The organism is Streptomyces albus subsp. chlorinus, assembly GCF_013302895.1.
GTDB lineage: Bacteria > Actinomycetota > Actinomycetes > Streptomycetales > Streptomycetaceae > Streptomyces > Streptomyces chlorinus.
Genome location: NZ_VJOK01000001.1, coordinates 1655690 through 1712026, shown reverse-complemented (window position 1 = coordinate 1712026; position 56337 = coordinate 1655690). Strand labels below are relative to the sequence as shown.

Below are 56337 nucleotides of genomic sequence, written 5' to 3'. Positions count from 1 at the left end.
GCGGGTGGTGGCCGGGATGCGGGTGGTGGCGGGCGGGATGCGGGTGGCGGCGGGGGTGCGGCGCCCGGACGCGGGGGTGCCCCGTGAGCGGTGGCGGGCAGTCCGGGGCCGCGGCGGCCGTCGCGTCGGTGCTGGTGCCGTTGCCGGTGATCCTGCCGCTGTGCGCCGCTGGTCTGAAACTGGCGATCGGCGCGCGGCTCGAACACGTGCAGCGCTTCATCAGCGCCGCCGTGCTGGCGGCGGTGCTCGTCGTCTCGCTGCTGCTGCTCGTGGCCGCGGACCGGCACGGGCCGCAGGTGATGTTCGCGGGCGGCTGGGCGCCCCCGGTGGGGATCGTGCTGGTCGCCGACCGGCTGTCGGCGCTGATGCTGGTGATCGCCTCCTCGGTGACGCTGTGCGTGTTCGTCTACTCCGTCGGCCAGGGCATGGCCGACAGCGACGAGGCCACCCCGCTGTCCGTCTTCCACCCCTCCTACCTGGTGCTGGTCGCGGGCGTCTCGGACACCTTCCTGGCGGGCGACCTGTTCAACCTCTACGTCGGCTTCGAGCTGATGCTGACCGCCAGCTACGTGCTGATGACCATCGGCGGGACGCTGCCGCGCATCCGGGCGGGGGCCACGTACGCCATCGTCTCGCTGCTGTCCTCGATGCTGTTCCTGGCGGCCGTCGCCACGGTCTACGCCGCCGCCGGCACCGTCACCATGGCCCAGCTCCCGGCTCGGCTCGACGCGCTGCCCGACCGTGTGGCCCTGGTCATCCAGATCGCGCTGCTCGGCGTCTTCGCACTCAAGGCCGCCGTCTTCCCGCTGGCCGCCTGGCTGCCCGACTCCTATCCGACGGCACCCGCCCCCGTGACCGCCGTCTTCGCCGGACTGCTGACCAAAGTGGGCGTCTACGCGATGCTGCGGACCCAGACGCTGCTCTTCCCCGGGCACCGCGTCGGTACCGTACTGATGGTCCTCGCGCTGCTGTCCCTCCTGGTGGGCATCCTCGGCGCCGTCGCCCAGACCGACCTGAAGCGGCTGCTGTCCTTCACCCTGGTCAGCCACATGGGTTACATGGTCTTCGGTATCGCCCTGGCCACCCACCAAGGCATCTCCGGCGCGGTCTTCTACGTCGCGCACCACATCACCGTGCAGACCACCCTCTTCCTCGTCGCCGGCCTGGTCGAACGCCGCAGCGGGACGACCGATCTGCTCAGCCTCGGCGGTCTCGCCCGGCTCTCGCCGCTGCTGGCCGTGCTGTTCTTCGTCCCCGCGATGAACCTGGCCGGCATCCCCCCGCTCTCCGGCTTCCTCGGCAAGTTCGGGCTGCTGCGCGCGGGCGTGGCCGACGGGGGAGCCCTCGCCTATGTGCTGATCGGCGGCGGTACGGCGACCAGCCTGCTCACCCTGTACGCGCTCGCCAAGGCGTGGAACCTCGCCTTCTGGCGGGAGCCGGGCCCCGCGATGTGCGTGGCGGGCACGGTGCTGGAGGGCGCCGAGGAGGACGTCCCGGAGCAGGACGAACCGGAGCAGGACGAACCGGGGGAGGGCAGGCGGGAGGACCGGCGGCGGAAGCCGGAGCAGCCCGGAGCCCGCGAAGAGCCGGAGCAGCCCGGAGCGCGGGAAGAGCCGGGGAAGCCGGCGAGGCCCGGGGAGCCGGTGAGGCCCGGGAAAAGCGCGCGGGACAAGGGCGGGAACGGCCGCCGGCGTGCCCGCTCCCGCGGCTCCGGCCGGACCGTGTCGCCCGCGCGGCGGGGGACGGCGACCTTCGGCGGCCAGGAGATCACCACCAGCGCCTCGCTGCCCCTCAGCATGACCGCCGCGACCGGAGCCCTCGTACTGTTCGGACTCGCCTTCACCGTCCTGGCGGGCCCCCTCTTCTCCCTGACCGACCGCGCGGCGGACGAACTGATCGAGCGGACCCCCTACGTGGAGGCGGTGACCCACGGATGACCTCTCCCCAGCGCCTGCCGGAGGCCAGCAGGCTGCGCGCCACCCAATGGCCCATGGTGCTCGGACTGACCCTGCTGTGGATGCTGCTGTGGGGCACCCCGACCCCCGCCAACATCGTGACCGGGGTGCTCGTGGCCCTGTTCGTCGTCCTCGTCTTCCCACTGCCGCCCATCGAGAAGCAGGCCCGCGCCCACCCCCTCGGCATCCTGCGCTTCGCCACCCGCTTCGCGCTGGACCTGGTGGTCTCCAGCTGGCGGATCAACCGCTACATCCTCGCCCCCGGCCCTCCCCGCTGCGCCGTGCTCGGCGTCAGGATGCGCTGCCCCGGCGATCTGATGATGACGGCGACGGCCATCGCCGTCACCGCCGTACCCGGCAGCACGGTCCTGGAGGTGGACCGCAGATCAGGGACCCTCTACCTGCACGTCCTGGGCGGGGAGCGGGAGGAGGAGCGCGAGCGGGCCCGGCGGGACGCGCTGCGGCTGGAGACCCGGGTCGTCCTGGCCTTCGGCACACCCGCCGACATCGACGCGCTGCGCGCCTCCGAGAGCGCGGAGGAGGTGTTCGGCCGGTGGAGGTGACGGCCGTGCTGATCGCGGCCATCCTGCTGGCCGCCGGGCTGATGGTCACCCTGCGCCTGGTGCTGGGGCCCTCCACCCTGGACCGGGCCGTCGCGCTGGACGCCCTGGTCGCCGTCGTCATGGCCGGGATCGGCCTGCAGACGGCGGAACGGGGCAACGCCTTCTACCTTCCGGTGCTGCTGGTGCTCTCCTTCCTCGGCTTCACCGGTTCGGTCGGCGTCGCCCGCTTCATGGCGCTGCGGGACGAGGCGGGAACCGCCGATGCCGACGAGAGCCAGGAAACCGGCGAGGAGGCGCGATGAGCTGGATTCGGGTCGCCGATGTGGCCGGGGCCGGCTGCATGCTGGCGGGCGCCGTGCTGTGCCTGCTGGCCGGGATCGGGCTGCTGCGGCTCCCTGACGTCCTGACCCGGATGCACGCCGCGACCAAACCGCAGTCCTTCGGCCTGCTGCTCGTGCTGATCGGCTCGGGTCTGCGGCTGCGCAGCGCGGTCGACCTGGGCATCCTGCTGCTGGTCGGCCTCTTCCAACTGGTGACCTCGCCGGTGGCCGCGCACATGGTCGGCCGTGCCGCCTACCGGACGGGCCGCGTGGACCGGGATGACCTCGTGCTGGACGAGCTGGGGGAGGCGCTGCGGGGCAAGGACTCGGACAGCTCCCCGGGCGGCGGGGAAAACCGCAGGTCAGCGGGGTAAGTACGGCCTTCCTTGCTGGCAGCCGAGGGCGTCCGGGGCCTACGCTTCGACCATCGGCGCACCCCGGACAGGGTGTGCGCCGGCGCGTCCTCGACGGGCGCGCGCCGTCCCCAGCGAAGGAGCCGTACCGGCCATGTCCGAAGCCGGAGTCTCAGACCCGACCCACGTCGCCCACCGCGACAACCACACCCACCGCGACGTCAACGGCGGCTGGCTGCGGCCGGCCGTGTTCGGCGCGATGGACGGGCTGGTCTCCAACCTCGGTCTGATGACGGGTGTGGCGGGCAGTTCCGCGGCGCCGCAGACGATCGTCATCTCCGGTCTCGCCGGACTGGCGGCGGGTGCCTTCTCCATGGCCGCCGGGGAGTACACCTCCGTCGCCTCCCAGCGCGAACTGGTCCTGGCCGAACTGGAGGTCGAGCGCCGGGAGCTGCGCCGCAGCCCCCGGGAGGAGGTCAGGGAGCTGGCCGCGCTCTACGAGGCGCGCGGCGTGGACGCCCGGCTCGCGCTCCAGGTCGCCGAGCAGCTGCACCGGGACCCGGAACAGGCCCTGGAGATACACGCGCGGGAGGAGCTGGGCATCGACCCGTCCGACCTGCCCTCGCCGGCCGTCGCGGCCGTCTCCTCGTTCATCTCGTTCTCCGCCGGCGCGGTGCTGCCCGTCCTGCCGTACCTCTTCGGGACGACGGTGCTGTGGCCCGCCGTGGTGCTGGCACTGCTCGGACTCTTCCTCTGCGGGGCCGTCGTCGCCCGGGTCACCGCCCGGCCGTGGTGGTTCAGCGGGCTGCGGCAGCTGGGGCTGGGCGCCGCCGCGGCCGGCGTCACCTACGGGCTGGGCGCGCTGTTCGGGGTGGCGGTGGGGTAGCGGCGCGCCGCCGGGCGGTCCTCGCCGCACCGGCACGTGCGCGTCCCCTCGGCACGCGTCACCTCTGGTCACGCGTCACCGCTGGTAGCGGTTCAGGACCCGGTTTCCGTCGTCCACCAGTGTCTTTTGCAGGCCCTTCAGGTCCAGGTCGGCGCGGTAGTAGCGCTGGAAGGCGGGCGTGGCGATCTTGTCGGACCACTCCGTGTACCCCCGCACCCCCAGTGCCGGCGAGGGGCGCAGGGTGCGGGCCAGTGCGGTGCCCGTACGCCAGCCGTCCGCGCGCCGGTTGAGCGCCGGGTCCCGCAGCGCCGTCGTCGCGGTGGGCAGCAGCCAGTCGCCCTTGGCGAGGGCGGCCTGGTGCGCCGGGCTCGCCAGATACGCGACGAACGCGGCGGCGGCCCGCTTGTGCCGGCTCTCTTGCGCCACCGAGAGCGTCTGCGGCACGACGCCCTGGACATGGCCGCCGGGCCGCTCACCGCGCGGCAGCGGCAGCACGGTCCACGCGAAGCCGTCCGGTGCCTGTTGGCGCACCTGCTGCCGGAAGGAGAAGTTGAGCGGAACCATCGCGTAGCGGCCGGCGAAGAAGCCGGGCAGCGTGTCGGAGCCCGCCATTCCCAGACCGCTGCGCGGTGCGGTGCGGTCCTCGTCGATCTGCCGGCGGATGAGCGCGCTCACCGCAGCGTCGCGGTCCGCGAACCGGACGGCGTTCTCGACGCCGTCGCCGGTCCGCCGCGTGGTGAGGACGCGTCCGCCGGTGGACAGCGCCAGGTTGACGGACTGGTCGACCGGCTCCTTCATCGGCCAGACGGTGCCGTACCGTTCGGGCCTGCCGTCGCGGTCCCCATCCAGCGTCAGCCTCCGGGCGGCGTTCTCGAACTCGCGCCAGGTCCAGGGGGCGCGGGGCGTCGGAAGACGCACCCCGGAGCGCTCCAGCAGGCGCTTGTCGGCGAGGATGACCTTGGGCTCCTGGAGGAACGGCACCCCGTAGACGCGGCCGCCGTTCATGGTGACCGCGTCCCAGCTCTGCCGCGGGATGCCGGTACGCGTCCCGCGGGGCAGGTAGGGGCGCAGGTCGGCGAGGTAGCCGCCGTAGGCGAAATCGGTCAGGTCACCGGCGTCGTCGTGGAGGACGTCGGGGGCCTCGCCGCCTTCGAACGAGGTCAGCAGGTGGTCGTGGACGGTGTCCCAGCTGCCCTGCACGTAGCGGACCTTGACCCGCGAGTGGGTCCGGTTCCACCGGGCGACCAGCTTCCTGTTGGCGGCCACGGACTCCTTCTGCCAGGCCAGGCTGTAGTAGTCGAGGGTGACGGTGCCGTCCCCGTCGCCGTCGTCGCCGCTCCCGCAGGAGGGGAGCAGCGCGCAGACCAGCAGGGCGGCCAGGACACCACGCAGGGCTCCGCGCCCCGGGGAGAGGCGCGGCCCACCGCGCCCCGGGGAGAGGCGCGGTCCACCGCCTGCCGGAGCAGGGCGCGGCCCACCGCGTACGGTCCCGTGTGGCCAGGGGGTACGCCGCATCAGCCCTTCACCGCCCCCGCCGGCAGCCGGGTGGTCAGCCGCCGCTGGAGCAGGGTGAAGAAGAGCAGGCCGGGGACCGTCGCGAGCAGCGAGGCGGCGGCCAGCGGGCCGAGGTCGGCCACGCCCTCGGCGCCGAGGAAGCGGGTGAGGATCACGGACATCGTCTGGTTCCCGGGGGACTTGAGCAGGACGAGGGCGAAGAAGAACTCGTTCCAGGCGGTGACGAAGGAGAACATCAGCGTCGCCACCAGGCCCGGCGCCAGCAGCGGCAGGACGACACTGCGCAGGACCCGCACCCGGCCCGCCCCGTCCACCGCCGCCGCCTCCTCCAGCGAGACGGGCACCGCCTTCACATAGCCCTGGAGCATCCACAGCGAGAACGGCAGGTTCCACACGACGTACACCAGGGCCAGTCCGCCCAAGGAGTCGATCAGGTGCAGGTTCTTCAGCACCAGGAACAGCGGGATGATCACCAGGACGAACGGGAACATCTGGCTGACCAGGACCCAGGCGTTGGCCGCGCGGCCGATCCGGGAGCGGTGCCGGGCCAGGACGTAGGCGGCGGGCAGCGCCAGCGCGACGGAGACGAGCGTCGCCCCGCCCGCGACGACCAGGCTGTTGAGCGCCGAGCGGGCCAGCGGCTGCGCCTCGAACGCGGCACGGAAGTTCTCCAGCGTGGGCCGGCGCGGGAGCCAGGCCGGGGCGGCCTCTCCCAGCTCCTGCGGTGACTTGAGCGAGGTGGAGACCAGCCACGCCAGGGGGAAGGCGAGGAAGACGAGGTAGCACAGCAGCCCCGCGTACTGTCCGGCGCGTCCCGCCCGCCGCCACCCCCGCGCACGCGTGCCGGCCGCGCCGTTCGGACCGGTCGGACCACTCGGGCCGGTCGGACCACTCCGGCCGGGGGGACCGCTCGGGCCGGAGGGACCGCTCGGGCCGGTCGCCGGGCTCATGGCGCTCGTCTCATTCATGGCGCGGTCTCCCTCAGGCTCTTGCGCAGGAACACCGTGAGGCACACGGCGACGACGGCGGTCAGCACCACGCCCATCGCGGCGGCGTAACCGAACTGGCCGTATGTGAATGCTTCTTCGTAGACGAAGAGCGACGGCAGCCGGGTCTTTCCGCCGGGACCGCCCTGGGTGAGCACGTAGACCAGGCCGAAGGAGTTGAGGTTCCAGATGAGGTTGAGGGCGGTGATGGACAGGGCCACCGGCCGCAGCGCGGGCCAGGTCACCGAGGCGAACCGCCGCCAGACCCCCGCTCCGTCCAGGTGCGCGGCCTCGGCCAGTTCGCGGGGGACGTTCTGCAGCCCGGCCAGCAGGACGACGGTCGTCAGCGGCATGCCCGCCCAGACGCCGACGAGGACGACGGCGGGCAGCGCCAGCGACAGGTCCGTCAGCCAGTCGATGTTCCCCGAGTCCGGGCCGAGCACCCCCAGCCGGCGCAGCGTCTCGTTGAGGATCCCGGCGTCCTGGTGGTAGACGAGCCGCCACATGAGGCCGACGACGACCTCCGGCATCGCCCAGGGCACCAGCGCCAGGGTGCGGGCCAGCCAGCCGAAGCGGAGGTTCTGGTCGAGCAGCAGGGCCAGGCCCAGGCCCAGCAGCAGTTGCAGCGCGGTGACGCTCAGGGACCAGACGAGGCCGAGGCGGAACGACTCCCAGAAGAGCGGGTCCAGCCGCAGGTCGGCGAAGTTGGCGGCGCCGGTGAAGTCCGTCTCGACCGTGCGTCCGAACCGGGCGTCGGTGAAGGAGAGGGCGACGGCGTACAGCAGCGGCCCCACGCTCAGCACCAGGATCGGCAGCAGCGCGGGGACCAGCAGGAACCAGGCGCCGCGGTCGAGCCCGAGCGCCCGCCTGCGCGCCGCCGGGGTGCGGGGCGGCGGGGTGCCGCGAGGTCCGCCGTCGGACATGCTGCTCCCTGGTCCGGGACGGCTGCGGGGGTGACAGCCGCGACGGGTGTTACCGGATGGTCGGTTCGGCGTACCGCCCTGTCAAGAGGTGCGCGGGACGGGCGGACGCGGACCCGCGGTGGAGAAGTCCGCTCGGGGAGGAGGAGGGGAAGGACGCCACGCGGGGGAGGGGGCCTGTGGCGCGGCGGACAGGCGGACGAGGTCCGGGTGGCCCTGCTCACCCACCCGGAGCACCGCGGCTCATCCTTGCGGGTGAGGCCGGCGGAGGCCCGGCCATCGAGGGATCATGGAGAGATCGTCGAGAGGTCCTCGAGAGAGCGTCGAGGAGGCGCCGCGGTGGGAGCCGCCCCCGCCGCGGTCGGCGTGGTGCGGGTCACAGCGCCGGGGCGGCCTCCCGGTGCATGATCCGCGTGTTACCCGGCGGTTTCATCCGGCGCCGGGCTGGGCAGAAGTCTGTAACGCCGCTGGCAATGAAGCCCGCGCCATCCACCTCACGCAAAGCCGCGTGGGTGCGGCCTCCCCCGGCTGACGGCGGGAGGCGTCCCCCATGGTTCGGGGTCCACCCGGCCCCACCTCCCGTGCAGGTCCCACAAGGACCGACCACCCGGCATGGCCGCGCCCACAGCGCTCCATGTCCGCATCGCGAGATGCCTCTTCCACTTTCCGGGAAGTCGGTCACCCTGTAATCTGCACGAAAATTTTCAGCCACATGAGGGCCAGCGTCGTCCCTCGGTACGTACCACTGCCACGAGACGACGGGAGCTGCCGATGCGTGCTGTGCCGACAGCGGACTGGGCCGCCCACCGCCCTGCCAAGCAGGGCATGTACGACCCCCGATACGAGCACGACGCCTGCGGTGTCGGCTTCGTGGCGACCCTGACCGGTGAGGCCAGTCACGACCTGGTCGAAAAGGCGCTGACCGTGCTCCGCAACCTGGAGCACCGGGGCGCCACGGGCTCGGACCCGGACACCGGCGACGGCGCCGGCATCCTGCTCCAGGTCCCCGACGCCTTCCTGCGCGAGAACGTCTCCTTCCCCCTGCCCGAGCGCGGCGCGTACGCCGTGGGCACCGCCTTCCTGCCGCCCGAGGAGGACGACGCCGAGGCCACCGCGGCCGCCGTCTCACACATCGAGACGCTGGCGTCCGAGGAGGGCCTGACCGTGCTCGGCTGGCGCGAGGTGCCCGTCGCGCCCGAGCTGCTGGGCCCCGGCGCCCGCGCCACCATGCCCACCTTCCGCCAGCTGTTCGTCGCTGGGGGCACCTCCCAGACGGAGTCCGGGGGAACCGAGGGCGGGCGCGAGGGCATCGCGCTGGACCGGCTCGCGTTCGTGCTGCGCAAGCGCGCCGAGCGCGAGGCCGGGGTCTATTTCCCCTCGCTGTCCGCCCGCACCCTCGTCTACAAGGGCATGCTGACGACCGGGCAGCTGGAGCCGTTCTTCCCCGACCTGTCGGACCGGCGCTTCGCCACCGCCATCGCGCTGGTGCACTCGCGCTTCTCCACCAACACCTTCCCGAGCTGGCCGCTGGCCCACCCCTACCGGTTCGTCGCGCACAACGGCGAGATCAACACCGTGCAGGGCAACCGCAACTGGATGCGGGCCCGCGAGTCGCAGCTGGCCTCCAGGCTGTTCGGGGACCACGAGACGCTGGAGCGCATCTTCCCGATCAACACCCCGGGCGCCTCCGACTCCGCCACCTTCGACGAGGTGCTGGAACTCCTCCACCTCGGCGGCCGTTCGCTGCCGCACTCGGTCCTGATGATGGTGCCCGAGGCGTGGGAGTCCGCCGAGTCGCAGGACTCCATGGACCCCGCCCGCCGCGCCTTCTACCAGTACCACTCCACGATGATGGAGCCCTGGGACGGCCCCGCCTGCGTCACCTTCACCGACGGCACCCAGGTCGGCGCCGTTCTCGACCGCAACGGACTGCGCCCCGGCCGCTACTGGGTCACCGACGACGGGCTCGTCGTCCTCGCCTCCGAGGTCGGCGTCCTCGACATCGACCCCACCAAGGTGGTGCGCAAAGGCCGCCTCCAGCCCGGCCGGATGTTCCTCGTGGACACCGCCGAGCGCCGCATCATCGAGGACGACGAGATCAAGGCCCAGCTCGCCGCCGAGCACCCCTACCAGGAGTGGCTGGACGCCGGCCTCATCGAGCTGGCCGACCTCCCCGAGCGCGAGCACATCGTGCACACCCACGCCTCGGTCACCCGCCGCCAGCAGACCTTCGGCTACACCGAGGAGGAGCTGCGCGTCCTGCTCGCCCCGATGGCCCGCACCGGCGCCGAGCCGATCGGCTCCATGGGCACCGACTCGCCCATCGCCGCGCTCTCGGAGCGGCCCCGGCTGATCTTCGACTACTTCACCCAGCTGTTCGCGCAGGTCACCAACCCGCCGCTGGACGCCATCCGCGAGGAACTGGTCACCTCGCTGTACTCGTCGCTGGGCCCGCAGGGCAACCTGCTGGAGCCCACCGCGGCCTCCTGCCGCAGTGTGACGCTGCCGTTCCCCGTCATCGACAACGACGAGCTGGCCAAGCTCATCCACGTCAACGCCGACGGCGACATGCCGGGCTTCAAGTCCGCCACGCTCTCCGGGCTCTACCGTGTCGCCGAAGGAGGGGACGGCCTCGCGGCCCGGATCGAGCAGATCTGTGCGGAGGCCGACGCGGCGATCGAGTCGGGAGCCCGGCTCATCGTGCTGTCCGACCGCCACTCGGACGCCGAGCACGCGCCGATCCCCTCACTGCTGCTCACCTCCGCCGTGCACCACCACCTCATCCGCACCAAGCAGCGCACCCAGGTCGGGCTGCTGGTGGAGGCCGGTGACGTGCGCGAGGTCCACCATGTGGCGCTGCTCATCGGCTACGGCGCCGCCGCGGTCAACCCCTACCTGGCCATGGAGTCCGTGGAGGACCTGGTCCGTGCCGGCACCTTCCTGCCCGGCGCCGGCGAGGAGCTGACCCCCGAGCAGGCCATCCGCAACCTCATCTACGCGCTCGGCAAGGGCGTGCTGAAGGTGATGTCCAAGATGGGCATCTCCACCGTCGCCTCCTACCGGGGCGCCCAGGTCTTCGAGGCCGTCGGTCTCGACCAGGAGTTCGTCGACCGCTACTTCCACGGCACCACCACCAAGATCGGCGGCGCCGGGATCGACGTCATCGCCAAGGAGGTCGCCGCCCGGCACACCAAGGCCTACCCCTCCTCCGGCATCGCGCCGGCGCACCGCACGCTGGACATCGGCGGCGAGTACCAGTGGCGCCGCGAGGGCGAGCCCCACCTGTTCGACCCGGAGACCGTCTTCCGCCTCCAGCACTCCACCCGGCAGCGCCGCTATGACATCTTCAAGCAGTACACGCGGCGCGTGGACGAGCAGTCCGAGCGGCTGATGACACTGCGCGGCCTCTTCGGCCTCAAGAGCGACCGTCCCTCGATCCCGGTCGAGGAGGTCGAGCCCGCGAGCGAGATCGTCAAGCGGTTCTCCACCGGCGCCATGTCCTACGGCTCCATCTCGCAGGAGGCGCACGAGACGCTGGCCATCGCCATGAACCGGCTCGGCGGCAAGTCCAACACCGGCGAGGGCGGCGAGGATCCCGAGCGCCTGTACGACCCGGCACGGCGCTCCGCCATCAAGCAGGTCGCCTCCGGCCGGTTCGGCGTCACCTCCGAGTACCTCGTCAACGCCGACGACATCCAGATCAAGATGGCCCAGGGCGCCAAGCCCGGCGAGGGCGGACAGCTGCCCGGCCACAAGGTCTACCCGTGGGTGGCCAGGACCCGGCACTCCACGCCCGGCGTCGGCCTCATCTCGCCGCCGCCGCACCACGACATCTACTCCATCGAGGACCTCGCCCAGCTCATCCACGACCTGAAGAACGCCAACCCGGCCGCCCGCATCCACGTGAAGCTGGTGAGCGAGGTCGGCGTCGGTACGGTGGCCGCGGGCGTCAGCAAGGCCCACGCGGACGTCGTGCTCATCTCCGGCCACGACGGCGGCACCGGCGCCTCCCCGCTGACCTCCCTCAAGCACGCGGGCGGCCCCTGGGAGCTGGGCCTGGCCGAGACCCAGCAGACGCTGCTGCTCAACGGGCTGCGCGACCGGATCGTGGTGCAGACCGACGGACAGCTCAAGACCGGCCGCGACGTGATCATCGCCGCGCTGCTGGGCGCCGAGGAGTACGGCTTCGCCACCGCGCCGCTGGTCGTCTCCGGCTGCGTGATGATGCGGGTGTGCCACCTGGACACCTGCCCCGTCGGCATCGCCACCCAGAACCCCACGCTGCGCGAGCGCTACAGCGGCAAGGCCGAGTACGTCGTCAACTTCTTCGAGTTCATCGCCGAAGAGGTCCGCGAACTCCTGGCCGAGCTGGGCTTCCGCACCCTGGACGAGGCCATCGGCCACACCGAACTGCTCGACACCTCCCGGGCCGTCGACCACTGGAAGGCCCAGGGCTTCGACCTGGCGCCGCTGCTGCACGTGCCCGAGCTGCCCGAGGGCGCCGTCCGCCACCAGGCCACCGCCCAGGACCACGGCCTGGAGAAGGCGCTCGACAACCAGCTGGTCAAGCTGGCCGCCGACGCGCTCCAGGCCGACACCGCCGAAAGCGCCCAGCCGGTCCGCGCCCAGGTCTCAATCCGCAACGTCAACCGCACCGTCGGCACCATGCTCGGCCACGAGGTGACGAAGAAGTTCGGCGGCGCGGGACTGCCCGACGACACCATCGACATCACGTTCACCGGCTCCGCCGGCCAGTCCTTCGGCGCCTTCGTCCCGCGCGGCATCACCCTGCGGCTGGAGGGCGACGCCAACGACTACGTCGGCAAGGGCCTCTCCGGCGGCCGCATCGTCGTCCGCCCCGACCGGGCCGCCGACCACCTGGCCGAGTACTCCACCATCGCCGGCAACACCCTCGCCTACGGCGCCACCGGCGGCGAGATCTTCCTCCGCGGCCGGGTCGGCGAACGCTTCTGCGTCCGCAACTCCGGCGCGCTGGTCGTCTCCGAGGGAGTGGGCGACCACGGCTGCGAGTACATGACCGGCGGCGCGGCCGTCGTCCTGGGCTCCACCGGCCGCAACTTCGGCGCCGGCATGTCCGGCGGCACCGCGTACGTCATCGACCTCGACCTGGCCAACGTCAACGCCGGGCTGCGCGACGCCGTCGAGGAGCTGACCGACGAGGACAGGACGTGGCTGCACGACGTGGTGCGCCGCCACCAGGAGGAGACCGGCTCCACCGTGGCCGCCGCCCTCCTCGCCGACTGGGACGGACCCGGCGGCGCGCTCACCCGCTTCCGGAAGGTCCTGCCCGCCACGTACAAGGCCGTGCTCGCCGCCAAGGACGCCGCCGAGCGAGCGGGACTCTCCGAAACCGAGACCCACGAGAAGATGATGGAGGCGGCGACCCATGGCTGACCCCAAGGGCTTCCTGACCACCGACCGCCAGATCGCACAGACCCGCCCGGTCGAGGAGCGCGTCAAGGACTGGAACGAGGTCTACGTCCCCGGCTCCCTGCTGCCCATCATCAGCAAGCAGGCCGGGCGCTGCATGGACTGCGGCATCCCCTTCTGCCACAACGGCTGCCCGCTGGGGAACCTGATCCCCGAGTGGAACGACTACGCCTACCGCGGCGACTGGACGGCGGCCTCCGAACGCCTGCACGCCACCAACAACTTCCCCGAGTTCACCGGGCGGCTGTGCCCCGCCCCCTGCGAGTCGGCGTGCGTGCTGGGCATCAACCAGCCGCCGGTCACCATCAAGAACGTCGAGGTCTCCATCATCGACAAGGCGTGGGAGTCCGGCGGCGTCACCCCGCAGCCCCCGGAGCGGCTGTCCGGCAAGACGGTCGCCGTCATCGGCTCCGGCCCCTCCGGACTGGCCGCCGCCCAGCAGCTGACCCGCGCCGGGCACACGGTGGCCGTCTACGAGCGCGCCGACCGCATCGGCGGGCTGCTGCGCTACGGCATCCCCGAGTTCAAGATGGAGAAGCGGCACATCAACCGCCGCATCGAGCAGATGCGCGCGGAGGGCACCAAGTTCCGCACGGGCGTGGAGATCGGCCGCGACATCGACGCGCGCAAGCTGCGCAAGCGGTACGACGCGGTGGTCATCGCTGCGGGCGCCACCACCCCCCGCGACCTGCCCGTACCCGGCCGCGAACTCAACGGCATCCACCAGGCCATGGAGTACCTGCCGCTGGCCAACAAGGTGCAGGAGGGCGACTTCGTCACCCCGCCCCTCACCGCCGAGGGCAAGCACGTCGTCGTCATCGGCGGCGGCGACACCGGCGCCGACTGCGTCGGTACGGCCCACCGGCAGGGCGCCGCCTCCGTCACCCAACTGGAGATCATGCCCAAGCCGGGCGAGGAGCGGGACCCGGCCCGCCAGCCGTGGCCGACCTACCCCATGCTCTACAAGGTGACCTCCGCCCACGAGGAGGGCGGCGAGAGGGTGTACTCCGTCAACACCACCCACTTCGAGGGCGACGAGGACGGCAACGTCCAGTGGCTGCACCTGGTGGAGGTGGAGATGGTGGACGGCAAACTGGAGCCCAAGCCCGGCACGGAGCGCCGCATCCCCGCCCAACTGGTCACCCTCGCCATGGGCTTCACCGGCGTCGACCGGGCCAACGGCCTGGTCGAGCAGTTCGGCGTCGACCTCGACGCGCGGGGCAACATCGCACGGGACGGCGACTACGCCACGAACGTCCCCGGCGTCTTCGTCGCCGGGGACGCCGGCCGCGGCCAGTCGCTCATCGTCTGGGCCATCGCGGAGGGCCGCTCGGCGGCCAAGGCGGTGGACCGCTACCTGACCGGCGAGGCCAGCACCCTCCACGCCCCCATTCGCCCCACGGACCGCGCCCTGACCGTCTGACCCCCTGCTTCCGTACAAGGGCGTACGGACACCGCGGCGCCTGCCAGTCCCCGGCCGGGTCACAGGCAGGCGCCGCGGTGCGTCCCCCCGCCCGCCGGTCCCGGCACGGTGCCTCCCGGCCGGTTCCGGCACGGTGCCTCCCGGCCCGCCCCGGCAGTGGGTCCTCGTCGGTCGCGGTCAGTCGCGGACGATGGACTGGATCTCCTTCACCGTCACGTCGCGGGTGGTGCTGAAGGAGCCGGACGGCAGGCTCTCTCCGTCGCCGTCCGTGCTCGTCCAGGACACCTTCCAGGTGAGGGTGGCCTTCAGCGGGTAGGACCCGCTCTCCCCGGTCGCCCGCAGATACCTGACCCCACAGGGCGGCGTCCGGTCCTTCTTCCCCCGCTTGTACGGCTCACCCAGATCGGTGCATTTTCCGGAGGCCGGGAAGACCCTGGCGTTCTCGGTTCCGGGTTCGAGGGTGAGGGAGACCGGGGTGGCGGTGGTGGTCACGGAGAGTTCGGGGTTGTCGAGCGAGGCGGTCACACTCACCGGCTTGAACTTCGCCTTGTCCGCCCACACCCAGGTGTCCAGGTTGACCGTCTGCCTGCCCTCCGGGTTCATCGAAATCTCGGTCCGCGGAATGGGCAGCCGCTCGTAGGCGTACTCGGCCAGCACCTTCGGACTCACCGCCAGCGGTACGTCCTTGGGCTTCTCGCCCTCCGGCACCCAGTAGGCGTGCTGACTGCACTTGTCGGCCTCGGGATCGTCCTTGCGGTCGGGGTTCTTGACCCCTTCCCAGAACATCCCCTTGCCCTCCTCGTCGAGGTGCTTCTTGTACTTGTCGATCTGGTAGTAGTCCTTGTAAGCGTTGGCCGCCTGCTTGGACACCGCGTCCGCGATGTCCTGGTTACTGTCCTCGAGATCGTCGAAGATCGTGCCGGACTCCTTCTCCTTCTTCGGCTTCCGCTTCGGCGGCTCCAGGCTCTCGATCGTCTCCTTCACCTCCTTCGGAGAGGTCTTCGGCTCGTACCAGCACGCGGGAGGCTCCCAGTTGGAATTCTGCGGAGTCAGCTTCACGGTCTCCTTGGAACCGCCACCACCGGCCCCGCCGGTGATCTGCACGCGGGATACGCCGGCGGTGATGTCGGGGCCGTCGGTCCCTCCGGAAGCCCTGCTTGATCCGGAACCCTTCGGGCCCGCGTGCGCGGCAGCCGAGGCTACGAAGATGAGTCCCGTTGCCAGTACGACGACTGAGTTCTTCCGGATCACTCCATGCATTTTTTGGCCTTCGCGGTCTCGGAACCTGACGTCGCTTGCCACACTCCGTCCGTGTTTCGCTCCATCCGGAGCCTGGTGAAGATGTAGTTCAAGGCGCCCCCGTCGTTCGGTTCGAGCTTTCCGGTCTTGAGAACCTTGTTCTTCGCCTTGCTCTCGTCGATACAGAAGGAGATCTGAGCCACGGTGTCGCTCACCATCTCGACCTTCTGGTCGTAGTAACGGGTCACACCCGCCCAGCTCTGCCGGTCCCTGTTTGCTTCCAGGATGTATTTGTCCGCAGCGAGCAGCGACTTCCCCTTGGCGTACTTCTTCACCAGGTCGGGGTCTTTTCCCGTGGTGATCACCCGGTCAATGGCATTGATCCGCCGCTGATTGTCCGCCAGGACAGCATCCTTCTTCGGGTCGCCCGTCTTGGCGTCCTCGAAGACATTCTTGGCGTCCTTCGCCAGCTTGATCTCGGAGGGGGGCTCGGCGCCGGGGGACGGGGCCGAGCTCTCGCGCGGGGTGGCGGACTTGGCGGCCTTGCCGCCGTCCCCCGCTCCCTTGATCTCCCCCTTCGAGCCGCCCCCATCGCTTCCGCACGCGCCGAGCAGCAGGGCCGCGGCGACGGCTCCTGCGGTCCACATTGCTGTGCTCGCCTGCTTGTTCATACGCAACGGATCTCTCAGCTCTCTGCCCGCGGTGTGGTCACTCGAAGTTACTACAGTGAAAGTAGGGTCGACAGTCCTCGGTCTCTCAGTCGTCCTTCTCTCCCACTTGGCTCAATCGGGTGTCGCCGAGGCGGCGTTGGACGTCCTGCAGCAGGACACGCAGAAGCTCGGCGAGTTGGTTCTGCTGTTCGGGTGTGAGGCCGGTCAGCAGGTCCGCTTCGCGGGTGAGGACCTGGTCGACGGTCGATTCGACCACCTCGTGGCCGAGGGGTGTCAGCTCGACGACGACGGAGCGGCGGCGGCTCTCGCCGGGGCGGCGGGTGACCAGGCCCTCGCGTTCGGCGCGGCTCACCCGCTGGGAGATGGCGCCCGCGGTGATGAGGGAGCGGGCGGCCAGCTCGCGCGTGGTGAGCGCGTACGGCTCACCCGCGCGCCGCAGCACGCTCAGCAGGTCCAGGGTGGCGGTGTCCACGCCGGCCTGGGCGAGCACCCGGCGGCGGTCGTCGCCGAAGAGTTTGGCCAGCCGCCACAGTGGTGTGACGATCCTGATGGAGGAGACGGGGGTGCCGGGGCGTTCGCGCTGCCAGGCCGCGGCGATCTCCTGGACGGGGTAGGCGGACGAGGGGTTGTCGAGGGGCTGATCGTTTGACAAGGGTCCTCCCTGCGGCTTACGTTTAGTTCTAAATTTAGGTCTGAATGTTTACTGTGGAGGACACTATGACACGGGCCATCCTGGTCACGGGCGGCGCGACGGGCATCGGTCTCGCCGTGGCACGGCACTTCGCCCGGAACGGGGACGAGGTCGTCGTCACCGGCCGGCGGCAGGCGCCTTTGGAGGCGGCGGCGAAGGAGATCGGCGCGCGGGCCGTGGTCTGCGACCACACCGATCCCGAGGCCGTGGCGCGGCTGCTGCCCCAGCTGCCGGACCGGCTGGACGTCCTGGTCAACAACGCGGGCGGGCAGACCGACTTCCGCCGGTCGGGCGCGGACGGGCTGACGCCGCTGGAGGTCTTCGCCCGCGACTTCCGCGCCAACCTGGACGCCAACCTGCTCAGTGCGGCCCTCACCACCAAGGCCGTCGAGGACCGCCTCACCGCGGGCGGCGCGGTGGTCAGCATCGGCTCGATCGCGGCCGACAAGGGTTCCGGTTCCTACGGCGCGGCCAAGGCGGGCCTCGCCTCCTGGAACCTGGACCTGGCCCGGCAACTGGGTCCGCGCGACATCACCGCCAATGTCGTCTCGCCCGGTTACATCGCCGACACCGAGTTCTTCGGTGACCATCTCACCCCCGAGCGGCGCGCCCACCTCATCGAGTCCACGATGCTCGGCCGGCCCGGGAGGCCCGACGACATCGCGGGCGCCGTCGCCTTCCTCGCCTCCCCGGCGGCCCGCGACATCACGGCACAGGTCCTCAACGTGAACGGGGGAGAGCACGGCACCCGTTGACCGCGCCCGCGAACCGGTACGGCGTCGCGGCGTTCCCCGGCCGTCGTGGGCGCGCGACCGCCGACTGCGACTCGACCGTTGACCGTTGACCGTGAAGCGCTGCTTACCCCGCGGATGCACGGCAATTATCTGGACCCGGCCCGCCGGCCGGCCGCAGACTCCGGCCCATGCCGACGATCCACGCAGGCCCCTTCGGCCGCCTCGCCGCCGCCATGGTCACCCCGTTCGACGCCGCCGGAGAGCTGGACGCCGAGGGCGCCCAGCGTCTCGCCGTCCATCTGGTGGACGAGGGCGGCTGCGACGCCCTCGTCCCCAGCGGGACGACGGGGGAGTCCCCCGTCACCTCGGACAGCGAGAAGACGGTGCTGCTGCGCGCCGTGCTGGAGGCGGTGGGCGACCGGGCGACCGTGGTGGCGGGGGTCGGGTCCAGCGACACCCGCCGCACGGTCGCTCTGGCCCGCGCCGCGGAGCGCGCGGGGGCGCACGGCCTGCTGGTGGTGACGCCGTACTATTCGCGTCCCACCCAGGAGGCCGTCGTCCACCACCTGCGCACGGTCGCCGACGCCACCGGCCTGCCGGTGCTCCTCTACGACATCCCGGGCCGCACGGGCACCGCGCTGACAGCCGAGACACTGCTGCGGCTGGCGGAGCACCCCCGCGTGCGAGGGGTGAAGGACTGCGCGTACGACCTGCTGAAGTCCTCCCGCGTGATGGGGGAGAGCGGTCTGGCCTACTACGCGGGCTGCGACGAGTCCGCCCTCCCGCTGCGGGCCATCGGCGGCGCGGGGTGCGTGAGCACCGTCGCCAACGTCGCCGCGCCGCACACCCGTGCGGTGCTCGACGCGTACGACGCGGGCCGGCACACCCTGGCCGCGCGGCGCCATCTGGCACTTGCGCCGCTCATCGAGGCGGTGATGGCCGGCCAGCCGGGCACCGTGGCCGTGAAGGCCCTGCTCAACGCGCGGGGCCTGCCGGCGGGGCCGGTCCGGGGCCCGCTGCTGGACGCCGACGCGGTCCTGACCGCCCGGCTGCTGGAGGTTCTCGACCGGACGACTGGTGACGGCTCCGGGGAGTGGGCCCCGGTGGCCGGGTCCCGCTGACGCGGGGCTGGTGGGTGTGAACAGTAAGGGGCTCGGGCCCGGGCTCGGGCCCGGGCTTGGGCCCGGGCTCTGGGCCGGGCCGGGGCTCGGGGCCGGGGTCAAGGGCCTCAAGAGGGGGTCGGGAAAAGGGGCGGGACCTCGGGCTCGGGTCCGGGGGCGGGGCCTCGGGCTCGGTCCCGGGGCGGGGCGGCTCGGGTCAGGGGGGCGTGCGGCGCGGGCGCGTACGCCGGGCGGGCGTCAGGGGCGCAGCAGGCCGCGGTCGAGCGCGGCCTGCCGTACCTCCTCGTACAGCGCCGTCAGTGCCGGGCTCACGCTCACCCGGGGGAGCTGGAGCCGGTCCAGTGCCGCGGCGTCGGCGCCGACGTCCGACCAGCCCTGTCCGGTGAGCAGGCGCATCAGCGCCGGATTGAGCCGGTCCACGCCGCGCACCAGGCGGGCCTCGGGCGTGGCGCCTTCCTCGTACTCCCGCCACAGCGCGAGCAGTTCGGGGCCGAGCGGCTCGGGAAGCGTACCGAATCGCTCGCGGGCCACAGCCTCCTCCATGCGGGCCTTCTCGTTGAGTGCGGCGGCGTCGGCGGTGTGCCACGCCGAAGGGTCACCCGCGTCGATCTCGACCACGTCGTGCATCAGGCACAGCTTCAGCATCCGCTCCAGGTCGAGCGACAGCCCGCTCTCCCGCTCGAACTCCGCATGGAGCACCCAGCTGACCATCGCCAGGTGCCAGGAGTGCTCGGCCACCGATTCGTGCCGGTCACGGGTGGCACGGTTGTGGCGCAGCACCTCGCGCAGACGCGCGGTGTGGAAGACGAAGTCGAAGAGCGCGCGGGAGTCGTTCATGGTGCCCGCGACTGTAGCTCTGCCGTGCTGTGCCGTGTCGTGCCCTGGCCCGCAATGCCGGCCCTACCACGCCGTACCACTCCGTGCCGTGCCGCTTCGCGGGTGCGGAAATCCGTCGACGGCCGCGGTGGGGTGCGGTTACAGTGCGGGCGTGTCCAGTCCCGAGGCTTCCAGACTGTAGCCACCGGCTCCCCGGTGGCTTCTTCGCACTGTCTTCCGCCGGCACGCGCCGCGTCTCTTCGCGTGTGCCGCGCGTGTGCCGTGTGCGAGGTGTGCGCCATCGGGCCGCCGTGTCACGGGCTGTTTCCGCGGCGGTGCCGCCGCGCGCCCGGCTGGACGCACTCTCTCCTCGCGGTACGCCCTGACGCTGGGCGCGCGCTCGCGCCTGCCGCATTCCTCCTTGAGCGGGAAATGCGGAGTTTTTCATGCCATTTGTGCTGTACGTCCTCGCGCTGGCGGTGTTCGCACAGGGGACGTCGGAGTTCATGCTGTCCGGGCTCATCCCGGACCTCGCCACCGATCTGGAGGTTTCCGTCTCCTCCGCCGGGCTGCTGACCTCGGCCTTCGCGGTGGGAATGGTGGTCGGCGCCCCGCTGATGGCGGTGCTGGGCCGCAACTGGGACAGGTGCCGGGCGCTGCTGGGGTTCCTGGCCGCTTTCGTCCTCGTGCACGTGGTCGGCGCTGTGACCAGCAGCTTCGCGGTACTGGTCGCCGCCCGCGTGGTCGGGGCACTCGCCAATGCCGGGTTCCTCGCCGTCGCGCTGACGGCCGCCACCGCGCTGGTGGCCCCCGACGCCAAGGGCCGGGCCACCTCGGTCCTGCTGGGCGGCGTCACCCTCGCGTGCGTCGCCGGAGTGCCCGCGGGGGCGTTGCTGGGGCAGGTGTGGGGGTGGCGCTCGGCGTTCTGGGCCGTCGCGCTGGTGTCCGTCCCGGCGCTGCTCGCCCTCGTCCGGGCACTGCCGGGAACGGGAGACGCGGCGCGGCCCGCGGGTGTGGACGCGAGTGCGACCACGGGTGTGGACGCGCATACGGCCACTGGTGTGCCCACGGGTACGGATGGCGTCCGGGGTGAGCTGCGGGCGCTGCGCCGACCGCGGCTGCTGGTGACGCTGCTGCTGGGCGCCCTGGTCAACGGTGCGACCTTCTGCACCTTCACGTATCTCGCCCCGCTCGCCACCGACGTCGCGGATTTCGGTGAGGCATGGGTACCCGTGCTGCTCGCGCTCTTCGGCCTCGGTTCGTTCCTCGGGGCCACCGCGGGCGGCCGGGTGGCGGACCGGCGGCCGATGCTTCTGATGGCCCTCGGCGGCGCCGCGTTGTGCGCGGGATGGGCGCTGTTCGCGCTGACGGCGGGGAGCCCGGTCGCCACCGTCGTACTCGTCCTCGTACAGGGCACCCTCTCCTTCGCCGTCGGCACCACTCTGATCACGCAGGTCCTGTACGCGGCGGCCGAAGCGCCCACCCTCGCCGGCGGCTACGCCACCGCGGCCCTCAACATCGGCGCGGCACTGGGCCCGTGGGCGGGCGGCGTCGCGCTCGGCGCGGGGTACGGGTACCGCGCGCCCCTGTGGGTGAGCGCCCTGCTGGTGGCATTCGCCCTGGCCGCGGGCGGCGCGGCCCGGGCGGTGGCCGCACGGCACACCCGCGACCGCGCCCAGAACCGCGACCACACCCTTTCCCGCACCCGGGACCGTGAGGGCCGCGAGGGTCGTGAGGGCCGTGAGGGGCGTGTGGGCTGCGAGGGTCGTGAGGGCCGGGAAGCGGACGGAGTCGCTGTCACGGATTGAACAGTTCGCGCCAGCGGTGGGCCACGGACTCGTCACCGGTGAGGGTGATCGCCGACAGCGGGAGGCGGTTCCACAGCACCAGGTAGAGGTCCGTGGCCCTGCCCTCGTAGACGCAGTCGGGCGCGGCGGGGACCTCGGCGGCGGCCTCCGCACGGGGCGGCTCGCCCAGATGCACGGTCCACGCCGCACCCGGCACGTCCGTTGCCCGTACGTACAGCGTCCGCGGTGAGGCCGCGAAGGGGGCGGGAACGCCGCGCCGGGGATAGAACCCGCGCAGCAGTTCGTCTATGCCGTCGGCCGCGAAACCGGCGTCCAGCGGGGAGAGGGGCACACCGAGCGCGGACTCGGCGTCCACCCGGTGCACCGCCGTCTCGTGCGCCTGGCGACGCGACCAGAACGCGAGCGGCGAGGGTGCGGGCAGAATCGTCCAGCACGACAGGTCCTGGGGTGCCGACCTGAGTGTTTCGACCAGCAGGCCGTGTCCTTCCCGCAGCCATGGCGCGAGTTCCGCGTCCGGCAGCGCCGACGGCTCCGAGGGCCGCACCGGTTCGGTGCGGCCCTCGCGGACGAACCCGGTCGCCCAGCGGTGCACCGTGCCCAGGTGGGACGCCAGGTCCCGCACCGCCCAGTCGGGACAGGCGGGGACGGGCGCGGACGGGTCGGCCCGCGCCACCGCGTCCGCGAACAGACGGCCTTCCCGGTCCAGGACGTCGATGAACTCAGAAGTCTGCATGGGCTCAACCTGCCTGCATCCGGTGCCGCCCACAATGCCTTGTGCTGTGGGCGATTCCGCCGAGAGCGGATGGCGCTCGACGGGACAGGCGGAGCCGGGGCGGGGCGGTCCGGTGCCGGCCCGCCATCCGGAGCCGGCCGGGTGGAGTGCGGAACGCCCTGCGAACGCCGTCGGCATCGCGCACATGCCGGATGTCCCGGCCGACGTGTACGAGGACGGCCCCCTCGCACTGCTGCCCGCGCCCAAGACCCACCTCGCCTTGGAGTCCACCCGATGCCCGGCCTCGGCGGAACTCACCCCTCGGCCGGAACACACCGGAATGGGCCTGAGCGGCTGAGGGGACGCCCGAGCGGTTGCCCGGGGGCACGGAGGAGGGTTCGCGGACAGACCGACCGGTCGGTGTGCCGCTCTCGCCGAGCATGGCACCCCGTACCGAGCACGGCCCGGCCCGGCCCCTCAACCGGACACCCGCTGTGGGACGCCCCAGGGATTGTCGTCGCGCAGGGGCGGCGGCAACAGGTCCTGAGGACAGGACTGGTAGGCGACCGGGCGCAGAAAACGTTCGACGGCCGCCGTACCGACCGACGTCGTGGCCGGCGCCGTGGTCGCAGGGAAGGGGCCGCCGTGCTGCATCGCGTGCGTCACGGAAACCCCCGTCGGCCACTGGTTCCACAGGAGCCTGCCGCAGCGGGACGCCAACGCCTCGGCCAGGGAGCCCAGTCCGGCCGCCTCGGACGGCTCCGCGTGCAGACTCGCCGTCAGCTGACCGGGCAGCGCGGGCACCACGGAGGCGAGCGCGGCAAGGTCGTCGTAGGTGACCACCAGCCCCAGGGGGCCGAAGCACTCCTCGCAGGCCGCCTCTCCGGCGGCCGTGAACGCGGCCAGGTCCGCCGCCAGCAGGCGAGGTGCGGGTGCGTTCCCCTCGTCCGTGCCCGACCCGTCCCGCGGCCCCAGCACCGTACGGACACCCGGCAGTTCCGCGAGCCGCCGGGCGCTGTCCGCGTAACCGCTGGCGATCCACGCCCCCAGCATCGGAGCACCCGGCACCTCCCGCAGCCGCGCCGCGATCTCCTCCACGAGCCCCGCGGCGGAGGACGGGACGAACAGCAGGCCCGGATTGGTGCAGAACTGCCCCGCACCCTGAGTGAGGGACCCGACGTACCCCTCGGCGATCTCCTGCCCCCGGGCCCGTGCGGCGGCCGGACTGACGACGACGGGGTTGACGCTGCCCAGCTCACCGTAGAACGGAATCGGCTGCTCCCGTTCGGCGGCGATCCGCGCCAGCGCGAGCCCACCCCGCTGCGAGCCGGTGAACGCGGCGGCGGCCAGCGCGGGATGGCGCAGCGCCTCGACGCCCGCCTCCTCACCCTCGACGAGGGAGAACATCCCCTCCGGCGCCCCGGCGTCGGCGAGCGCCTGCCGGGCGACGGCAGCGGTACGGCGGGAGAGCCGAGGATGCCCCGGGTGCGCCTTGACGACGACGGGGCAGCCCGCCGCCCAGGCCGACGCGGTGTCTCCGCCCGCCACGCTGAAGGCGAAGGGGAAGTTGCTCGCCGCGAAGACGAGGACGGGGCCGAGCGCCGCGCGGTAACGGCGCAGGTCGGGGCGGGGACCGGTGGGCCACTGCGGGTCCGGCCGGTCGATACGGGCGTCCAGGAACGCCCCGGCGCACACCTCATCGGCGAACAGCCGCAACTGGAAGGTCGTACGCGTCAGTTCGCCGTTGAGCCGGACCGGCCCGAGGGAGGTCTCCGCGTCGGCCGTCTCGACCAGTACGGCACGCTCGGCCTCCAGCGCGTCGGCGACGGCCCTCAGCCATCCGGCCCGGGTGGTGGGGGAGGCGGACGCGAGGTGCGGGGCGGCCGCCGATGCGGCGCGCACCGCCTCGGCGGCGGGGGTGTTACTCATCGGCAGGTGTGTCCTTGCTGTCCGTGGTGATGTGCGGTGGGTCGTCCTTCGCTTCGGCGGACGGTCGGTCGGACGGGAGAGGCGTGCGGCGGTGCTCCGCCGAGTTGCGGAAGCCGAACAGTCCGTAGACCACCATGCCGAGGGCCATCCAGACGGCGAACCGCAGCCAGGTCACCGGGTCGAGGTTGGCTATCAACCAGCAGGAGAAGGCCACCCCGATCGCCGGCACCAGCGGCACCAGCGGGGTCCGGAACGCGCGGGGCAGGTCGGGGCGGGTCCGGCGCAGCACCACGATCGCGACGGCCACCACGATGAACGCCACCAGGATGCCGATGTTGGTCAGGTCCGCGGCCTCCCTGATCGGCAGGAACCCGGCGATCAGGGCCGACCCGACGCCGACCGGCCAGATCACCCGGGTCGGCACATGCCGGCGGGGATGGTTGCGGGCGAAGTAGCGGGGCAGCAGCCCGTCCCGGCTCATCGAGTACCACACCCGCGAGACGGCGAGCATGTTGGCGAACGCGGAGGTCGTCACCCCGATCACCGCACCGACCGCGACCACCAGTCCGAGCGCGCCGAGCCCCACCGACTCCAGCGCGCTGGAGAAGGGGCTGGAGGTGTCGATGTGCCGGTAGTCCTGCATGCCCAGCAGCACCACGCACACCAGCAGGTAGACGACGGCGGCGATGGCGAGCGAGATGACGATGGCCTTCGGCAGCAGCTTCTTCGCCTCGGCGCTCTCCTCCGCCGCCGCACTCATCGCGTCGTACCCGTAGACGGCGAAGAACGCCGTGGCAGCGCCCGTGAACGCGCCCCCGATCCCGAACGGCAGGAAAGGGGAGAAGTTGCCGGCGGAGATGTGGAAGGCGCCCGCGGCCACCACCAGCGCGACGATGCCGAGCTTCACCGCCACCAGCACCGTCTCGAACCGAGCGGCCTCCTTGGTGCCGCGCGAGAGGACGAACGCCAGCAGCAGGCACAGCAGGGCCGCGAACACATCCACCTTGTGCCCGGAACCGGTACCCGGTGCTCCGAGCATCCAGCTCGGCAGGTCGATGCCGATCTGCTCCAGTATGTAGGCGAAGTAGCCGGAGACGGCGATGGCCACCACCGCCACGATCGCGGTGTACTCCAGCAGCAGGTCCCAGCCGATCGCCCAGCCGATGACCTCCCCCAGCGAGGCGTATGCGTAGGTGTAGGCGGAACCGGCCTTCGGGATCATGCCGGCGAACTCGGCGTAGCACAGCGCGGCCGCGCCACTGGCGACGATCGCGATGAGGAACGAGACCATCACCGCCGGGCCGGCGTCCTCGTGGGCGACGACGCCGGCCAGCGAGAAGACACCGGCGCCGACCAGCCCGCCGAGGCTCAGCGCGACCAACTGCCACAGGCCCATCGTCCGCCGCAGCCCGCCCGAGGTCTCCTCCTCCGAGGAGTCGACGGGCTTGCGGCGGAAGATGCCCGAGCTGGTGAACAGCCCGGCGGGCGCGGGAGATGGTCCAGGGGGTCTTACAGAGGTGACACGGGACATGAGGGGCCCCTCCAGTTCGGCCTACAGCACAAAGCCATGGGGAAAGGGATCGCGCGGATCCAGCAGGTAGTTCGCCGTGCCTGTGATCCACGCCCTCCCCGAGAACTCGGGCACCACACCGGGCAGCCCGCCGACCTCCACGGTCTCCAGCAGCCGCCCCACGAAGCGCGTGCCGATGAACGACTCGTTCACGAACTCCGTGTGCAGGGGCAGCTCACCGCGCGCGTGCAACTGCGCCATCCGCGCCGAGGTACCGGTCCCGCAGGGCGACCGGTCGAACCAGCCGGGATGGATCGCCATGGCGTTCCGCGAGTGGCGCCCGTCCGAGCCCGGAGCGAGGAACTGCACATGCTTGCAACCGCCGATCAGCGGATCGACCGGGTGCACCGGGCGGTTCTGCTCGTTGACCGCCCGCATGATCGACAACCCCGCCGCCAGGATCTCGTCCTTGCGCGCCCTGTCGAACGGCAGGCCGACCTGACCGAGCTCGACGATGGCGTAGAAGTTGCCGCCGTACGCCATGTCATAGGCGACCTCGCCCAGCCCAGGAACGGAGACGGAAGCCCCCAGCTCCAGTGCGAACGCGTCCACGTTCCGCAGGGTCACCTTCTCGGCCATCCCGTCCCGCACGGTGACCCGCGCCTCCACCAGCCCGGCCGGCGTGTCCAGCCGTACGGACGTCTCGGGCTCGGTCACCTCCACCATGCCCGTCTCCACCAGCACGGTCGCGACACCGATGGTGCCGTGCCCGCACATCGGCAGGAAGCCGCTGACCTCGATGTAGAGCACACCCCAGTCGGCGTCGGGGCGCGTGGGCGGCTGGAGGAGCGCGCCGCTCATCGCGGGGTGCCCGCGCGGCTCGTCCACCAGGAACCGGCGCAGCTCGTCCAGGTACTCGACGGCGTAGCGGCGCCGCTCGGCCATCGTGGAGCCCGGGACGGGTGCCACCCCACCGGTCACCACACGCGTGGGCATGCCCTCGGTGTGCGAGTCGACGGCGCTGAGTGTCCGAACCGAGCGCATCAGGAGGCCGCCCGTTCTTCGAGGGCGGCGATCGCACGCGCCATGTCGGCCTCGACCTGCTTTCGCATGGCCTCGCTCAGCGGGCCGCGCGGCGGGCGGCACGGACCGCCGAACCGGCCGACCCGCTCCATGCCCAGCTTGATCGCCTGTACGAACTCGGTACGTGAATCCCACCGGAAGGCCGCCACCAGCGGCTCGTACAGCTCCCGCGCCTCCGCCAGTTTGCCCGCCTTCGCCAGTTCGAACAGCCGGGCCGACTCGGCGGGGAAGACGTTCGGGAACCCGGCGAACCAGCCGGTCGCACCCATCAACAGGCTCTCCAGCACCACGTCGTCGGCGCCGCTGATCACTTCCAGCCCCGTGCCGGCGGTCCGCTCCTTGATTTCCAGCACCCGGCGTACGTCACCCGAGAACTCCTTGATCGCGACGACGTTGTCGATCTGCGCGATCTCCGCGACCAGCTCCGGAGTGAGGTCCACCTTGGTGTCGATGGGGTTGTTGTAGACCATCACCGGAAGACCGACCGAGGCCACTGCCGTGAAATGTGTCAGTATTTCGCCCTTGTTGGCGCGGTACATCGTCGGAGGCAGGCACAGCACCCCGTTGGCGCCGTCCTCGGCGGCGACCTCGGCCCAGTACCGCGCCTGGTGGGAGCCGACACCGTGCACGCCGACGATCACCGTCCCCCTGTCGCCCACCGCCTCGATCGCGGTACGGGCCACGCTGCGGCGCTCCTCGTCCGTCAGCGACGAGTACTCGCCCAGTGACCCGTTCGGCCCGACACCGTGGCAGCCGTTGTCCACCAGCCAGCCGCAGTGCTCGGCGTAGCGGTCCAGGTCCACGGCCAGCCCCGCCGGCGCGGAGGCGTCCTCGTAGTACGGCAACGCGGTCGCCACGACGACGCCACCGAGGCCATGGGGTGTCTGCTTGCTCTCGCTCATGAACTGCGCTCCTGTTCGGGGTCGATGAGGGTGAGGGGGTGGGTGGGGCGGACGGCGCGGCGGGGGGGTGCCTCTATGTTTTTCGTCAAGTGAGGCGTGGGGTTCTGGGTTCGTAGAGGGTTCGGTCGCGGAGCATGGCGAACAGGACGCTGATGCGGTGGCGGGCGAGGCGGAGGAGGGCTTGGGTGTGGGTTTTGCCGCGGGCTCGGCAGCGGTCGTAGCAGGTGCGGGAGGCGGGATCGTGGAGGGCTGCGAACGCGGAGAGGAACATCGCCCGCTTGAGCTGCCGGTTCCCGCCTCTGGGGGCGTGCTCACCATGGACCGAGGTTCCCGACTGGCGGGTCGCCGGGGCCAGGCCGGCGTAGGAGGCCAGGTGGGCGGCGCTCGGGAAAGAGCTGCCGTCGCCGACGGTGGTCAGGAGGACTGCGGCGGTCCTGACGCCGATGCCGGGCATCGAGGTCAGGACCTGGGAAAGAGGGTGGGCCTCCAGCAGGGCCTCGATCCGGGCTTCCAGGGCTCGGCGTTGTTCGTGGACGGCGGCCAGCGACTTGGCCAGTGACGGCACGATGACATCGAGGGTGCCGGTGCCGGGGACGGTGACGGTCTGTTCGTCGAGTGCGGCGAAGATGTCGTCGACCAGTCGCTCGGCCATGCGCGGGGCTCTCGGGCGGACGACCTCGACCAGCCTGCGGCGCCCTGCTTCGCGGAGCGCTCGGGGGGATCCGTAACGCTCGAGGAGCCAGGTGACGGCCCGGTGGTCCAGACGCGGGCCGAGGACCCGCTCCAGGCTGGGGTGGAACTGGGTGAGCAGGCCGCGGATGCGGTTGGAGGTGCGGGTCGCCTCGCCGGCAAGGTCCTGGTCGAAGCCGGCCAGCGTGGTCAGCTCGGCGGTGACCTCGTCGGCCAGGTCGAGGGTGCGCAGGGTGTGGGGCATGGTGCGGGCGGCGTCCGCGATGACGGTGGCGTCCTTCGCGTCGGTCTTCGCCTCGCCGGGGTAGAGGTCGGCGATCCGCCGCATCGCCAGTCCGGGCAGGTAGGCGACCTGGCAGCCGGCGTCCCGGGCAACCGTGAGCGGGAGGGCGCCGATGGAGGCGGGCTGGTCAACGACCACGAGGACCGTGCCGAACTTGGCCTTGAGTTTGTCGAAGACCGCCCGCAGCTTCGGTTCGGTGTTCGGCAGCGGCTTGTCGAAGACTGTCTTTCCTGCCGGGGTGAGACCGTGGCCGTGATGCGCGTGCTTGCCGACGTCCAGTCCCAGGAAGACGCCCACCCCGTCGATGCTGATCACCGTGCCCCCACATGTGTCGACGCGTGCCGGCCCCGAGGTCGGGAGCCGTTCTCGCGCAGCCACGTTATGCAGACCTGCCGCCCGCGAGCAGCCGGGCATTGCGCCCGGCCGAGCGGTGGTCGGACCTCTGATCAGCGTCTCCGACGGCACCCCTCGGACCCGGTGACACCACCCCCCAGGTCATCCCTGCGACAGGGGGCAACAGTCATACCGGGCCCGGAGGCCAGCGGCCCTCTTGCAGGACCACGAAAAACATAACGGGGGCACCGCATGGCGGCATCCGGAATCCTGCGGGTAGGCGGGCATGCCATGGGGGCATGTGCGGGCTTGTTGGTGCGGAAGTCGTCGGAGGAGGGGATTGATGCGGAGGGGTGCCGGTCTTCGGGGCTCCGGTCCCTGGATGTCCGGCTCTCCGGGCGTCCGTGTGCCATGCGTCCGCTGCCCTGGGCGTCCGGTGTCAGGGCGTTCGCCCTCGGGCGTCCGATGCCAGGGAATGTCGGCGTCGGGAGGGTCGGTGCGAGGAAGGTCGGTGCGAGGAAAGTCGGTGCGAGGAAAGTCGGTCTCAGGGAGGGACGCGTGGTAGGCGTGCTCGGGGGCGGGTCGGGGAGAGGTGTCGTGCGGTCGTCGGCGTCAGGGGTGTGACTGGCGAGGCGGGTGGTCTTCGAGGGGCATCGGGGAGGCGGCCAGCTCGCCGAGCCGTACCGGCTGGGCGATGGGTCTGCGGTGCGGGGCGGCCTGGGCCAGGCCCTCGACCGGTCGACCGGTGGAGTCGCGCACCTGGCGCTGAGGTCCACCGAACCGTCCGGTGAGTTCCGCGACAGTGGGTCCGCAGATCCGGCCCTGGCACGGCCCGAGCCCGGCGCGGGTGTTGAGCTTCACCACCCGCGGATCGGCACCCGCCCGGTCGGTGAGTGCCGCACACAACGAGCCGTAGTCGGTTTCCTCGCAGCGGCACACCACTGTCTCCGGCCGGAGCCATCCGGGCCACGCCTCGCCGACCGGGTGCGCCCTGGCGAGCCGCTCGGCGAACGCACGTCCCTGGTCCCGGCTGCGGAGCAGCGTGCGCAGCGCTCGCGCCGAGGGGGCACCACCGGCGGCCGTCCATCCGGCGACGGCTCCCTCGGCTCGCGCGGCCGGGGCACCGGCGATGCCGGTGATCTCCCCGGCGGCGAACACTCCAGCCACGCTCGTCCGCTGCCCGTCGTCGACGAGAACGAACTCGTTTGTGGGGGAAGGGGCCGGGGACGAGGCTCCGGGGTGGCCGGAGATCTCGGAGGGGGAAGCCTGCCGCCTCCCCAGTGCGCAGCCCGCCGCGACCGGCAGTTCCAACTGGGGGCTGAAACCGTGGCTGACACACACGGCGTCCACGGCCACCGTGTGCTCCGTACCGGGAACCACCGACCAGTCCGCGCGGAGGCGGGCTGTGACGACCTCCTCCACCCGCCCCTCACCGCGGGCTTCCACCACTGCCCGGCCCATCCGGTACGGGACGCGATGGCGCGACAGCGCGACGGTGTACTCGGCCAGTTCGGCCGTCTTGCCGGGCTGTGCGGCCAGCTCCCACGGGCGCCGCGTCCAGCCACGGGCCACTGTGACCGGTGTGTTGGCCTCCAGGACCGCCAGCACCCGCGAGCCGGCCTCCAGCAGGGAGGCGGCCACCGGGAGCAGGAAGGGACCGGAACCCGCGACCACCACGCGGTCGCCGACAGCCACCCGTTCACCCTTGGCCAACGCCTGTGCCGCGCCAGCCGTGAACACGCCGGGCAACTCCCAGCCGGAAAAGGGAAGTACACGGTCGTGGGCGCCGACCGCGAGGACCAGGGCGTCCGCGTCGAGCGTGCACCGGGTGCGGCCCGTGCCGTCAGCGGGGCCGCTCACCAGGTGCACCCGCGGAGGCCCGCCACGCTCCCGGGCCTGTTCCGGGTCCGGGCGCTCCAGCATCCACACCGATGTCTCCGGCAGCCAGGTGCACCGCGGATGTTCCAGCACCTGGTGGCGGCGCCGGTCGAACGCGCGCCAACCGTGCTGGAGCCGCTCAGGACGCCGGGCGGCGTACGCCTCGGGCAGCATGCGGTGGTACTGTCCGCCGGGCTGCTCCGCCGAGTCCACCAGCGTGACGCACGCACCGGCTGCCAGCGCCGCGTACGCCGCCGACAGACCGGCGGGGCCCGCGCCGATGACCGCGACATGCCGCCTAGCCTGTTCACTCCTCTTCGGGCTCATCGCTCCTCCTCGGCGCGGCTGTCCGGGTGGATCCCCGGCGGAAGTCCGGTGCCGGTGCCGGCACTTGGTGAGTGGGTTCGGGTGTGAGAGCGGACTTCGCGGGCACTCGCGGAAAGCGGGGCGCGGCGGTCCGGCCGGCCCGATTGTCGGCCGGACCGCTGCCCGCGGCCGTTCCGCGCCGGGCTGTCATGTGTGCTCCTCGTCCTGGCGCGGGGTACGGGACTGGGTGGTCACCACATCCCCGTCGGCTGCGCGACGGCGGCAGGCACGTACGTCGCGCTCCTCATTGACGGTCACCAGGCAGTCGAAGCAGACACCGATCCCGCAGAACACCCCTCTCGGAGCCCCCGAGGGACCGTGGCGCCAGGCATGGCGTCCGGAGGCGAGCAACAGACCGGCCAGCGTCTGGCCCTGGATACCGTCGACGGGCTCGCCGTCCACGGTGATCCGCAAGGGCCGGTCTCGTCGGCTGGTGGCGTCGTGCTCGGCGCGTACGAGTTTGGGACTCATGCGCCCTCCTCCTGGTGCTGGGACAGCTGCCCGGACTGCTGTTGGCGGTGCCGCTGGTGCTGCTGTTGTTGTCGGTGCTGCTGGGGCTCGATCTGGGTGCCGAGAACGGCAGGGCGGTCCACCCGGAAGGCGTCGGCGGCGAGTTCAGCCGGTTCGCCGAGGACCAGGTTGCGCACCAGCCGCCCGGTGCCCACCGACAGCCCGATCCCGGCACCTTCGTGGCCGCTCGCGTGCCACAGACCGGACAGCCGTGGGTCAGCGCCGATGACGGGCAGGTGGTCCGCCACGTACGGACGGAAACCGCCGTAGGCCCGCATCACTGGTACCCCGGCCAGTGACGGGAACAGGCGCAGCGCTTTGCCGGCCATCGCCGAGAGCACCTCGGGCCGCAGCCGGTCGTCGAAGCCGACCCGGCGCCGTGAGGAGCCGATGAGCACACTGCCCGCCCGGGTCGACTCGACCACCGCCGAGGTCTGGAGGTCTTCTTCACTGCTGCCGACGGCTCCCACGTAGTCGGCGTCGTAGACCTTGTGGAAGACGGTGGGGGGCAGCGGCGCCGTCACCAGGACATCCCCGCGGCGCGGTTCGATGCCGAGAGGTGTGCCTAGGCGGGCCGCGAGTGCGCCGGACCAGGGCCCGGCCGCGTTGACGAACAGGTCACCCTCCACCACACCCGCGCTGGTGCGCACACCGGTGAGCCTGCCGCCGCGGGTGATCCCGGAGAGGACCTCGTGCTGTGTACGGAGCGTGGCGCCTGCCGCGAGTGCGTCGGTGAGCAGTGCGGCGGCCGCACCCGCGGGCTGGACCTGAGCGTCCTCGGGGTAGTGGACGGCGACCGTGTGCTCCCGGGTGACGAACGGTTCGGCCTCCAGCAGCGTGGCCGAGGCGAGTTCTTCGGCCTGGACGCCGGCGGTGCGCTGGGTCGCTGCGAACCGGGTGAGCCCGTCGGCTCCCGCCTGCGTCGTCGCCACGACGATGCCGCCCTTGGGCTCCCATTCGGCGGCGTCGGCAGCCCTGCGGCCTGCGGGCGAACGTTCGGCCACCGCGGCCAGCGCTTCGGGCCACAGGCGCCGGGAGAGCCGGGCCAGGTCGAGTTCGGGGCCGGGGCCCTTGTCGGAGACCAGTACATTGCCCTCGCCATGCGACGTGGTCCCGGCCGCGGCGCCGCCCCGGTCGAGAATCGTCACCTCCAGGCCGGCCAGGGCGAGTTCGCGAGCGCAGGCCGCACCGATGATCCCGGCACCGAGCACCACGACTCGCGTTCCGTTCATCGAACCCTCCTCGTTCGGTAAAGCGAACGAGAGAGACGCTATGGCAGCGCCACAGACGTGTCAACGGTTCTGCCGAGGCTCGCTTTTCCCCTTCGCCGCCCCAGGTACGGGTTGTCCCGGTCGGCGCCCGTCACGCGGTTCACTCTTCCGGGGGAGGGCGGATGCGAAAGCTGCTCCGTGATCACTCGCCGAGCGGGCTGTTCTCGCCCGGCGGGGCGTGCGGTGCCTCCGCGTGCAGCCGCTGGTCCGCGCGGTACTGGAGGAGCAGCACGGAGCGGACCGTGGCGCCCAGCGCGGTGTAGCTGTGCGGCTGGGTGGCGTCGAAGCCGACGTAGTCGCCGGGGCCCAGCTCCACCTCGTGCCCTTCGACGCTCACCCCGAGCCGTCCGGCCTGCACGATGGTGTGCTCGACTCCCACATGGCCCAGCGAGTCCCGCCGCTCACCCGCTCTGACCTGCTGGTCGTACACCTCGAAGACCGCCTGCCCCGACTCGATCCGCTGGAGTGGGCGCAGGTCGATGCCCTGGCCGCTGAGCGGTTCGACCTCCTGGGCCCGCACGATGCGCAGGCCCGCCGGCGGCTGTGCGTCCAGCAGGTCCGAGATGGGAACCTCGAGGACCCGGGAGAGGCTGAAGACCGTCTCGATGGTGGGATTGCCGGTGCCCGACTCCAGTTGGGACAGCGTCGCCTTGCCGATCTTGGAGCGCCGCGACAGCTCGGAGATCGACAGCCCCCTCTGGGCCCGTGCCCGCTTCAGGTTGACCGCCAGCATTCCGCGGACCGACCCCTCAGGACCACTCACCGGCCCCTCCCTTCCTTCACGCCGTTCCGCCGGACTCGCCCACAGCTCGTTCGGTATACAGAACACTAGTGTGTGTGCGGTTCCATTATCCCGAACGACCTTGCAGGAGTTATGCGGAATGCGGGAAGGGCTGACGGGGCGGGGCAGGGGGGTGTGGCGTGCGCAGGCGCACGGGGAAGGCATGAGGCACGTGCGGCTGGGAGGAGCACGAAGGAGTAGGAGTTGGGGAGGGCGCCGGGGGCGCGGTGGGCGTGCCGTGGTGATGAAGAGACCGGGTTCAGCGGGAGACCAGAGTGATCTCCGTGGCCTTGACGCTGGTGAACACCGCGGCACCGTCCCCCAGTCCCAGTTCCGCGGCCGCGTCCGTGGTGACCTCCGCGACCAGATCGGGGCGGTCCCTGAACGTCACGAGCACCCGCAGTCTGCTGCCGACCGCCGTGATCTCCCGTACCGTCCCGGCCCATACATTGCGCGGACTGCCCTCTGGCCGTACGCGGTGCAGGGCCACCGCCTCAGGAGCGATGACCGCCAGCGCGGGAGTGCCCTTCTCCATCGGGTCCGCGACCATCAGCCTGCCGCCTTCCTCGAGACTGAGCCGGCCGTCCTCGTCCACGGTTCCTGCGAAGGCGTTCCGTCCCAGCATGCGCGCCACCCATGGAGACCGCGGATGGCGTGTGACCTCTGTCGGCGGCGCGTCCTGAAGGGCGCGCCCGTCCTCCAGCACGAGCACGCGGTCCGCCATTGAGACCGCCTCCACCGGGTCGTGCGTGACCAGTAGGCAGACTCCCCCGAAGCGGGACAGGTGGCGGCGCAGCGTGTGCCGTACGTGGGCGCGCGTCGTCTGGTCGAGCGCGGCCAACGGTTCGTCCAGCAACAGCAAACGGGGCCGTGCCGCCAGCGCACGGGCGAGCGCGACCCGCCCCGCCTGGCCGCCCGACAGCTGCGCGGGCCTGCGGTGCGCCAGATGACCGACGCCGAGCCGGTCCAGCCAGTCGCCGGCCTGTCTGCGAGCCTCGGCTCTGCGTACGCCCTGGGCCCGCAGCCCGTACGCGGTGTTCGCCAGCGCGCTCAGGTGCGGGAAGAGGGCACCGTCCTGCGGTACCCACGCCACTCCGCGCCGGTGCGGAGGCAGTGTGCCGACCTCGGTTCCGCCGAGCGACAGGTGGGCGCGCGCTCGTGGTGTGAGTCCCAGGAGGGCACGCAGCAGCGTCGTCTTACCCGCGCCGTTGGGCCCGACCACCGCGACGGTGGTGCCGGGCTCCGCGTCGAGGACCAACTCGGTGAAACCGGTGACGCGAGCATGGAGGGGCCAGCGTGCGCCGTGGTCGCCAGGGGCAGCACTTGGCTTGCACGAGGCGCTCCACTCGGACGGGGCGCTCTCCGGTTGTCGGGGCGCGACGGCATGGAGCACCTTGGGGCGCGCGAGCCCTCCGCTCTCCTCCCTGCCAATGCTGCTGGTGGTACTGCCGTTGCCGCTGCTGTCGCCCTCTCCGGCTCCTGTGCCTGTCCCTCTGCTTTTCGCGTCCTCTCTCCGGGAGCCGTCGCTCGGGGTAGTGCCGCTGTGGACGTCCTCGCTCCGGGGAGCTTCACTCCGTGCGTCCTCGTCCCGCGCACCCGGGTCAGGCGTGCTCCGGTGCCGCACGCTCGGGTTCCCCACGTCCGTGCTTATGGGCTGACCGCCGTCCTCTGCACGCCGGGCGGTCATACCTCGTATCCCGGTTCCACCTCGGCGGCCTGCCGTGCGTCCGGTCCCGGCACCTGCCCAGCGCCCACGTAGTGCGATCAGTACCGCCATGGCGATGGCGAGCAACAGCAGTGAGACCGACGTGGCAGCCTCCGGCTGGTCCTGGAGCAGCAGATACACCTGGAGCGGCAGGGTCTGCGTCGTGCCGGGCAGGTTTCCCGCGAACGTGATCGTTGCCCCGAACTCGCCCAGCGCCCGCGCCCAGGTGAGCGCCGCCCCGGCCGCCAGCCCCGGGGCGACCAACGGCAGTGTCACCGTGAAGAACACCCGCACCGGGGAGGCCCCCAGCGAGGCGGCGGTTTCCTCGTAAGCGGGCCGCAGCGCCGCGAGGGTGCCCTCCAAACTGATCACCAGGAACGGCATCGCCACGAACGTGGCCGCCACCACCGCGCCCGCGGTGTGGAAGGGCAGGACGATCCCGAAGGTGTCCTCCAACCAGGGCCCCAGCAGTCCTCGCCGGCCGAACCCCAGCAGCAGAGCCACCCCGCCGACCGTCGGCGGCAGCACCATCGGCAACAGCACGAGCGACCGCACCACGCCCTTGCCCGGGAAGTCGACCCGCGCCAGCAGCCAGGCCAGTGGGACTCCCAGGACCAGGGAGAGCGCCAGTGCACCGCAAGACACCAGCAGCGAGAGCTTCACCGACTCGGTCACGCCTTCGCTGCCCAGATGCGTGCCCAACCGGCCCCACTCCGTCCGCGCGAGGATGCCGAGCAGCGGCACCAGCAGGAACGCGATCGCCAGCAGCGCGGGCACCGCCAGCGCGACCGGCGTACCGGGACGCGTGCGCGGTCGGAGCCGCGTCCGGGCACGCGGGCCCGAGCGCGCGGCACCGGGGCCGTGGGTGCGGTGCCGGTCGGTACCGGGGCGCTGATCGCGGGGCAGCAGGCGGGTCATGGCTTCTGGAAGCCCGCCTTGCGCAGCAGCTTCTGCGCCTTCGACGTCTTCAGCCACTTCACGAACGCGGCGGCCTGCTCGGGGTGCTCGGACTGCTTGAGCGTGGCGGCCGGGTAGGAGGCGAGGGCGTTCTGGGCGTCGGGGATGTCCACGGCATCCACCTTCTTCGGTGCGGTGGCGGCGTCCGTGCGGTAGACGATGCCGGCGTCCGCCTCACCCAGCTCGACCTTGCTCAGCACCGAGCGCACGTTCGTCTCCCGGGACACCGGCTTGACCGTGAGCTTCTGCGCGTCCAGCACCTGCTTGCTGTAACGCCCGACGGGTACCTCATCGACCGCCAGCACAACTTTGAGACCGCTGTCCGTCAGGTCCTTCAGACCTTTCACCTTCTTGGGGTTGCCCTCACCGGTCGCGATCACCAGTCGGTTCTTCGCGATGAGGGTCGGCTTGCCGGTCTCCCCCTTGAGGCCGTCCATCGTCTTGGTGTCCGCAGTGACCAGCGCGTCCGCGGGAGCCCCCTGCTTGACCTGCGCCGCCAGCTCCTGCGACCCGGCGAACGAGAACCTCACCCTGGTGTCGGGGTGCTCCTTCTCGTAGGCCTTGCCCGCGGTCTTGAACACATCGGTGAGAGACGCGGCGCCGAGCACCGTCAGCTCGGTCTTGCCGCCCTTGTCTCCCTTGCCGCCCCCACCTCCTGCCTCGTCCCCGCCGCCGCCTCCGCATGCGGCCAGTGGAACCAGGACGGCGACGGTGGCGAGCGCGGCGAGGGTGCGGCGCGGTGTGAGAGGACTCGTGCGCATGGACGGGAACTCCTGGTGAGGGTGGGTGACGGTGGTCGGGCCGCCGGCGGATGGGACGCGAGAACGGCACGTGGTGGACGGGCGAAACAGGGGGGACAGGGGTGGGTCAGTGGTCCGTGGTGGCCTGGGATGGTGAGCCGGTGTGGGGGCGAGGGCCGACGGATGCCGGCTCGATGTTGTCGGTCGGTCCGTGATTGTCGGCCCGCGACTCTCGACAGGGGCACGCGGGCAGCGGTGCCGTCACGGGGTGTCGATATGTACGCTGGTCGATTTCACGCGAGCGGTGGCCTGCATACCGACTGTCAGCCCCAGCTCCTCGACAGCCTCCCGCGTCAGCAGGGAGACCAGCCTGTGCGGCCCCGCCTGGATCTCGACCTGGGCCGCCACATCGCCGAGCTTGACGGCGGTGATGATCCCGGGGAACGCATTCCGTGCCGAGGTGTAGGTGGCTTCCTCGTCGTCCTCGGTCTGCCGGCCGAGTTCGACGGAGAAGGCGGCCAGGTCCCGCCCGTCGATCAGCCGGCGCCCGCTCTCGTCACGGTGCGTGGCGACCCGTCCCGCGTCCGCCCAGCGCCGGGCCGTATCCGGACTGACGCCGAGCAGCCTGGCTGCCTGACCAATGGTGTAGGACTGCATGTGCGCCAACTTATGGCTTGCCTCCTCGCATCTGCAATGTATGGAGCAACTTTCTATAGCATTTGCCAGCTCGCCTTGGATGAATGGCCAAGCGTGATGGATGTGTGACGGGGCAACCAGGCCGGTGCCGGGGCCGGGACAGGGCGGCGGTGTGGTCCGGGCAGAGAGTGGGCCGTATTTGATCGCACGGGGGTTCGGTGGTAGCCGCAGGGTGCTCCTCTATGGCGCGACGTAGGCAGACGTAGAAAGGGGCCAAGGACAGTGCCCCTGCTCAGCTGTCACATGCTGTGCTGAACCAACGCATGCGCAACCGCCACGAGAGGCAACGCACACCTAGACTCGGCTCAGGGCCCGAAAGCGGAGCGGAAACGGAGGACACCGCACGTGAGTGAGAGCAGCGGTCCCGAGGGAGCCGAGACGCCGGTCGCCCACATCGCGCACAACGCCAGGGTGTGGAACTACTGGCTGGGCGGCAAGGACTACTACGAGGTCGACCAGAGGGTCGCCGATCGCATCACCCGCACCTACCCGAGCATCCGGGAGGTAGCCCGCGCCGACCGGGCCTTCCTCGGCCGCGCCGTACGGTACCTGGCCGGAGAGGCCAACATCCGCCAGTTCCTCGACATCGGCACCGGACTGCCCACGGTCGAGAACACCCACCAGGTGGCCCAGAGTGTGGCTCCCTCCTCCCGCATCGTCTATGTCGACAACGACCCCACCGTCCTCACCCACGCCCGCGCCCTGCTCACCACCTCCCCGGAAGGGGCCACGGACTACATCGACGCGGACGCCCACCAGCCCGGCGCCATCCTCGACGCAGCCACCGACACCCTCGACCTCGCCGAACCCGTGGCCGTCATGCTTCTCGGCATCCTCAATTTCATCGCCGATACGCAGGAAGCGATCCGGATCGTGGAGACGCTGATGGAAGCCGTCCCCGCCGGGAGCTACCTCGTGCTCACCCACCCCACCCTGGAGCTGGGCGGCTCCGCCAACGAGGAAGCCATGCGCTTTTGGAACGAGAACGCCACCCCTCCGATCACCGCCCGCACCCGAGCCGAGGTGGCCCGCTTCTTCGAAGGACTGGAACTGCTCGAGCCGGGGATCGTCTCATGCGCGCACTGGCGACCGGGACACACGGCCGACGACGAGAAGACCGTCGCCCAGTTCGGCGCGGTGGCCCGCAAGCCCTGACGTCACCGGTCACCGGCTCCGGCAGGAAATCCGCCGATGTCCACTGTGCCGAGCCGATGTGCTGACCTCCCGCCCTTCGCACGCTCACGCTTCCTCCCCTCTCAGATAGGTCAGTACGGCCAGTACTCGCCGATTGACGTCCGGGTCGTCAGCCGGCAGATCGAGCTTTACGAGGATGCTGGCGATGTGTTTGGCGACAGCTGCCTCGGTCACCACGAGCCGACGGGCGATAGCGGCGTTGGAATGGCCCTCCGCTATCGACGCCAGGACCTCACGCTCCCGGGGAGTGAGCCGCTCCAGGGGACGACGACGCCGGGCCAGAAGCTGGCGCACCACCTCCTGGTCCACCACCGTCCTGCCGGAGGCGACTCGCGCGACCGCGTCCATGAACTCCTTGACGTCCCCCACCCGCTCCTTGAGCAGATATCCCATGCCTGTCTCGCGCGGGCCCTCGTCCAGCAGCTCGTCGGCGTATGTCTGGTCGACGTACTGGCTCAGCACCAGCACGGCGAGACCGGGCTGCTCCGTCTGGAGGGCTCGTGTGGCTCGCAGCCCCTCGTCGGTGAAGTCGGGAGGCATCCGCACGTCGGCCACGACCAGATCAGGCCGATGCTCCCTGACCGCTGCCAGCAGAGCTTCGCCATCACCCACCGCCGCGAGAACCTCGTGACCGAAGCGCTCCAGCAGATGGACGATTCCCTCGCGCAACAACACCCCGTCCTCGGCGATCACGATGCGGAGAGAACGCTCGGGCTGCATGGAATCTCCACTCTCAGACGGGTCGGGCCGCCTGGGGGACTGGACAGGAACATTCTTCCGTCGGCTGCGGCAACCCGGTCAGCCAGCCCGGTCAGCCCCGAGCCTGACATGTCGGCACCGCCCACACCGTCGTCCACCACCTCCAGATAGAGCACCTCCTTCTCGACCCATGCCGTGACCTGGCAACGACCTGCTCCACTGTGCTTCGCGACGTTCGTGAGAGTCTCCGACGTCACAAAGAACGCCGTGGTCTCAGCAGCCGATGGGAGACGACCGGGCAACTCGATCTCCAGGTCGACGGGTACGGGCGAGCGTCCCGCTATGTCTCGCACCGCCGCGTGCAAGCCTCGCTCGCTGAGCACTTGCGGATGCACCCCACGGATCAGCTCGCGCAACTCCGCCAAGGCTTCCTTGGCCAGCGAATGCGCCTGGCCGATCTCCTTCGCCGCGGCACTGTCCGCCGGCAGATCCAATGTGGCCAGCCCCAGCCGTACGTTGAGGGCGACGAGCCGCTGCTGTGCTCCGTCGTGCAGGTCCCGCTCGATCCGGCGCCGTTCCGTCTCGAAGGCGTCCACCAGCCGGGCCCGGGAGCGGACCACCTCCCGCAGTTCCCCCTCATGGGGAGCGAGTACCGAACGCGCGACCGCTGCGCGTACCCCTGCCCACGCCCCTATCGGATAGCTCGCGACGATCAGCAGCAATACCCCGGCTATCGGACCGGTGACCTTCTCCCACGTGGTGGCCGTCGGCTGGAAAGGCGACAGCAGCAGCCAGCCGGGAATTCCGATCGAGACCAGTGCCACCGCAAGGTCGGCCAAGCCCACCGCGAGTATCGAGACGATGCCGTACCCATAGGTTCTCCGGTCCGTGGGCTGCAGCGTCACGCCGCGGTCGACCAGACCGAGACGCCACCGCTCCAGCGGGCCGGAGAGGGCGGCACCGAAGGTTACGGCCAGTACCGAGCACAACACTCCCGTCACTGTCCCGAACGGCGCCGCCAGCATGGCCGCGACGGTCAGATACACCGCGGCCGCGAGTCCGCCGCCGGACAGCAGGTAGGCCAGTCCGCGCCATGGCCACGCGGTGAGTGGAAACCGCAACGGCACCTGACCGAGAGCTTCCAGGACGTTTCGTGAGATCACCGGACGACCGTAGCCCGGCGGCAAGGGCCAGGGCAGTAGTGCCAGGTGTAGTACCAACACTAGTCCTGGCACTGATGTGGGGAGGTGCTCACGCGGCGTTCTCTTGAGCCATGACCTCACAACACACAACAACAGCGGCCGCCAGGTCTCGAGCCGGCCGGCCTGTCGAACCCGTCCAGAACCCGCTGCCGGTTGAACTGCGCGCGGTCGCGAAGTGCTACGGCGAAGCCGAGCGGACCGTGACCGCGCTCGCAGGCGTCTCCCTCGGCTTCGCACGCGGCACCATGACCGCTGTCATGGGACCTTCCGGGTCCGGCAAATCGACGCTGCTCCACTGCGCGGCCGGCATAGAACGCCCCAGCCGTGGCCAGGTTCTGGTGGACGGTACGGAACTGGCTTCCTTGAGCGAGGACGAGTTGACGGTCCTCCGCCGCGAACGGGTGGGCTTCGTCTTCCAGGCGTTCAATCTTGTCCCGGCATTGACCGCCGCCCAGAACGTGGAGCTGCCGCTCCGGCTCGCCGGTCGCCGTGCCGAACCGGGAGAGGCCATCGCGGCGCTGGAGCGTTTCGGGCTCGGTGACCGCGCCAGGCACCGACCCAGCGAGTTGTCCGGCGGCCAGCAGCAGAGGGTGGCACTGGCCCGTGCCGTCATCGCGCGACCGGCCGTGCTCTTCGCCGACGAACCGACCGGCGCTCTGGACACCCATACCTCGCGTGGCGTCCTGCGGATGCTCCGCGAGCTGGCGGATGCGAACAAGCAGACCGTGGTGATGGTCACCCATGATCCGGCAGCCGCAGCCTACGCGGACCGCGTCGTGCTGCTCGCCGACGGGAGACCTGTGAGTGAACTCCCTGGCAGTCAGGGAGCCGAGGCCATCGCGGCACGTATGGCGGCACTGGAGGAAACCGCACCGGGCCGGACCGCCGTGGAACTCCGCGCGGCGACGGCCGCGGGCCAGGGACGGGCCGACAAGCAAGAGGAGGGGCGGCCGTGATCAGTCTGGCAACCGTACGGGACCGCTGGTCCTCGTTTCTGGGCACGTTCGTGGCTCTCGTCCTCGGCGTCGCTGTTGTGACGATGAGTGGGCTGATCCTGCTGTCCAGGGGAACGGACGTGCCCGAGCGACTGGCAGGGGCGGCTGTGTTGGTGCGCGCCCCGCTGGGGGATCAGATCGGAGGCCAGTACGCGGAGCCGCCACCCTGGAAGCCGGAGGAAGCAAGAGAACTCCGGCGCGAACTGGCTCGGCTGCCCGGCGTGCGGTCTGCCGTCGCCGACCGCTCCTTCTACGCCCAGCTGCCCGGTACCGAGCAGCGCAAGGGGGAGCGGCAGGGACACGGCTGGTCCTCGGCCGCTCTCGCTTCCTATGGGCTCCAGGCCGGAAAGCCGCCGACGAAGAGCGACGAAGTGGTCCTCGACCAGGCGTACGGCCACAGGCCGGGAGAGCGGGTGACCCTGCTCACTGCCGACGGGCCCCACCGCTTCACCGTTTCCGGCACGATGGACGGGCCGGGCTACTACGTCACCGATGCCCGTGCTGCTTCTTTGTCCGGCGGGGTCCGCGTCATCGGGCTCACCCTTGTGAAGAGCGTCTCTGCGGCCGACATCGCGTCCGCGACGCGGCGAGTCGTGGCCACTGCGCGTGGTGGGGGAGAGGTCTTCACCGGAGCGGGCCGTGACGCTCTGGCACCGCGCCAGGATGAGGTCACTCGGTGGATCGGCGGCCAGGTCGTCACCGCCATGGCGGCGCTCTCGGTCTTCGTGACTGTCTTCATCGTCTCCTCGACCTTCGCGTTCACCGTGGCGCAGCGGCGACAGGAGTTCGGGCTGCTGCGCACTCTTGGTGCCACTCCGAGGCAGGTGCGCCGCACCGTCTGTGGAGAGGCGATGCTCGTCGGCGTGGTCGGCTCCGCTGCCGGGGCGCTGACGGGCCTGGCCCTCGCGCCCTCGACAGCGGCCGTGCTGGTGGACGCCGGCTTGCAGCCGGAAGGCTTCGTGGTGGACAGCCACTGGTGGGTCCCGTGTGTGGCACTCGTTCTCGGAACCGCCGTGGCATTGGCCGGAGCGTGGACCGCCTCGCGCCGAGCAGCGAAGGTGGCCCCGATGGAAGCGATGCGCGAGGCGGCCGTCGACGACCGGCCCATGTCCCGTAAACGCTGGGCGGCAGGAGTGGCAGCGACGGCAGCGGGACTGGCCTGCGCGGTGGCGACGGCCTTCGGCAGCAGTGACACGATGGTGCTGCTCGGGCTGGGTACAGCGGCAGGGCTGACCGTAGGACTCACGCTGCTCATCCCGGCGCTGGTGCGGTCGGTGGTCGGTGTGCTCACTCTCCCCCTGGCCCGCCGGCCGGGAGCGACATCCCTCCTCGTGCGGGAGAACATGCGCACTGCCGTACGGCGCACCTCCGCCACCATCGCGCCGGTGCTGGCCACGGTTGCTTTCGCGGTTCTCATCACCAGTACTGTCCAGACGACGGAGACCGCTGACACCGACCGCCAAGCTGCCGCTGTGCGGGCCGACACCGCGCTCGCACCCGTCGGCACTCCTGGGCTGAGTGATGCCGTGACAAGGAAGGCGGGGCTGGAGCGAAACGCGTTCTTGTCCTCCAACGTTTACGGCGGCAGCGGGCAGGCGGCGTTCACAGCGGCCGGGGTCGGCTCGGGATTCGCACGGCTCCATGGCCATACCACACCCTCCGAAGGCACCGTGTTCGTGTCCGAATCGGTGGCAGCCGCGCATGGGTGGCGTGAGGGGCGGTATGCCGTCTTCACCTTTGAGGACGGTCGTAAGGAGCGGCTGCGGGTGGCCGCAGTACTGGACGATGAGGAAGTTCCCTACCAGGTGGTGCTTCCTCGGGCAGTAGTGCGTCAGCACGACCCCTCTGCGCTGGCCGACGTGGCCTACCGCACAGATGGTGATGGGCCACGTCCCGTGGCCGGGATACCCGGGGCAAGGGAGGTCACGCCGGCCACTTATGCGTCCTCGTCGGATGCGGAAGAGGACAGGCTCGTGTGGATCTTCACCTTGATGCTGGTCGCCATGACGGCCGGGTACACGGCCATAGCCGTGGCTTCCACTCTGCTGACGGCCACCGCCGACCGAGCCCGGGACCTGCGGATCCTCCGGCTATCCGGAGCCACGCTTCGCCAGGTGCTGCGGATCGTCGCAGGTGAGACTGTCTGCGCCGTGATGTTGGGCGGGGCGCTGGGGATGGCCGTGGTGCTGCCGGCACTGCTGGGGATGGTGCACGGCCTGCGCGAGAGCCTGGGGGTGCCCGTCGCACCGACGGTCGCCTGGCCGTGGGTGGGAGGCGCGGTGGGGAGCTGTCTGATAGTGGGGCTGCTGGCGAGTGTGCTTCCGGCCTACAGGCTGCTGCGGACGGCGAGCACGGGACCTGTGCGCGCTGGATAGCCCCGCCGATGGCTGGCCGCCAGGTGCGTTCGGCGAGGGAAGCTTGGTGCCGCTGCCGTGGAGGGCGGGCCGCATGCGGAGCGGGGCGGCTTCTCGGCCCCAGGAGCTGGGGCTTCAGGGCCGGGCCGGAGGGGCGTAAGGGATGGCAGTGGCTGCTCGCGCCGGGTGGGTGTGTCCGAGCGTTTAGGTTGAGTGGGTGAACGAGATGAAGGGTTCGGGGCGCATGGAGAGGCTGCGAGCCGACTGTGAGCGGTGTGCGGGGCTGTGCTGTGTGGCGCTGCCGTTCGCGGCCTCGGCGGACTTCGCGGTCGACAAACCGGCCGGTGAGCGCTGCGCGAACCTGACCGTCGACAACCGGTGCTCGATCCATGCGCGGCTGCGGGAGAGTGGCTTCGCGGGATGTTCGGTCTTCGACTGTTACGGCGCCGGGCAGCGGGTGACGGCCCGGGAGGGGGTGGCGCCCGGGCCGTCCATGTTCGCGGTCTTCCGGGTGACGAGGCAGTTGCACGAGCTTCTGTGGCTGCTCACGGAGGCGGAGGCCATCAGTTCCGGTGAGGACGCGGGCACGTTGATCGCACAGCTCGACGCGCTGATCGACGGGGATGCGGACACGTTGCTCTCCACCGAGGTGGAGGTTTGGCGGGCGAGGGTGGGTCCGGTGCTGGAGCGGGTCAGCGAGCGGGTTCGCGAGGGGTTGGGCGGTCGTGACCTGCGGCGCGCGGATCTGGTGGGCACCAGCATGCGGGGCGCCCGGTTGCGAGGGGCGACCTTGCGGGGTGCGCTGGTGATCGCCGCGGATCTGCGGGAGGCTGATCTACGGCAAGTTGATCTTCTCGGGGCAGACCTGCGGGACACCGATCTGCGCGGGGCGAACCTGTCGGGTGCGCTCTTCCTCACCCAATCGCAACTGAACGCCGCACGGGGTGACTCCACGACGGTTGTCCCCGACACGCTGATCCGCCCCTCACACTGGCCGGACGCCCCCTCGCCCGTGCAGCATGAGGCGCCACGGCAGGCGCGGGGAACCTCGCGCGGAAGGGCCGCACCAGGTGGAGGCGGCGTCGGTGGGAGGAGCGGTCATGAGCAGCGGACCGGGCGCGGAAAACGCGGCAAACGGGACGGAGGATCCGCTTCTCGCGAGGACCGTCGACGCTCCGGCAACGGCAGCCCGGGCAATGGCAGCACCGGACGCGACGACATCGGAGGCAACAACACCGGACGCGGCAACACCGGACGCGACAATGCCGGAGGTGGCCGACGGGGACAGGGCGGCGAGTCGGGGCCCGGGCGTCCGTGGGGCGAGCGCGGGAGCGGACCCCGTGAGAGGGAAGGCGAGCGTCACGCCGGCGGACGGGGGCAGGGCGGGCGTGACCGCCCCGGCTCCGGGCGTACCGAGCCGGGTGGATCGAAGGAATCCGGTAGCGGATCGGCCGACCCCGGGTGGGACAGAGCACGGGAGCAAGACGGAGGCCGACGGAACCGTACTCGGCGGGACGACGATCCGGGGGAGCGGTCCCGGAAAAATCGCCCATCAGGAGACGGTTCGGAGCGGGAGCGAAGTCCACGGGGCGGTGCCCGGTACGGCAGCTCCCGAGCCGATGCCGCTCAACAGGGCAGTGCCCGGCGAAGCGGAGGCGCCTCAGACGGCGGAGCCGGACGAAGTGGGGGTGCTCGATCGGGCGGTGCTCCGCGGGGGCGTGCCCGGAGGGGCCAGCGGCCACGAGGGGGTGAGGGCCGGGCGCAGGGTTGATCCGGTGCGGCGCCGGCCGAGGGATCGGCACGGGCTGGAGATGAGCGAGCTCGGCGGAGGGGGCGGCGACGCGGATGCGGTGGCGCTGTACGAGCGGGCTGTCGACTCGTTTCTCTTCTTCCGCGGGGACGTCGCCGAGACGGTCGGTGAGATGCGCAGGGTGGCGCCGGGGGCACCCATGGGGCAGGTCTTCGCCGCTTACTTGGGTCTGCTCGGCACGGAGGAGGCCCAGGCGGTGGCGGTGCGCGAGGAGTTCGCGCGGTTCCGGGCCGACGCGGACCAGTCCGGCTTCACGGAGCGGGAGCGGGCACATCTGTGTGCTGCTTCTGTATGGCTGGCGGGGGACATCGAGCGGGCGGGGGCGTTGCTGAGGGAGATCACTGTGGCCTGGCCGCGGGACACTCTCGCGCTGGCTGTCGGACATCAGATCGACTTCTTCACCGGCAACGCCGCGTCGCTGCGGGATCGAGTCGCGGGTGCGCTGACCGCGTGGAGTGAGGAGGACCCGCACTACGGGCCGTTGCTCGGAATGCTCGGTTTCGGGTTGGAGGAGTCGGGCGACTACGCCAGGGCCGAGGAGACCGCGCGGGCCGCCGTGGAGCGCGGGCCTCGCGATGTGTGGGGCATCCACGCCGTCGCGCACTGCATGGAGATGCGGGGCCGGTTCGCGGAGGGCATCGGTTACCTTGACGCCCGGAGGGCGGATTGGGGGGCGGGCAACATGATGGCCGTGCACAACTGGTGGCACTACGCCCTCTACGCGCTGGAGGCCGGGGAGGTGGGCCGGGCGTTGGACATCTACGACGCCGCTCTCCACACCCCCTCGTCGGAGGGGGCGGTGCTCGAACTGCTCGATGCGGCCTCGCTGTTGTGGCGGCTGTACCTGGAGGGCGGCGAGGTACAGGCGGCCATCGGAGGGCGTTGGGAGCCGTTGGCGGACGCTTGGGCGGCGCGTGCGGACGGGCCGCACTATTCCTTCAACGACGTCCATGCGGTCATGGCTTACCTCGGGGCCGGGCGGATGCAAGCGGCAGAGGAGTTGGTGGCCGACCGTGCGGCGTGGGCGGCGCGTCCGCATCCGGGCGTCACCAATCACACCATGATGGTGGAGATCGGCCTGCCGGTGTGCCGGGCGTTGATCGCCTTCGGGCAGGGGCGGTACGAGAGGGCGATGGAGCTGCTGTTGCCGTTGCGGGGCCGGCTCCAGACGTTCGGCGGCAGCCATGCGCAACGTGATGTCGTGCAGCGCACATTGGTCGAGGCGGCGTTGCGGGCCCGACGGTGGGAGGTGGCCCGTATGTTGCTGAGCGAACGGCTCAGCCTGCGCCCGACCAGCCCCTACAACTGGCTCGGTCAGGCCCGGCTCGCCGATCGGTTGGGTCAGGCCGCAGTGGCAGCGACGGCCCGCGCGAAGGCGGCTTCGCTCGCCGCAACGGGAAGGAGTGCGCTGGCGGGGTAAAGGGCGAGCTGGGGAACTTGTTCCGTACCGACCGGGCGGTTTGTTGTCATACATGGTGCCGCCCCCTGAGTCCTGGTTCTCGGGGACTCGCTTGCCGTCCGGGTCGGCGGCCGGCCGGTACAGGAAGCCTTGGCCTTCGGTCTGTCTGCTGAGTGTCCGGCCCCGTTGTGTACCGCCGTCGTGTGTGCCTCGATTGCTCCGGCGCACAACTACCGTTCATATGAAGAGCGCTGGTTCATTGTTCGGTAATAGGGAAGACGGGAAGATCCCCTTTGTGACGTGATTGCGGCGACGTAATTGCCGGTAAAGGGGGCGAGTTGGGAAAGGGTTTACGGTCGCCGTGTGTCGTTCGGGTTGGTCGAGCGACTGAAGGTGGGCGGTGCGCCTGGTCGTACGGCCTCGCGAGGGGGATCCGGCGACGCGATGGTGATGGCACCCCGGGCGAAGCTCGCACCCGCTCTTGGAACGGAAACGCTTAACCGGGGCCTCTCTTGTGCGGCGGAACCCCGGAGAGGGCAAGAGAATTCCTGGCCACCGAGCGAGTGCGCGCTTTCCTCATCGAGCGCAAGCTCCGGGCTCCACGTGACGGCCGCATATCTCATCGTATTCCGCAGGGACCGCGTCCTGTTGTCCTGGCCCGCCGGAACTCCTGACGGACGAGCCCCTGCCCGAGGCTCCCGTTTCCCACTCCACCGCACCCCACTGCCGCCCCCGTACCGCCCCACCCCACCACCGCCCCTGTACCGCCCCACCCTCCGAACCGTCGGGAGATCCGCGACATGACGCAGTACATGACCGAGCACACCCTCACCGACGATGGTGCCCGTGCGGTGGCACTGCGGCTTGCCGTCGCCGTGCTGGAGCGGTGGACCGACCGTGCCAGACAGGCCGCTGCGCAGCGGCCGCCCGACGTGGTCAGGCGCCCGGTGGCCCCGGCCGATTCCGCCGATGGGCCCCCGGGCCCCGCGGAACCGGCAGTCCCCACCGATGTCGTGCAACTCGTCGAACACCCCGGTGATCCCGGGATCCCCGTCCTGGCACGGCTGGTGGCGGCCACGGGCGAGGTGCACGGAGACGCAACGGCGGTACGGACGGCGGCGCGTGCCTGTGCCGTGTGGGCTCGCGGGGTGGGCCGTGGCCCCGGCCATCGGGGGCTGTACGACGGCGGGCTGGCAGGGACGCTGGTCGGTCTGAGGCAGTGCGCTGTGCTGCATCCGGCACTGCATCCGGTTGCGGACCGGATGCGGGAGCGTCTGCTCGACGTTCCCGCCGACGGGCCCGCGGGGTCCTCGGGTGGCTGGTCCGCCGGGGCCGCGGCCGGCCGTCCCGGCGGTGCGCCCGCGCGGTACGGGACCGTCCAGTTCCCCGACTACGACCTGATCCTCGGACCCTCGGGCGTCATCCTCGCGCTGACCATCGACGCCGCTGGAGCACAGGGCGGCGGTGCCACGGGTGGCGGCAACACAAGCGGGGGCAACGCGGACACCGGCTTCTCAAGGGGCGGCGTTCCGGGGAACGGGGGCGGGGGCGGGGGCGGCTTCGCGGATGCCGGGGACCGTGCCGGTTACGTGACGTACGCCCTGCGCCTGGCGGCCCTCTGCGACGACGCCGAACTGCCCGGGCTGCGGACGTATTACCCCGGACACCCGTTGCTGGGATGGCTGCACAGGCGGATCAACACCGGTATGGGGCACGGTGTCGCGGGCGTCACGAGTGCGCTGAGTGCCGCTGTACGGCAGTTGGGGCCGCGTTCCGAACTGGCTACGGCACTCCGGAACACCTGCCGCTGGCTGATGAGCGAGTCGTTCGAGGACGCGCGGGACATCCGGACGTGGAGCGGGTGCGGGCTCGACGGGGCGTCGCGTCCGCCGGGGGCCCACGCGCGCCAGGCGTGGTGTTACGGCACGCCCGGTGTCGCCTGGGCCCTGTGGGACGCGGCCGACGCCCTCGGGGACCCGGACGTGGCCGAGTGGGCAGCCGCCGCCTTCACCTCCTTCACCGCCGGATTCCACGAGGGCTTCCACCTCTTCGGTGACCATCCCGGCGACCGTCTGGGACTCTGTCACGGTGCGGCAGGTGTGCTGGTGGTCGCCGACGCGCTGCGGCTGCACGGCGGGGTGCCGGCCGCCGCCGTGCTGCGGGAACGTCTACTGGCGCATCTCGTCGCGCACGAGAACGAGTTGTGGGACCTGGCCGGGCGCCGGTGCGGACTGCTCGGCGGCGCGGCCGGGGCCCTCGCCGCTCTGCTGACGGTGACCGGCGGCAACCGCTCGTGGCTGCCCTGTCTGGGCCTGCGCTAACCACCGGTCCCGGTGTGATCGCACCGGGCCGTGCCTGGCCGCACCGGGGTCTTCCTGGTCGCACCGGGGCCGGGTCTGATCGCAACCGGAGCGCACTGTACCGGCCGGATCGTGCCGGGCCCCGCCTCCCCCTCACCCTCTGGGTGCGTGTACGTTGCAGCTATGAGCCGTTCCGTTTCGTGGGATCTGCCGGTGGCCGGTGTGGCGCGGCGGCAGCCGGTGCGTTTCGGCTACGAGGTGCTGCGCGGCCTCGCGCAGGTGGACTTCATGCCGAACGCCGCGTGCGGCGTCTTCTTCGTCGCGGCGCTCTTCGCCTCCGGCTGGCGCTACGGACTCGCCGCGCTGCTCGGCACGGTGCTCGGAACGGCCACCGCCTACGTCCTCGGCGTGGACCGCGCACGCATAGCCGCGGGGCTCGAAGGCTTCAACGGGTGCCTGGTGTCACTGGCGTTCGCGGTCTTCCTCGGCCCGGGGTACGGCTCGACATGGCTGCTGGCCGCCGGGGGCGCTGTCGTCGCCGCCGTGCTGACGGCCGCGCTCGTCAATCTGCTGCGGCCGTGGTCGATGCCCACCTTCACGCTGCCGTTCTGCCTGATGGCCAGTGTGGTCACGGTCGCCGCGCCGGGCTTCCGGCGGGTGTGGCACGAGGGGTCCTCGCTGTCGGCGCTGCCGCGTCCGGCGTCCGGTGACCCCGCGCTGGGGCTGGGGGACGCGGCGCACGCGCTTCTGGCCAACGTGGGGCAGATCTTCCTGATGCCGCAGTGGTACGTGGGTCTGCTCTTCCTCGCCGGCATCTTCGTCGCCGACTGGTTCGCGGGACTGACGGCTTGTCTGGGCAGCGTCGTCGGGACGGTGACGGCGTGGGCGCTGGGCGCGCCAGCCTCCGACGTGGCCGCGGGGCTGCTCGGGTACAACGCGGTGCTCGTCGCCATGGCGCTGGGTGCGGTCTTCCTCGAACGCGGTGTCGCGAGCACGGTGTACGCCGTCGTGGGGGCCGCTGCCTCGACCGTGCTCACGGTGGCCGTCACCTCGTTCTTCGCGCCCTTCGGCGGGCACACTCTCACCTGGCCGTACATCCTCACCACCCTCTTCTTCCTCGCGGCCGTTCCCTCCTTTCCCCGCCTGCGCAGGAGTTGACCCCGGCCGGTCCTCCTCTTGAGTGGATGTCGAGGGCCGTCGCGCACGCTGGGCTTTCCAACCTGGAGGTCATCGTGTGGGTGCGCAAGGTGTGGTCGGTGGTGTGGAACATGCTCGCCGCCTACGGGCAGCTGTGGCTGGTCCCGTACGTCGACCGGACGGAGTGGCAGGGGGGCGCGGGGCGGGACGAGCGACGGCGTGCGCCCCACTGAGCCCCCTCGGCGAAAGGTGTTCAGTGTTCAGTGTTCAGTTTCGTCCGGTACGGTGACGTGATGACCGAACCGTCACACAGCTCGTCCCCCGACCGCTCCGGCGCGGAGCCGTCCGGCCGTGAGCCTGCCGGCGACGAGCCCGCCGGCCCTTCCGCGGGGCGGTCCGGCCCGGGGCGCCGGCGAACCGTGCGCCGCCGTCGCCTGATGATCGCCACGGGGTCGCTGCTCGGCCTCGGTGTGCTGGCCGGCGGCGCGTACGGCGTCAATTTCGCACTCGTCTACCGCGACCGGAAGCTGTCCAACGTCGGTGAGTTGTCGTTCCGCAACCGCCTCGCCATCCCCCGGCTGCTGGAGCCCGAGAAGGACGCGAAGGGTGTACGGCACTTCGCGCTCAAGGCCCGCACGGGCACCAGTGTGCTGATCCCCGGCAAGAAGACCCCCACGTGGGGCGTCAACGGGCCGTTCCTCGGCCCCACGCTGCGGGCGCGCCGCGGCGACACGGTCTCCGTCGCGTTCAGCAACGGACTCCCCGAGACGACGACGCTCCACTGGCACGGTATGCACCTGCCCGCCGAGATGGACGGCGGGCCGCACCAGTCCGTCTCCCCGGGCTCCGTGTGGCGGCCGAAGTGGCGGCTCGACCAGCCGGCGGCCACGCTCTGGTACCACCCCCACCCGCACGGCGAGACCGCCAACCACGTCACTCGCGGAATCGCGGGACTCTTCCTGGTCGAGGACGAGCATTCCGAGGACTCCGGGCTCCCGCACGCCTACGGAGTGGACGACGTACCGCTCATCATCCAGGACCGTGCCTTCAACAACGACGGCTCGTTCTCCATGACCGGCCTCTCCGTCTCCGAGCAGCTCACCGGGGTCGACCCCCTCGGCGTTCTCGGGGACAAGATCTTCATCAACGGCACCGCCGATCCGCATCTGGAGGTGACCACCCGGCTGCTGCGGCTGCGCATCCTGAACGGCTCCAACGCGCGCTCCTACAACCTCGGTCTCACGGACGGCCGCGCCTTCCACCTCGTCGCACAGGAGAGCGGTCTGCTCCCGGCGCCCGTCCGGCTGCGGCGCCTCCAGCTGGCGCCCGCCGAACGCGCCGAGATCGTCGTGCCGTTCGAACCGGGTGACAGGGTGGTGCTCCGCAGCTACGCGCCCGACCTCGGGGTGGGCTTCCCCAACGTGCGGTTGGACGGCGGGGAGGACACCTTCGACCTGCTGCAGTTCCGTGCCGCGAAGAAGCTGCGCGGCTCCGACCGGCTGCCCGCCTGGATCGCCGGAGCTCCCCGGCCGGTCACCGCGCAGAAAAGCGCGCACCGCCGCACGTTCCGGCTGGCAGGCCGGCAGATCAACGGCAAGCACATGGACATGAACCGCATCGACGAGGTCGCTTCCGCCAAGGCCGTCGAGCTGTGGGACGTCCGGGGCGAGGACGGTCTGCCGCACTCGTTCCATGTGCACGGCACCAGTTTCAGTGTGGTCTCCGTGGGCGGCCGTCCGGTGCCGGAGCGGCTTCGGGGCCTCAAGGACACGGTCTACCTGCACCCGCAGGAGTCCGTGGAACTGGCCGTACCGATGCCCGAGTACACCGATCCGGCCACTCCGTACATGTTCCACTGCCACATGCTGCGGCACGAGGACCAGGGGATGATGGGCCAGTTCACCGTCGTCAAACCCGGTACGGAACGCTCGGCACCGCGCCGCGTGCCCGGCGGCCACCACTGACCCCCCGACCCCAGGCCTACGACTTCCCGGACGCCTGAAGCCCCCGCCCACCGGGGATACCCAGCCCTTGAAGCCCCGGGCCTCCGAACCCCGGAACCCCGGCCCTCCGAACCCCGGAACCCCGAGCCCCGAGCCCCAGAGCCTTCGAACCCCCCGGCCGTCCCGGCGCTCCGCCGACCGGCTCCCCCGCCGTCCGCTGCGTTCGGTCGAGTGGCACGCAAGCACGTCTTCCTACCCTCCCGGTACCGCGGCGGAGGTGCCGCCGGCCGTGACGGGAGGCGACGACGAGCATGGGACCACAAGCGCAAGAACCCCCGCACACAGGGCCGGGGGTGGACCCGGGGCCGGGGGTGGACCTGGAACCGGGGGCGCACCCAGAGGCGCGGGCGGTGCGGACCGGGGTGGGCCGGGAGGAGGAGCCCGCCTCTCTGCGCCCCTGGCCCGCCTGGTTCCGCACCCTGTTCATGAGCGACCTGTGGGAGCGGTTCGGATTCTTCGGCATGCAGGCGATCCTCGTCCTGTTCGCCGCCGCACCCCGCGACGAGGGCGGGCTCGGCCTGGCCAAGGTGGACGCCGCCGCGCTGTTCGGCGCGTGGATCGGGCTGGCGTTCATGCTGTGCCTGCCCGGCGGCTGGCTCGCCGACCGCGTACTGGGGCCCCGCCGCACTCTGGTGCTCGGCTCCGCCGTCCTCACGGTCGGCCACTTCGCCCTGGCGACACCGGTGCTGTGGCTCACGCCGCTCGCGCTGGTGCTGCTCGCCGTGGGCATGGGACTGTACAAGCCGAACCACCAGGCCATGGTCAATCTGATGTTCAGCGGCAGCACCCGCCGCGAGGCGGGCATCTCGCTGATCTACATCGGCATCCAGGTCAGCGCCCTCACCTCCCCGCTGATCGCCGGTTTCCTCGGCGAACGCGTCCACTGGCGGCTCGGGTTCGCCGTCTCCGGCACCGCCATGTTCCTCGGCACCGTCCAGGTCGCCGTCGCCCGGTCGCGGTTCCTCGGCAAGGGGGAGCGGCCCGGCAGGCCACTGGTCGCGGAGGGCGCACGACGGGCCAAACGGGTGGCCGGCACGGCTCTTACGGCCGTCGCCGTGCTGCTGGGCGGTCTCGCGGCCGTGGGAGGTCTGACACCGAGCAGCGGCATCGCCCTCGTCGGCCTGGCCTCCATCCTTGCGCCCGGCCTCGCCTACACCTTCCTGTACCGCAGCCGCGAGCTGACCCCGGGCGACCGAAGACGACTCCGCTCGTTCCTGTGGATCTTTCTCGGCTCCACGCTGTTCTGGTCGCTGGTCGCCCAGGACGGCTCCTCGCTGACGCTCTTCGCCAAGCATTCCACCGAACGCCATGTGCTCGGCTTCGAGGTGCCGGTCAGCTGGCTCCAGTCGGCGACGCCGCTGTTCATCCTCGTGCTGGCGCCGGTCTTCGCCTGGGTGCTGCTCAAGCACGGCGGTGAGCGGGTGAGCGTCCCGGCCAAGTTCTCCACCGGACTGCTGCTGACCGGGGTGAGCTTCCTGCTCATGGCCGCCGCCGCGGGGTTCGCCTCGGGAGGCGAGAAGGTCTCACCGCTGTGGCTGCTGGCGGTCTACCTGATGCACGCCTGCGGCGAACTCATCGTCGCCGCCGTCGGCATCGCGGCCGTCGCCGACGTGCTGCCGCGCCGCTTCCTCGCCCAGATGCTGGGACTGCTGTGGCTGTTCGCCGCGCTCGGCGGGGGCGCGGGCAGCGGGCTCATCCGGCTCCTGGACGTCATCCCGGAGGCGCTGTACTACCTGCTGCTGGCCGGTCTGGCTCTGGTCGTCGGCGGCACCCTCGCCCTGCGCCGTCACGCCGTAGCCCGCGGGCTGGCGCCCGAGAGCGTCCAGGAGGGCGAGCGGAAAGCCGCGAACGCGCCGGACTCCGGCCCGCCCACCGTCAAAGAGGGGGACCCTGCCTGACGGGACCCGGTGTGTCGGGACCCGGTGTGTCGGGACCGGGATGACGGGACTGGAAGACGGGACCCGGAGACGGGTCGCGGGAGTGATGCCCGCGTTCCGGAACGGGGGGCAGGACGGGCAGGACGGACACGCGGCCGGTGCGCCTCGGCCGCCCACGCGGGCGGCGACCCGGCGGGGTCCGGCGGGGGCCCGGCGGGGGCCCGGCGGCACACTATGCCGCCGGACCCTCCCCGTTGGGGCCCCAACGGGCCGCGAAAGGCGCCAGGATGGCGGGATGGATGTCGCGGAACTCGTGCTCAAGTACGTCGAGGCTGTGATCTGGCCGCTGGTGACACTCGTGGTCGCCTGGTACCTGCGCGCGTATCTGCGGGAGGCGTTCGCGCGGATGACGCGGATCGAAACCCCGGCCGGAGCCATCGAGTTCGAGGCCGAGGCGCGGCAGGTGCGCGAGCGTGCCGAGGAGATGAGGGCGGAGGAACGGCCGGTGCCCACGGGCCCCTATGGTCCGGTGCCGTATCCGTGGGCCGGCCCTGAGCCCTCGCGGGTCCCCGAACCGCGACCGCCCGCCCCCGCCCCGGCCCCGCGCCCGTCGCCGTACCCGCCCGCCCCGGAGCCGTATCCCGGTGATCCGCGCCCGACACTCCCGGCCCCCGTCGAACCTCCTGCTGCCGAACCGGACACCGACGACTGGGGGCTGACCGACGAGGACCCCGTCGGCGAACCGCTGGTGGACGGGCCGCCGGTGGACGAGCCCCGTGCCGAGGAACCTTCGGATGGGCCTCTGGACGACGAGGGGCCTTCGGACGACGAGACGCCTTCGCATGACGAGCCTCTGGACGAGGCACCTTCGGACGAGGAGACCACCGACCCGCACCCCACAAGGCCCCTGCCCCCGATGCCGCAACCCGCACCGGCGCCCGCCCCCGCCCCCTCACCCGCCCCGGCACCGGACTACGCCCCGCGGACACCGCCACCCGGGCCCGCACCCGGCCCGAGTCCGACCCCGGCCCCTAGCCCGAATCCGAGCCCGGCCCCGAACCCGAGCCCGTGGACGGAGCCGCACCACCCCCCGGCCCCCGGTCCGATTCCGTTCCCTTACCCGGGCCCGGCCTCCGATACGGGCCCGTTCGCCCCGAAACCTCCGGCCCCCGAGCAGGGGCCGGTACTCCGGCGGAAGCCCGTACCCGCGGAGGAAACCGGAACCGGAACCGGAACAGGGACAAGGACGGGAACAGGAACAGGCGCGGGGGACGGCACGGCGTACGAGCTGCCGCCGCTGTCGGACGGCGCGGCGGCCGGGCCCCCGGCGACCGCCGCCGTCTTCCACGAGGCGTGGGAGGCCGTCGACGCCTCGCCCGTCGGGGCGTTGGTGACGGCGTGGGCGACGGTGACCGGCATGCTGGACACCGCCCTGCCCCGTCTGCCGTACCCACCGCACCAGCCGGATCAGCCGCGTGTGCCGCATCCGGGCGTGCCGCACCTGGTGGCCGAGCCGGGAGCGGGCAGGGAGGCACCGGCCCTGCGGCGCCGGCTGCTCCTGGCGGGGCG

General features: G+C 71.4%; 44 protein-coding genes and 1 pseudogene. 22 read left to right on the top strand and 23 right to left on the bottom strand.

The genetic code is table 11. The annotated features are described in order from the left end of the window. The first annotated feature begins 83 nt into the window (after positions 1-83). The 5 genes from FM076_RS07740 to FM076_RS07720 all read left to right on the top strand — a co-directional run bounded on the left by FM076_RS07740 (position 84) and on the right by FM076_RS07720 (position 4077). The gene (locus tag FM076_RS07740; RefSeq protein WP_173869195.1) at positions 84-1937 is read left to right on the top strand and encodes a Na+/H+ antiporter subunit D; all 1854 of its coding nucleotides are present in this window, start codon (positions 84-86) and stop codon (positions 1935-1937) included. Beyond that, entirely contained in the window at positions 1934-2518 is a 585-nt protein-coding gene (locus tag FM076_RS07735; RefSeq protein ID WP_173869194.1) for a Na+/H+ antiporter subunit E, read from the top strand. Before FM076_RS07740 ends, FM076_RS07735 begins: the two co-directional genes overlap by 4 nt. Then, positions 2509-2820, top strand: coding sequence for a monovalent cation/H+ antiporter complex subunit F (locus FM076_RS07730; protein ID WP_345944920.1), 312 nt, complete (start codon positions 2509-2511; stop codon positions 2818-2820). The genes FM076_RS07735 and FM076_RS07730 overlap by 10 nt, the downstream gene beginning before the upstream one ends. After that, the gene (mnhG, locus tag FM076_RS07725) at positions 2817-3212 is read left to right on the top strand and encodes a monovalent cation/H(+) antiporter subunit G (protein WP_173869193.1); all 396 of its coding nucleotides are present in this window, start codon (positions 2817-2819) and stop codon (positions 3210-3212) included. Before FM076_RS07730 ends, mnhG begins: the two co-directional genes overlap by 4 nt. A gap of 133 nt (positions 3213-3345) precedes the next feature. After that, on the top strand, positions 3346-4077 hold the full coding sequence (locus tag FM076_RS07720) for a VIT1/CCC1 transporter family protein (protein ID WP_173869192.1): 732 nt from the start codon (positions 3346-3348) through the stop codon (positions 4075-4077). A gap of 75 nt (positions 4078-4152) precedes the next feature. Here FM076_RS07720 and FM076_RS07715 read toward each other — a convergent pair whose 3' ends face one another. Genes FM076_RS07715 through FM076_RS07705 form a run of 3 tightly spaced genes read right to left on the bottom strand, consistent with a single transcriptional unit; the run spans position 4153 to position 7501 of the window. Then, positions 4153-5592, bottom strand: a complete 1440-nt coding sequence (locus FM076_RS07715) for an extracellular solute-binding protein (RefSeq protein ID WP_180217730.1) — start codon at positions 5590-5592, stop codon at positions 4153-4155. Continuing rightward, positions 5592-6560, bottom strand: coding sequence for a carbohydrate ABC transporter permease (locus FM076_RS07710; protein ID WP_243274364.1), 969 nt, complete (start codon positions 6558-6560; stop codon positions 5592-5594). Before FM076_RS07710 ends, FM076_RS07715 begins: the two co-directional genes overlap by 1 nt. Next, entirely contained in the window at positions 6557-7501 is a 945-nt protein-coding gene (locus FM076_RS07705; RefSeq protein ID WP_173869191.1) for a carbohydrate ABC transporter permease, read from the bottom strand. The genes FM076_RS07710 and FM076_RS07705 overlap by 4 nt, the downstream gene beginning before the upstream one ends. 768 nt (positions 7502-8269) lie before the next feature. Between FM076_RS07705 and gltB the strand changes: the two genes are divergently transcribed. Together gltB and FM076_RS07695 are read left to right on the top strand one after the other, a co-directional pair. Beyond that, positions 8270-12913, top strand: a complete 4644-nt coding sequence (gltB, locus tag FM076_RS07700) for a glutamate synthase large subunit (protein WP_173869190.1) — start codon at positions 8270-8272, stop codon at positions 12911-12913. Further along, the gene (locus FM076_RS07695; protein ID WP_173869189.1) at positions 12906-14372 is read left to right on the top strand and encodes a glutamate synthase subunit beta; all 1467 of its coding nucleotides are present in this window, start codon (positions 12906-12908) and stop codon (positions 14370-14372) included. The genes gltB and FM076_RS07695 overlap by 8 nt, the downstream gene beginning before the upstream one ends. Positions 14373-14549: 177 nt before the next feature. On the opposite strand, the gene FM076_RS07690 is transcribed toward FM076_RS07695, so the two are convergent. The 3 genes from FM076_RS07690 to FM076_RS07680 all read right to left on the bottom strand — a co-directional run bounded on the left by FM076_RS07690 (position 14550) and on the right by FM076_RS07680 (position 16934). Next, positions 14550-15431: a hypothetical protein gene (locus FM076_RS07690; RefSeq protein ID WP_345944919.1), complete on the bottom strand. Its 882-nt coding sequence runs from the start codon at positions 15429-15431 to the stop codon at positions 14550-14552. Positions 15432-15619: 188 nt separating this feature from the next. Further along, positions 15620-16282: a hypothetical protein gene (locus tag FM076_RS07685; protein WP_173869187.1), complete on the bottom strand. Its 663-nt coding sequence runs from the start codon at positions 16280-16282 to the stop codon at positions 15620-15622. Positions 16283-16367: 85 nt separating this feature from the next. Beyond that, a complete protein-coding gene (locus FM076_RS07680) occupies positions 16368-16934 on the bottom strand; it encodes a MarR family winged helix-turn-helix transcriptional regulator (RefSeq protein ID WP_173869186.1) in 567 nt (188 codons plus the stop codon). A gap of 65 nt (positions 16935-16999) precedes the next feature. Here FM076_RS07680 and FM076_RS07675 point away from each other — a divergent pair, with 65 nt between their 5' ends. Both FM076_RS07675 and dapA read left to right on the top strand, forming a co-directional pair. Beyond that, complete coding sequence (locus FM076_RS07675; protein WP_173869185.1) at positions 17000-17728, top strand: SDR family NAD(P)-dependent oxidoreductase; 729 nt, start codon at positions 17000-17002, stop codon at positions 17726-17728. A 167-nt stretch (positions 17729-17895) separates the two neighbouring features. Further along, positions 17896-18828 (top strand): 4-hydroxy-tetrahydrodipicolinate synthase, encoded by a 933-nt coding sequence (dapA, locus tag FM076_RS07670; protein ID WP_173869184.1) that lies wholly within the window; start codon positions 17896-17898, stop codon positions 18826-18828. 237 nt (positions 18829-19065) lie between these two features. Here dapA and FM076_RS07665 read toward each other — a convergent pair whose 3' ends face one another. Continuing rightward, on the bottom strand, positions 19066-19665 hold the full coding sequence (locus FM076_RS07665) for an HD domain-containing protein (RefSeq protein WP_173869183.1): 600 nt from the start codon (positions 19663-19665) through the stop codon (positions 19066-19068). A gap of 425 nt (positions 19666-20090) precedes the next feature. On the opposite strand from FM076_RS07665, the gene FM076_RS07660 reads away from it, so the two are divergent. Then, complete coding sequence (locus FM076_RS07660) at positions 20091-21452, top strand: Cmx/CmrA family chloramphenicol efflux MFS transporter (RefSeq protein WP_173869182.1); 1362 nt, start codon at positions 20091-20093, stop codon at positions 21450-21452. Here FM076_RS07660 and FM076_RS07655 read toward each other — a convergent pair. Further along, positions 21442-22185 carry a maleylpyruvate isomerase family mycothiol-dependent enzyme gene (locus tag FM076_RS07655; RefSeq protein WP_173869181.1) on the bottom strand — a complete coding sequence of 248 codons (744 nt, stop codon included), beginning with the start codon at positions 22183-22185 and terminating at the stop codon, positions 21442-21444. The genes FM076_RS07660 and FM076_RS07655 overlap by 11 nt on opposite strands. Before the next feature lie 46 nt (positions 22186-22231). On the opposite strand from FM076_RS07655, the gene FM076_RS07650 reads away from it, so the two are divergent. Next, positions 22232-22522 (top strand): hypothetical protein, encoded by a 291-nt coding sequence (locus tag FM076_RS07650; protein ID WP_173869180.1) that lies wholly within the window; start codon positions 22232-22234, stop codon positions 22520-22522. A 119-nt stretch (positions 22523-22641) separates the two neighbouring features. Here the strand turns inward: FM076_RS07650 and FM076_RS07645 are convergent, their stop codons facing one another. The 12 genes from FM076_RS07645 to FM076_RS07590 form a co-directional block, all read right to left on the bottom strand. After that, entirely contained in the window at positions 22642-24093 is a 1452-nt protein-coding gene (locus FM076_RS07645) for an aldehyde dehydrogenase (NADP(+)) (RefSeq protein WP_173869179.1), read from the bottom strand. Further along, positions 24086-25624, bottom strand: coding sequence for an amino acid permease (locus FM076_RS07640; RefSeq protein ID WP_243274362.1), 1539 nt, complete (start codon positions 25622-25624; stop codon positions 24086-24088). Before FM076_RS07640 ends, FM076_RS07645 begins: the two co-directional genes overlap by 8 nt. Positions 25625-25645: 21 nt before the next feature. Further along, positions 25646-26647, bottom strand: a complete 1002-nt coding sequence (locus FM076_RS07635; protein WP_173869178.1) for a proline racemase family protein — start codon at positions 26645-26647, stop codon at positions 25646-25648. Continuing rightward, the gene (locus FM076_RS07630; protein ID WP_173869177.1) at positions 26647-27588 is read right to left on the bottom strand and encodes a dihydrodipicolinate synthase family protein; all 942 of its coding nucleotides are present in this window, start codon (positions 27586-27588) and stop codon (positions 26647-26649) included. The genes FM076_RS07635 and FM076_RS07630 overlap by 1 nt, the downstream gene beginning before the upstream one ends. Before the next feature lie 85 nt (positions 27589-27673). Next, a complete protein-coding gene (locus FM076_RS07625; protein WP_173869176.1) occupies positions 27674-28876 on the bottom strand; it encodes an IS110 family transposase in 1203 nt (400 codons plus the stop codon). A 630-nt stretch (positions 28877-29506) separates the two neighbouring features. After that, complete coding sequence (locus tag FM076_RS07620) at positions 29507-31099, bottom strand: FAD-dependent oxidoreductase (protein WP_173869175.1); 1593 nt, start codon at positions 31097-31099, stop codon at positions 29507-29509. 186 nt (positions 31100-31285) lie between these two features. After that, complete coding sequence (locus FM076_RS07615) at positions 31286-31609, bottom strand: (2Fe-2S)-binding protein (protein ID WP_173869174.1); 324 nt, start codon at positions 31607-31609, stop codon at positions 31286-31288. Continuing rightward, entirely contained in the window at positions 31606-32880 is a 1275-nt protein-coding gene (locus FM076_RS07610; protein WP_173869173.1) for an NAD(P)/FAD-dependent oxidoreductase, read from the bottom strand. Before FM076_RS07610 ends, FM076_RS07615 begins: the two co-directional genes overlap by 4 nt. A gap of 181 nt (positions 32881-33061) precedes the next feature. Beyond that, a complete protein-coding gene (locus FM076_RS07605; RefSeq protein ID WP_345944918.1) occupies positions 33062-33682 on the bottom strand; it encodes a helix-turn-helix domain-containing protein in 621 nt (206 codons plus the stop codon). A gap of 277 nt (positions 33683-33959) precedes the next feature. Then, the gene (locus FM076_RS07600) at positions 33960-36323 is read right to left on the bottom strand and encodes an ABC transporter permease (RefSeq protein WP_173869172.1); all 2364 of its coding nucleotides are present in this window, start codon (positions 36321-36323) and stop codon (positions 33960-33962) included. Then, positions 36320-37123 carry a molybdate ABC transporter substrate-binding protein gene (gene modA, locus FM076_RS07595; RefSeq protein WP_173869171.1) on the bottom strand — a complete coding sequence of 268 codons (804 nt, stop codon included), beginning with the start codon at positions 37121-37123 and terminating at the stop codon, positions 36320-36322. The genes FM076_RS07600 and modA overlap by 4 nt, the downstream gene beginning before the upstream one ends. Before the next feature lie 240 nt (positions 37124-37363). After that, positions 37364-37759, bottom strand: a complete 396-nt coding sequence (locus FM076_RS07590) for a TOBE domain-containing protein (protein WP_173869170.1) — start codon at positions 37757-37759, stop codon at positions 37364-37366. Between the two features lie 384 nt (positions 37760-38143). On the opposite strand from FM076_RS07590, the gene FM076_RS07585 reads away from it, so the two are divergent. Next, positions 38144-38953, top strand: a complete 810-nt coding sequence (locus tag FM076_RS07585) for an SAM-dependent methyltransferase (RefSeq protein ID WP_173869169.1) — start codon at positions 38144-38146, stop codon at positions 38951-38953. 84 nt (positions 38954-39037) lie between these two features. Here FM076_RS07585 and FM076_RS07580 read toward each other — a convergent pair whose 3' ends face one another. Beyond that, entirely contained in the window at positions 39038-39712 is a 675-nt protein-coding gene (locus tag FM076_RS07580) for a response regulator transcription factor (RefSeq protein WP_173869168.1), read from the bottom strand. Further along, a complete protein-coding gene (locus tag FM076_RS07575; protein WP_345944917.1) occupies positions 39682-40854 on the bottom strand; it encodes a sensor histidine kinase in 1173 nt (390 codons plus the stop codon). The genes FM076_RS07580 and FM076_RS07575 overlap by 31 nt, the downstream gene beginning before the upstream one ends. A gap of 110 nt (positions 40855-40964) precedes the next feature. Here FM076_RS07575 and FM076_RS07570 point away from each other — a divergent pair, with 110 nt between their 5' ends. Both FM076_RS07570 and FM076_RS07565 read left to right on the top strand, forming a co-directional pair. Further along, positions 40965-41849, top strand: a complete 885-nt coding sequence (locus FM076_RS07570) for an ABC transporter ATP-binding protein (protein WP_173869167.1) — start codon at positions 40965-40967, stop codon at positions 41847-41849. Next, positions 41846-44263 (top strand): FtsX-like permease family protein, encoded by a 2418-nt coding sequence (locus tag FM076_RS07565; RefSeq protein ID WP_173869166.1) that lies wholly within the window; start codon positions 41846-41848, stop codon positions 44261-44263. The genes FM076_RS07570 and FM076_RS07565 overlap by 4 nt, the downstream gene beginning before the upstream one ends. 417 nt (positions 44264-44680) lie before the next feature. Here the strand turns inward: FM076_RS07565 and FM076_RS34920 are convergent, their stop codons facing one another. Then, positions 44681-44875, bottom strand: coding sequence for a hypothetical protein (locus FM076_RS34920; protein ID WP_243275228.1), 195 nt, complete (start codon positions 44873-44875; stop codon positions 44681-44683). Positions 44876-44891: 16 nt separating this feature from the next. Between FM076_RS34920 and FM076_RS07560 the strand changes: the two genes are divergently transcribed. The 8 genes and pseudogenes from FM076_RS07560 to FM076_RS07525 form a co-directional block, all read left to right on the top strand. Continuing rightward, positions 44892-46013, top strand: a complete 1122-nt coding sequence (locus FM076_RS07560; RefSeq protein ID WP_345945399.1) for a pentapeptide repeat-containing protein — start codon at positions 44892-44894, stop codon at positions 46011-46013. Between the two features lie 40 nt (positions 46014-46053). Then, positions 46054-47472, top strand: coding sequence for a tetratricopeptide repeat protein (locus FM076_RS07555; protein ID WP_173869165.1), 1419 nt, complete (start codon positions 46054-46056; stop codon positions 47470-47472). Positions 47473-48251: 779 nt separating this feature from the next. Continuing rightward, complete coding sequence (locus FM076_RS33485; RefSeq protein WP_243274360.1) at positions 48252-49772, top strand: lanthionine synthetase LanC family protein; 1521 nt, start codon at positions 48252-48254, stop codon at positions 49770-49772. Between the two features lie 162 nt (positions 49773-49934). Further along, on the top strand, positions 49935-50909 hold the full coding sequence (locus tag FM076_RS07545; RefSeq protein WP_180217728.1) for an urea transporter: 975 nt from the start codon (positions 49935-49937) through the stop codon (positions 50907-50909). 26 nt (positions 50910-50935) lie between these two features. Continuing rightward, positions 50936-51121, top strand: a complete 186-nt coding sequence (locus tag FM076_RS07540; RefSeq protein ID WP_173869164.1) for a hypothetical protein — start codon at positions 50936-50938, stop codon at positions 51119-51121. A 204-nt stretch (positions 51122-51325) separates the two neighbouring features. Continuing rightward, a complete protein-coding gene (locus FM076_RS07535; protein WP_243274358.1) occupies positions 51326-52852 on the top strand; it encodes a multicopper oxidase family protein in 1527 nt (508 codons plus the stop codon). Positions 52853-53241: 389 nt separating this feature from the next. Further along, entirely contained in the window at positions 53242-54789 is a 1548-nt protein-coding gene (locus FM076_RS07530; RefSeq protein WP_345944916.1) for a peptide MFS transporter, read from the top strand. A 274-nt stretch (positions 54790-55063) separates the two neighbouring features. Beyond that, positions 55064-56337, top strand: a pseudogene (locus FM076_RS07525) (hypothetical protein); the annotation flags it as partial.

Excerpts from the sequence above, each read along its gene's own strand:
- FM076_RS07735 (WP_173869194.1), top strand. The coding sequence starts at position 1,934 with ATGACCTCTCCCCAGCGCCTGCCGGAGGCCAGCAGGCTGCGCGCCACC.
- mnhG (WP_173869193.1), top strand. The coding sequence starts at position 2,817 with ATGAGCTGGATTCGGGTCGCCGATGTGGCCGGGGCCGGCTGCATGCTG.
- FM076_RS07720 (WP_173869192.1), top strand. The coding sequence starts at position 3,346 with ATGTCCGAAGCCGGAGTCTCAGACCCGACCCACGTCGCCCACCGCGAC.
- FM076_RS07715 (WP_180217730.1), bottom strand. The coding sequence starts at position 5,592 with ATGCGGCGTACCCCCTGGCCACACGGGACCGTACGCGGTGGGCCGCGC.
- FM076_RS07710 (WP_243274364.1), bottom strand. The coding sequence starts at position 6,560 with ATGAATGAGACGAGCGCCATGAGCCCGGCGACCGGCCCGAGCGGTCCC.
- FM076_RS07705 (WP_173869191.1), bottom strand. The coding sequence starts at position 7,501 with ATGTCCGACGGCGGACCTCGCGGCACCCCGCCGCCCCGCACCCCGGCG.
- gltB (WP_173869190.1), top strand. The coding sequence starts at position 8,270 with ATGCGTGCTGTGCCGACAGCGGACTGGGCCGCCCACCGCCCTGCCAAG.
- FM076_RS07695 (WP_173869189.1), top strand. The coding sequence starts at position 12,906 with ATGGCTGACCCCAAGGGCTTCCTGACCACCGACCGCCAGATCGCACAG.
- FM076_RS07685 (WP_173869187.1), bottom strand. The coding sequence starts at position 16,282 with ATGAACAAGCAGGCGAGCACAGCAATGTGGACCGCAGGAGCCGTCGCC.
- FM076_RS07675 (WP_173869185.1), top strand. The coding sequence starts at position 17,000 with ATGACACGGGCCATCCTGGTCACGGGCGGCGCGACGGGCATCGGTCTC.
- dapA (WP_173869184.1), top strand. The coding sequence starts at position 17,896 with ATGCCGACGATCCACGCAGGCCCCTTCGGCCGCCTCGCCGCCGCCATG.
- FM076_RS07665 (WP_173869183.1), bottom strand. The coding sequence starts at position 19,665 with ATGAACGACTCCCGCGCGCTCTTCGACTTCGTCTTCCACACCGCGCGT.
- FM076_RS07660 (WP_173869182.1), top strand. The coding sequence starts at position 20,091 with ATGCCATTTGTGCTGTACGTCCTCGCGCTGGCGGTGTTCGCACAGGGG.
- FM076_RS07655 (WP_173869181.1), bottom strand. The coding sequence starts at position 22,185 with ATGCAGACTTCTGAGTTCATCGACGTCCTGGACCGGGAAGGCCGTCTG.
- FM076_RS07645 (WP_173869179.1), bottom strand. The coding sequence starts at position 24,093 with ATGAGTAACACCCCCGCCGCCGAGGCGGTGCGCGCCGCATCGGCGGCC.
- FM076_RS07640 (WP_243274362.1), bottom strand. The coding sequence starts at position 25,624 with ATGTCCCGTGTCACCTCTGTAAGACCCCCTGGACCATCTCCCGCGCCC.
- FM076_RS07635 (WP_173869178.1), bottom strand. The coding sequence starts at position 26,647 with ATGCGCTCGGTTCGGACACTCAGCGCCGTCGACTCGCACACCGAGGGC.
- FM076_RS07630 (WP_173869177.1), bottom strand. The coding sequence starts at position 27,588 with ATGAGCGAGAGCAAGCAGACACCCCATGGCCTCGGTGGCGTCGTCGTG.
- FM076_RS07620 (WP_173869175.1), bottom strand. The coding sequence starts at position 31,099 with ATGAGCCCGAAGAGGAGTGAACAGGCTAGGCGGCATGTCGCGGTCATC.
- FM076_RS07615 (WP_173869174.1), bottom strand. The coding sequence starts at position 31,609 with ATGAGTCCCAAACTCGTACGCGCCGAGCACGACGCCACCAGCCGACGA.
- FM076_RS07610 (WP_173869173.1), bottom strand. The coding sequence starts at position 32,880 with ATGAACGGAACGCGAGTCGTGGTGCTCGGTGCCGGGATCATCGGTGCG.
- FM076_RS07600 (WP_173869172.1), bottom strand. The coding sequence starts at position 36,323 with ATGACCCGCCTGCTGCCCCGCGATCAGCGCCCCGGTACCGACCGGCAC.
- modA (WP_173869171.1), bottom strand. The coding sequence starts at position 37,123 with ATGCGCACGAGTCCTCTCACACCGCGCCGCACCCTCGCCGCGCTCGCC.
- FM076_RS07590 (WP_173869170.1), bottom strand. The coding sequence starts at position 37,759 with ATGCAGTCCTACACCATTGGTCAGGCAGCCAGGCTGCTCGGCGTCAGT.
- FM076_RS07580 (WP_173869168.1), bottom strand. The coding sequence starts at position 39,712 with ATGCAGCCCGAGCGTTCTCTCCGCATCGTGATCGCCGAGGACGGGGTG.
- FM076_RS07570 (WP_173869167.1), top strand. The coding sequence starts at position 40,965 with ATGACCTCACAACACACAACAACAGCGGCCGCCAGGTCTCGAGCCGGC.
- FM076_RS07555 (WP_173869165.1), top strand. The coding sequence starts at position 46,054 with ATGAGCGAGCTCGGCGGAGGGGGCGGCGACGCGGATGCGGTGGCGCTG.
- FM076_RS33485 (WP_243274360.1), top strand. The coding sequence starts at position 48,252 with ATGACGCAGTACATGACCGAGCACACCCTCACCGACGATGGTGCCCGT.
- FM076_RS07545 (WP_180217728.1), top strand. The coding sequence starts at position 49,935 with ATGAGCCGTTCCGTTTCGTGGGATCTGCCGGTGGCCGGTGTGGCGCGG.
- FM076_RS07540 (WP_173869164.1), top strand. The coding sequence starts at position 50,936 with ATGTCGAGGGCCGTCGCGCACGCTGGGCTTTCCAACCTGGAGGTCATC.
- FM076_RS07535 (WP_243274358.1), top strand. The coding sequence starts at position 51,326 with ATGATCGCCACGGGGTCGCTGCTCGGCCTCGGTGTGCTGGCCGGCGGC.